This window comes from Glaciecola punicea (genome assembly GCF_001756615.1).
GTDB classification, from domain to species: domain Bacteria; phylum Pseudomonadota; class Gammaproteobacteria; order Enterobacterales; family Alteromonadaceae; genus Glaciecola; species Glaciecola punicea.
Genome location: NZ_LZXY01000006.1, coordinates 115344 through 173014, shown reverse-complemented (window position 1 = coordinate 173014; position 57671 = coordinate 115344). Strand labels below are relative to the sequence as shown.

The 57671-nt window shown below is 42.1% G+C and carries 45 protein-coding genes and 2 pseudogenes (2 of these 47 cut by a window edge); 19 read left to right on the top strand and 28 right to left on the bottom strand.

All coding sequences use genetic code 11. The features are described from left to right. The 4 genes in view from BAE46_RS09285 to BAE46_RS09270 are tightly spaced (at most 24 nt apart) and all read right to left on the bottom strand, a layout consistent with a single transcriptional unit that may run on beyond the window. Positions 1–1827, bottom strand: the 5' portion of a protein-coding gene (locus BAE46_RS09285; RefSeq protein WP_083256848.1) for a DUF3604 domain-containing protein. 477 nt of this gene lie to the left of the window's left edge; the window shows 1827 of its 2304 coding nt (coding positions 1–1827); it begins with the start codon at positions 1825–1827; its stop codon lies off the left edge, out of view. Between the two features lie 24 nt (positions 1828–1851). Further along, positions 1852–3081, bottom strand: a complete 1230-nt coding sequence (locus BAE46_RS09280; RefSeq protein WP_070112485.1) for a HupE/UreJ family protein — start codon at positions 3079–3081, stop codon at positions 1852–1854. Beyond that, positions 3078–3575 (bottom strand): SurA N-terminal domain-containing protein, encoded by a 498-nt coding sequence (locus tag BAE46_RS09275; RefSeq protein WP_070112483.1) that lies wholly within the window; start codon positions 3573–3575, stop codon positions 3078–3080. Before BAE46_RS09275 ends, BAE46_RS09280 begins: the two co-directional genes overlap by 4 nt. Next, a complete protein-coding gene (locus tag BAE46_RS09270) occupies positions 3569–4456 on the bottom strand; it encodes a peptidyl-prolyl cis-trans isomerase (protein ID WP_083256847.1) in 888 nt (295 codons plus the stop codon). Before BAE46_RS09270 ends, BAE46_RS09275 begins: the two co-directional genes overlap by 7 nt. 512 nt (positions 4457–4968) lie before the next feature. On the opposite strand from BAE46_RS09270, the gene BAE46_RS09265 reads away from it, so the two are divergent. The 7 genes from BAE46_RS09265 to BAE46_RS09235 all read left to right on the top strand — a co-directional run bounded on the left by BAE46_RS09265 (position 4969) and on the right by BAE46_RS09235 (position 14788). Further along, positions 4969–6000 (top strand): AraC family transcriptional regulator, encoded by a 1032-nt coding sequence (locus BAE46_RS09265; RefSeq protein WP_070112479.1) that lies wholly within the window; start codon positions 4969–4971, stop codon positions 5998–6000. A gap of 274 nt (positions 6001–6274) precedes the next feature. Further along, positions 6275–7693: a coniferyl aldehyde dehydrogenase gene (locus BAE46_RS09260; protein WP_070112476.1), complete on the top strand. Its 1419-nt coding sequence runs from the start codon at positions 6275–6277 to the stop codon at positions 7691–7693. 17 nt (positions 7694–7710) lie between these two features. Then, the gene (locus BAE46_RS09255; RefSeq protein WP_070112474.1) at positions 7711–9267 is read left to right on the top strand and encodes an AMP-binding protein; all 1557 of its coding nucleotides are present in this window, start codon (positions 7711–7713) and stop codon (positions 9265–9267) included. Between the two features lie 141 nt (positions 9268–9408). Next, positions 9409–11010, top strand: a complete 1602-nt coding sequence (locus BAE46_RS09250; RefSeq protein WP_070112472.1) for a GMC family oxidoreductase — start codon at positions 9409–9411, stop codon at positions 11008–11010. Between the two features lie 39 nt (positions 11011–11049). After that, on the top strand, positions 11050–12975 hold the full coding sequence (locus BAE46_RS09245) for a DUF3604 domain-containing protein (protein WP_083256846.1): 1926 nt from the start codon (positions 11050–11052) through the stop codon (positions 12973–12975). A gap of 11 nt (positions 12976–12986) precedes the next feature. After that, positions 12987–13811 (top strand): hypothetical protein, encoded by an 825-nt coding sequence (locus tag BAE46_RS09240; protein ID WP_141729329.1) that lies wholly within the window; start codon positions 12987–12989, stop codon positions 13809–13811. Then, on the top strand, positions 13811–14788 hold the full coding sequence (locus BAE46_RS09235; RefSeq protein ID WP_070112467.1) for a HupE/UreJ family protein: 978 nt from the start codon (positions 13811–13813) through the stop codon (positions 14786–14788). Before BAE46_RS09240 ends, BAE46_RS09235 begins: the two co-directional genes overlap by 1 nt. A gap of 86 nt (positions 14789–14874) precedes the next feature. Here BAE46_RS09235 and tnpC read toward each other — a convergent pair. From tnpC to BAE46_RS09200, 7 genes and pseudogenes are all read right to left on the bottom strand, one after another. Further along, positions 14875–16083: pseudogene (gene tnpC, locus BAE46_RS09230) on the bottom strand (IS66 family transposase); the annotation flags it as partial. Between the two features lie 115 nt (positions 16084–16198). Beyond that, entirely contained in the window at positions 16199–16471 is a 273-nt protein-coding gene (gene tnpB / locus BAE46_RS09225) for an IS66 family insertion sequence element accessory protein TnpB (RefSeq protein ID WP_216094983.1), read from the bottom strand. Continuing rightward, positions 16468–16749 carry a hypothetical protein gene (locus BAE46_RS14810; RefSeq protein WP_070112460.1) on the bottom strand — a complete coding sequence of 94 codons (282 nt, stop codon included), beginning with the start codon at positions 16747–16749 and terminating at the stop codon, positions 16468–16470. The genes tnpB and BAE46_RS14810 overlap by 4 nt, the downstream gene beginning before the upstream one ends. A 356-nt stretch (positions 16750–17105) precedes the next feature. Then, entirely contained in the window at positions 17106–19442 is a 2337-nt protein-coding gene (locus BAE46_RS09215; RefSeq protein ID WP_070112458.1) for a TonB-dependent receptor, read from the bottom strand. Positions 19443–19612: 170 nt separating this feature from the next. Beyond that, the gene (locus BAE46_RS09210) at positions 19613–21205 is read right to left on the bottom strand and encodes an FGGY-family carbohydrate kinase (RefSeq protein ID WP_070112456.1); all 1593 of its coding nucleotides are present in this window, start codon (positions 21203–21205) and stop codon (positions 19613–19615) included. Positions 21206–21210: 5 nt separating this feature from the next. Then, positions 21211–22923: a glycerol-3-phosphate dehydrogenase/oxidase gene (locus BAE46_RS09205; RefSeq protein ID WP_070112454.1), complete on the bottom strand. Its 1713-nt coding sequence runs from the start codon at positions 22921–22923 to the stop codon at positions 21211–21213. 13 nt (positions 22924–22936) lie between these two features. Beyond that, complete coding sequence (locus BAE46_RS09200; RefSeq protein WP_070112452.1) at positions 22937–24565, bottom strand: FAD-binding oxidoreductase; 1629 nt, start codon at positions 24563–24565, stop codon at positions 22937–22939. 109 nt (positions 24566–24674) lie between these two features. Between BAE46_RS09200 and BAE46_RS09195 the strand changes: the two genes are divergently transcribed. After that, positions 24675–25703, top strand: a complete 1029-nt coding sequence (locus tag BAE46_RS09195; RefSeq protein ID WP_070112450.1) for an AraC family transcriptional regulator — start codon at positions 24675–24677, stop codon at positions 25701–25703. 675 nt (positions 25704–26378) lie between these two features. Here the strand turns inward: BAE46_RS09195 and BAE46_RS09190 are convergent. Next, positions 26379–28436, bottom strand: a complete 2058-nt coding sequence (locus tag BAE46_RS09190; protein ID WP_244884998.1) for a TonB-dependent receptor — start codon at positions 28434–28436, stop codon at positions 26379–26381. Positions 28437–29034: 598 nt separating this feature from the next. Then, on the bottom strand, positions 29035–29364 hold the full coding sequence (locus tag BAE46_RS09185) for a DMT family transporter (RefSeq protein ID WP_006006989.1): 330 nt from the start codon (positions 29362–29364) through the stop codon (positions 29035–29037). 176 nt (positions 29365–29540) lie between these two features. On the opposite strand from BAE46_RS09185, the pseudogene BAE46_RS14350 reads away from it, so the two are divergent. Beyond that, positions 29541–30620, top strand: a pseudogene (locus BAE46_RS14350) (IS3 family transposase). A gap of 298 nt (positions 30621–30918) precedes the next feature. Here the strand turns inward: BAE46_RS14350 and nagB-II are convergent. The 4 genes from nagB-II to BAE46_RS09155 all read right to left on the bottom strand — a co-directional run bounded on the left by nagB-II (position 30919) and on the right by BAE46_RS09155 (position 34621). Further along, the gene (gene nagB-II, locus BAE46_RS09170) at positions 30919–31917 is read right to left on the bottom strand and encodes a glucosamine-6-phosphate deaminase NagB-II (RefSeq protein WP_070112446.1); all 999 of its coding nucleotides are present in this window, start codon (positions 31915–31917) and stop codon (positions 30919–30921) included. A gap of 38 nt (positions 31918–31955) precedes the next feature. Continuing rightward, positions 31956–32576 carry a glucosamine kinase nucleotide-binding domain-containing protein gene (locus BAE46_RS09165; RefSeq protein WP_244884997.1) on the bottom strand — a complete coding sequence of 207 codons (621 nt, stop codon included), beginning with the start codon at positions 32574–32576 and terminating at the stop codon, positions 31956–31958. Between the two features lie 307 nt (positions 32577–32883). After that, positions 32884–33381: a phosphodiester glycosidase family protein gene (locus tag BAE46_RS09160; RefSeq protein ID WP_070112443.1), complete on the bottom strand. Its 498-nt coding sequence runs from the start codon at positions 33379–33381 to the stop codon at positions 32884–32886. A 565-nt stretch (positions 33382–33946) separates the two neighbouring features. Next, positions 33947–34621, bottom strand: a complete 675-nt coding sequence (locus BAE46_RS09155) for an HAD family hydrolase (RefSeq protein ID WP_070112440.1) — start codon at positions 34619–34621, stop codon at positions 33947–33949. Positions 34622–35109: 488 nt separating this feature from the next. On the opposite strand from BAE46_RS09155, the gene BAE46_RS09150 reads away from it, so the two are divergent. Next, positions 35110–36063: an NADP-dependent oxidoreductase gene (locus tag BAE46_RS09150; RefSeq protein WP_070112438.1), complete on the top strand. Its 954-nt coding sequence runs from the start codon at positions 35110–35112 to the stop codon at positions 36061–36063. A 50-nt stretch (positions 36064–36113) separates the two neighbouring features. Here the strand turns inward: BAE46_RS09150 and nadR are convergent, their stop codons facing one another. Both nadR and pnuC read right to left on the bottom strand, forming a co-directional pair. After that, entirely contained in the window at positions 36114–37142 is a 1029-nt protein-coding gene (nadR, locus tag BAE46_RS09145; RefSeq protein ID WP_006006915.1) for a multifunctional transcriptional regulator/nicotinamide-nucleotide adenylyltransferase/ribosylnicotinamide kinase NadR, read from the bottom strand. Beyond that, the gene (gene pnuC, locus BAE46_RS09140) at positions 37139–37954 is read right to left on the bottom strand and encodes a nicotinamide riboside transporter PnuC (protein ID WP_006006913.1); all 816 of its coding nucleotides are present in this window, start codon (positions 37952–37954) and stop codon (positions 37139–37141) included. The genes nadR and pnuC overlap by 4 nt, the downstream gene beginning before the upstream one ends. A 271-nt stretch (positions 37955–38225) precedes the next feature. On the opposite strand from pnuC, the gene BAE46_RS09135 reads away from it, so the two are divergent. From BAE46_RS09135 to nhaC, 4 genes are all read left to right on the top strand, one after another. Then, entirely contained in the window at positions 38226–38411 is a 186-nt protein-coding gene (locus BAE46_RS09135) for a hypothetical protein (RefSeq protein ID WP_006006911.1), read from the top strand. A gap of 61 nt (positions 38412–38472) precedes the next feature. After that, positions 38473–38886, top strand: a complete 414-nt coding sequence (locus BAE46_RS09130) for an Ohr family peroxiredoxin (protein WP_006006909.1) — start codon at positions 38473–38475, stop codon at positions 38884–38886. A 53-nt stretch (positions 38887–38939) separates the two neighbouring features. Further along, positions 38940–39077 (top strand): hypothetical protein, encoded by a 138-nt coding sequence (locus BAE46_RS14805; protein ID WP_006006907.1) that lies wholly within the window; start codon positions 38940–38942, stop codon positions 39075–39077. Between the two features lie 19 nt (positions 39078–39096). Next, positions 39097–40602: a Na+/H+ antiporter NhaC gene (gene nhaC, locus BAE46_RS09125; protein WP_070112436.1), complete on the top strand. Its 1506-nt coding sequence runs from the start codon at positions 39097–39099 to the stop codon at positions 40600–40602. Between the two features lie 251 nt (positions 40603–40853). Here nhaC and BAE46_RS09120 read toward each other — a convergent pair whose 3' ends face one another. Beyond that, positions 40854–41852, bottom strand: a complete 999-nt coding sequence (locus tag BAE46_RS09120; RefSeq protein WP_070112434.1) for a D-cysteine desulfhydrase family protein — start codon at positions 41850–41852, stop codon at positions 40854–40856. Between the two features lie 677 nt (positions 41853–42529). On the opposite strand from BAE46_RS09120, the gene BAE46_RS09110 reads away from it, so the two are divergent. Next, positions 42530–42745: an amphi-Trp domain-containing protein gene (locus tag BAE46_RS09110; protein WP_006006897.1), complete on the top strand. Its 216-nt coding sequence runs from the start codon at positions 42530–42532 to the stop codon at positions 42743–42745. A 247-nt stretch (positions 42746–42992) separates the two neighbouring features. On the opposite strand, the gene BAE46_RS09105 is transcribed toward BAE46_RS09110, so the two are convergent. The 5 genes from BAE46_RS09105 to BAE46_RS09090 all read right to left on the bottom strand — a co-directional run bounded on the left by BAE46_RS09105 (position 42993) and on the right by BAE46_RS09090 (position 46323). Beyond that, complete coding sequence (locus tag BAE46_RS09105; RefSeq protein WP_006006895.1) at positions 42993–44297, bottom strand: mechanosensitive ion channel family protein; 1305 nt, start codon at positions 44295–44297, stop codon at positions 42993–42995. A 542-nt stretch (positions 44298–44839) separates the two neighbouring features. After that, entirely contained in the window at positions 44840–45130 is a 291-nt protein-coding gene (locus tag BAE46_RS09100; protein WP_006006892.1) for a high-potential iron-sulfur protein, read from the bottom strand. Between the two features lie 212 nt (positions 45131–45342). Beyond that, entirely contained in the window at positions 45343–45486 is a 144-nt protein-coding gene (locus BAE46_RS14800; protein WP_006006890.1) for a hypothetical protein, read from the bottom strand. Then, positions 45470–46132: a flavin reductase family protein gene (locus BAE46_RS09095; protein WP_070112432.1), complete on the bottom strand. Its 663-nt coding sequence runs from the start codon at positions 46130–46132 to the stop codon at positions 45470–45472. The genes BAE46_RS14800 and BAE46_RS09095 overlap by 17 nt, the downstream gene beginning before the upstream one ends. After that, complete coding sequence (locus BAE46_RS09090) at positions 46132–46323, bottom strand: zinc ribbon domain-containing protein (protein ID WP_006006886.1); 192 nt, start codon at positions 46321–46323, stop codon at positions 46132–46134. Before BAE46_RS09090 ends, BAE46_RS09095 begins: the two co-directional genes overlap by 1 nt. 213 nt (positions 46324–46536) lie before the next feature. Here BAE46_RS09090 and BAE46_RS09085 point away from each other — a divergent pair, with 213 nt between their 5' ends. After that, positions 46537–48681 (top strand): exonuclease domain-containing protein, encoded by a 2145-nt coding sequence (locus BAE46_RS09085; RefSeq protein WP_070112430.1) that lies wholly within the window; start codon positions 46537–46539, stop codon positions 48679–48681. Between the two features lie 26 nt (positions 48682–48707). Here the strand turns inward: BAE46_RS09085 and BAE46_RS09080 are convergent, their stop codons facing one another. Further along, complete coding sequence (locus BAE46_RS09080; protein WP_425307104.1) at positions 48708–50171, bottom strand: YfcC family protein; 1464 nt, start codon at positions 50169–50171, stop codon at positions 48708–48710. Between the two features lie 239 nt (positions 50172–50410). On the opposite strand from BAE46_RS09080, the gene rho reads away from it, so the two are divergent. Beyond that, complete coding sequence (gene rho / locus BAE46_RS09075; protein ID WP_081483961.1) at positions 50411–51388, top strand: transcription termination factor Rho; 978 nt, start codon at positions 50411–50413, stop codon at positions 51386–51388. A gap of 35 nt (positions 51389–51423) precedes the next feature. Here rho and BAE46_RS09070 read toward each other — a convergent pair whose 3' ends face one another. Together BAE46_RS09070 and BAE46_RS09065 are read right to left on the bottom strand one after the other, a co-directional pair. After that, positions 51424–51897, bottom strand: coding sequence for a MarR family winged helix-turn-helix transcriptional regulator (locus tag BAE46_RS09070; protein ID WP_006006877.1), 474 nt, complete (start codon positions 51895–51897; stop codon positions 51424–51426). A 14-nt stretch (positions 51898–51911) separates the two neighbouring features. Beyond that, positions 51912–53873, bottom strand: a complete 1962-nt coding sequence (locus BAE46_RS09065) for a BCCT family transporter (protein WP_070112428.1) — start codon at positions 53871–53873, stop codon at positions 51912–51914. Between the two features lie 257 nt (positions 53874–54130). Between BAE46_RS09065 and BAE46_RS09060 the strand changes: the two genes are divergently transcribed. Together BAE46_RS09060 and BAE46_RS09055 are read left to right on the top strand one after the other, a co-directional pair. Then, positions 54131–56779, top strand: coding sequence for a TonB-dependent receptor (locus BAE46_RS09060; protein ID WP_070112425.1), 2649 nt, complete (start codon positions 54131–54133; stop codon positions 56777–56779). A gap of 210 nt (positions 56780–56989) precedes the next feature. Beyond that, positions 56990–57671, top strand: partial view of a tetratricopeptide repeat-containing sulfotransferase family protein gene (locus BAE46_RS09055; RefSeq protein WP_070112423.1) — the 5' portion only. It continues 1361 nt past the right edge of the window; only the first 682 of its 2043 coding nucleotides appear in the window; the start codon lies at positions 56990–56992; its stop codon lies beyond the right edge, outside the window.

The window sequence follows — 57671 nt, the reverse complement described above, 5'->3', positions numbered from 1 at the left end:
ACCAACGACTCTAGCCTTAAATCGCGGATTATCAGTCATTTTGACAACACTACCCATTGGGCTGGGCGCATTTTCAGGTGCATTGATTAAATCAAACCAGAGCAACATACGATGGCCACTAGTACCGTAGACTTCACGACGTTTCATGGCATTCCAAATAGCATCTCTATCACGACCATCGGCATGCACTGCGGCCAAACCGCCAGTGCTCAGAAAAGAAGTTGAGCGTTCAAATTCTGAAGCAAATATTTTTGCGCTTACCGGATCAATCTGGTCTGCTCTCAAAGATACTGGAGCGGCATCTGGCACAACAGCTGTGCTGGCAAAAATGGCTCCCCAAAATGAGTCTCGAACTCCAGTTGAATCAGTCGTCTGAAGGCGCTTAGTTTGCTTAAATCCATGTCCCGCTCTTGCAGAATGAGTATCAGTAGAAGCGATAAACCCCCAGCGATAACCCAACGGTTCAGTAGGGTCATCAAGATTCTGAAGCGCTAAGCCGTACTGGACTGATTTGCGTGGTTTATAGTTAAAGGCGGGTAAAAATCCATCTCTCATTTGGCCTGCATCAAGCCACTCCTCCGGAGTACTTCCAGGCACAGTCATAAATCCAAAAATGGTATCTACTTGAACAAAATTAAATCTTGCATCTCTAGCGCGCTCGTTACAAACTTCATCAGTCTCATGGGCGGCTAAACATCGATCACGAATAATTTCACCGGCTTGCCAACAGGCAGGTAAGTAGTTTTCCTGTGGTTCTGGACAGGACCAATGCCCATCTGCATCGATAGTCCTTACTGTGAAATCTCTAAACACCTCAGAATTTCCGTGTCCTGAGTACACTTCAATTAATCGCGTTTTGTCTGAGTCACTATTTTCTGCCGTTAATTGATGCTTCCAATTTGCATTTGGAGGAGTATAAAATCCCCAGCTAGTTCCGTGGGGGACGACAATTGTATCAAATCCCCATTGATCTAGCCGACTAAATAATTCGCCGGGGGTGGCAGCACTTTCATAACAATTTGCCGGAAGATCCGGACTCGCGATCGAAGGGTCACAAGCGGGCGTCGCCGCCATGCGTCCTACCCATGTGTTATAGGAGGCATAGTATTCCTTATGTCTAGGGTCTAACAGTCCAAGAATTGCCGATTGCTTGCCGTCATTTGAACGAGCAGCAATAGTGGCTACGCCAACACCAACTGAGGCAATAGGACGCATTGGAAGTTTTGCAGGATCATCGTCCTTAAATAGAACGTTGTGGTGACCAAAATGATTTTCAGCGACAGTGCCGACCTGCGTCCACTCCCATCCAACGAAGGCCACGATGTCTGGGTTTGTCGGATCACCTGCGGTCCGATTACATTGGCGAACAGACTCGATGCCGTCCAGCCATTGGTTGCGGGTAAAACTTTCAGCATGATCGGTTAAAAAGTAAAAATCGAGCTGCGAAACGAACCGTGCGTAGTCACAGGCAAAAGCCGGCGGAAAGGCTCCAGACGCACCATGCATCATAGGTAAGCTGTACATGAAGGCATCGGCAGAATTAGTCGTATGCACATGGGTGTCACCAAATAGAATCTGTTTGTCAGCTGCGTAACCAAGCATAGTAGTATTGGCCTGCTGACTTGTCGCTCGAGCTTCAATAACGCTATTAGGTAGACGCAGAGGTGTGATTGAGGTGGGGCTTAGAGGTGTCTGTGACCAAGCTTTGTCGTGATCCTCGAAATATCCTGGAAAAAATTTATATACTCCATCTGGCACATTATTAGTAAGGACTAATGTGACTGCAATGACCATTAATCCGGTGACAATAGCTACTTTCTTTATCATGTTTTAAAACCCCCCTGTTATAGTTTACAAAATTTCATAACTGCGACTGATAAACCAATAAATACCGAGACCACACAGTGATGCAGATAATAAATCCACAACGAGTCTGGGACTTAACCACGATATTTTTTTTCTGACCACGAGCGCCAACAACCAAAGACCGAAAACGATCACCAGCTGACCTATCTCAATACCTGCATTAAAGCCGAGTAAAGCTGGCAATAGTCTCTCGCTAGGCAAACCAATCTCTGTCATTGCGCTAGCAAAACCAAACCCATGAATAAGGCCAAAGGCAATTGCAAGCCAAGGTCGACTGGACAGAGGTGTAGTTCTGTTATCAGTACTTAAATAGGCATAGGTAAATAGTGCTAACCCAAGCATAGATAGGAACGGCAGGCCAACAGAAAAGATGAAGTTGAGTGCGGTAATAAAAACTAAGGCTAGCATAGCTAATGACCCAATCTTGCGTGTTTTACCCGTCATGATACCAATGTTTTCGGCGGCAACAATGGCAATGGTAAAGCCAATTAGTGCTTCTATTGCAGGAATATCAGGCGCAACCCACCCCATAACGGAAGCGCTGAGAGTTATACTATGCCCTACTGTAAAGCCAGAAATTAGCCAAACAACTTGTTTCAAGTTCGTGATTAAAAGGAGCAGGGCTATCAAAAAAGCAATGTGGTCAAGTCCACCAAAAATGTGCTGTATACCCAGTGCTGTATACTGGCTAATAGTGGCGTAAAGACTGGAAACTGAGTCTGAGTCTGACTTTTTAATCACTAAGCGTTGGCGGTTACTGTCAGTGAACAAATATTCTAGCGCCGGTTGACCATTCACTCCCACTCTAGCGTAGTGCACATGCGAGCTGGCAATAGTAAAGAAACTATCGACTTTTAAGCTGATAGGGTCAGATATCGAGGGGCAATCAAAAACCAAAGTAGCGCTAATAAAGCCGGACTTTGCAGGTACAGAAATTGCCGGAGAGATGACAGGACATTCAATTTCGTTCTGGAAGACCATCACCGTGGCGGCAATATGATCAGATAGCAGGATATCCAACCGCTCCGACGAACTTGTCTGTAATCGTGTAACCTCTCTCGCCTTAGTCGTGAATACCGTACTGATGACAGAGTCAGAAATCGTCCACTGCGAGAAAGACTGACTGCGGTTATGAGCGTTAACTGAGGGCGCCGCGGCAAGTGTGAATAGCACTGCAATCAATAGCCATGGAGTGGACCGAGGTAAGCGCATCATTTAGTCTCTCTAACGGTACTAACCGATGCAGGGCGCTTCTGGCTATGCCGCTCAATCGTTGCTGACTGACGTAACTGCTCAAGATAAATTTGTATTTGACCCACAGTTTCAGAGTCAGAACTAGTGGTATTAATGGTGTCTAATAGTGTTTGTAGAGTGCGTTGGCGAATATCAGGATCTGAGCGTAATAAACCAGACTTTAGGGCATGCTGCACCAATAATTGTTCATCAATGAGCTTGTTAAGTATAAGTTGACGGTCCATAGGAGTGGAATCACCGCGTTGTTCGGCGGAAAATAAATCTATAGCACGCTGGTAATCAGCTGTGCGAATAAAACGGTCGTTAACTCGGACAATTATATCTGCGTCAAATGTGTCCTTGACCATAGGTAGTATCGCATTTGAAAGACTGACAATAAGACCAATAAGAGTGCCTATTGCAATCATCGTTAGAGATCGCTTGACTGCGCGTGGCTTATTAATTGAACTCACCATTTAGCATCCTTTGGGATGCCCAGGTCCTCAAGCAACTTTTGATTAACAACAATGGAAGCCTCTTGACGCATATCTTGTAATGCTGTGTCTAGAGCTTGCTGCCGGCCTCGGCTATAGAATTCACTCTCAACCGCCTTTCTGATGATGTGATAAGGAGGCAACGCTGCTGGGCTGATGTTAAGCACCTGAACAATGTAATAAAGGTCTTGATACAAGATGGGTTGAGAAATCTCATTGGGAGCTAATTTTAGAGCGAGGTCAGCAATTGTTGAACTCAAATAACGACGGATCATATGCTCCGGTAATGATGCCGCCGGCATGTTAACAATACTGGCTTGCTTAAAACGAGCAACAACATCGATAAAAGACTCGCCGGTCAAGATTGCCGTGCGAGCACTGGCCGCAGTTTTGGCCATTCCAAACTGAGCAACGACGAGCTTAATTCTACTGGTTTGTTGAAAAACGGGTTTGTTGTTGGCATAGAATGCAATTAGATCCTCTTCGTCTACCGGAGATGAGAGAAAGTCATTAACGATGTTGTCAACAACAGCACGAATTAACAACTTGCTAATGCCGGGGTCTTCCGTTGGTATATCGAGTTCTTCCGCTCGCTGTATAATTAGCTCATCGTCAATTAAACGTTGTATTAAACCTTGGTATTGGCTGTCACTAAGATTTTCGAGAGACAGGCCAGTACTGCGTTCAAGGACTGCTTGCAGAGCTTCTACTGATATAGAAACCTGATTGACAGTAAGCAGTGTCCCAGCGGGAAGAAACGGCCAGTTAATATAGCGAGTCGAGCCGACTAAAACCAAACTTAAACCTAATGCACACATTAAAGTGCGACTAAGAGTTTTGAATGAAGTGACCGGTTGACTCATTACTAATAACTTATTTAAATTAAGGTACGATACTATAGCGCAACAGTTGCAAGTTACACTGTCTGAATAAGTCAAAATACTCACAAAATCGGACAATAGCTTTAGAATGTGAACTTACGGTTAATATGACATCTGCAGCAACAGAGGCACTGATCTACTGCGTTAAACCTTCTAATAATTCCTCAATAAGTAATTTTCATTGAAAATGGCATATAGCCGACTTTATGCTCGGCATAATGACTAAGTGGATAGTGGTTTTTAGTAGAATATTTTTAAAAGAGGACCACTCCGTATTAGCTAAACTCCAGAGCATAAATTGGTAATTATTAACACGAAGAAATGTGTTTAAGGTTACTACATCCACTTTTTGCCGTAATTTAGCGATAAAGTACATGATTTGTTGAGCAGAGTAAAAACAAAGATACTTTACAATTAGTTAACATCCAGACATTATAGTATCTGAGTTTGTTAACCCATTACTTTTCACGACAGCAACGAGGCTTTTGACGTCAATGTTAGATCTTGTCCGTGCAGCATCATTAACTCATTTTGAGCAAGTGGTAGAGGAATTTGGAGGCGACCCTATAGCGCTTCTGCAACAAATCGATCTGTCGCCAAAATTACTCAACGAACCAGAAATGCTATATCGTTATTATGACTTTATTCGATTAATGAATCTTGCGTCTGAGTCATTGAACCAAGAGGCATTTGGATTACATCTGGGTTGTAGGCAAGGTTTTAGTATGTTTGGTTCAATGGGCTATTTGTTAAAAAATTGCAGAACCGTGGGTGATTCGTTGATCAACTTGCGGCGGTTTTTTCATGTGCACCAAACTTCGGCTGATGTAGGCTTGTCTATTTCAAAAAAGTCAGTCACGCTTTCTTATGCGATTAACATCGACGTAAAAACTAGTGCTATTCAAGCACTGGATGTGTCCTTGGCATTTGGCATTAATTTACTTAAAACATTAACTTCTTCTAAAATAAATATAAAGTCAATTCATTTGCAGCATGCGGCACCTGCTGATAAAAAACGTTATAAAAATTATTTAGGGCTAACCCCACTTTTTAATAGCACATTCAACGGTGTTATATTTGATGCTCGCATTTTAGATAGAGTTATTGACGAGGCCGACCCTCAAATCTTAGCTATATTAAGCACTCAATTAGACTTAAATAATATAGGTTATGTTGATGAAATGCCAAATTTTGTTGAAACCATCATTCGTCAAAATATTGCAGTGGCCCTGATGAGTATTGATGAAGTTGCCCAACATATGTCGTTAAGCGTTCGGAATTTACAACGCTATCTGAAAGAACAAGACACATCATTCAGGCATATTGTTGATAATGTCCGAAATAAGCTTGCGTACCAGTATTTAATTGATTCTACTTTAAGCCTAAGTCGCGTATCAGATTTATTGGGATTCTCAAATTACAGCGAGTTTTCTAGAGCTTTTAAACGTTTAAACGAAGTCTCTCCAAAAGATTTTCGCAATATTCACTCCCCAAGAAAACGCTTTACTCGCCTTAAAAACATGTAGAGCCTTACCGCTATTAATATAACAAGTCAAACCGGAATGAACTGTAAATAGGAAAAAACGAAGTTAATTTTGACGGGATCTACCGAAGCACAGAAATCCAATAGAGTTAGGCTTACTCTAATCATAGAATCGTAAAAAGCATTTTATATGACGTAAAAAGTCATGTTATTCGGAATGTAATCTATAAAATTACAGTTAAAATAAATTATTAGCAACGCTAGATGGCTATGTCTAAACGCGAAACTGTAACAAAACAGAATAAAGGAGTCCGGCTGTGTCTAATCTGATTAATCAAATTGAAGCACTAACACCCATTCTTGAAAAACAACATCTGGCATTTAGCGCTCAGCCTTTTGCTGATTATGCAACGCGTATAGACAAACTAAAAAAGCTAAAAAGTCTCGTTCTCAACAATCAGAACGCACTGATAGAAGCTTTGCGTTTGGATTTTGGTCAACGTAGCGCTGATGACTCGTTAATCGGAGATATACTGACCACTGTTTCAGGTATCAATTACAGTATTAAGCAACTAAAAAAGTGGATGAAACCGAAACGCAAACATATAGGCATTCTTTTTCAACCCGCGTCTGGACAAGTAGTGTGTCAGCCATTAGGTGTTATTGGCATTATTGTGCCGTGGAATTATCCCTTGTTTTTATCTATGGGACCTCTAACCACTGCGCTTGCTGCCGGTAATCGTGCCATGCTGAAAATGTCTGAATTTACGCCAAACACCAATGAATTGCTCGCAAATTTACTTGCTAACGAGTTTGCTGTTGAAGAAGTTGCTGTTATTGGCGGTGAGGCTAATGTGGCAAAAGCTTTTTCTAACATGCAATTTAATCACTTGTTCTTTACTGGTTCGACAAAAATAGGCAAGCTAGTAATGCAAGCGGCAGCCCAAAACCTGGTGCCTGTTACTTTAGAGCTTGGTGGTAAATCGCCAGCTATTATTGGTGAGGATATGAAGTTATCAATAGCAGTTGAGCGCTTCATTTTTGGTAAAACAGTCAATTGCGGTCAAACATGTGTTGCGCCAGATTACATTTTCTGCCCACAGGGCAAGGTAGACAATTTGGTTGAAGCGTTAAAATCGCGCTTCAACTTAATGTTTCCTTGTGTACAAGAAAATTCTGATTATACCAGTATTATTAATCAACGCCAATATGACCGAATTCAAAAATTGTTAGATGATGCGCTAAAAAAAGGGGCAACTATTATTCCGTTAGCCGTTGAGAAAACCGATGCATCCCAGCGAAAAATACCGTTGACCATTGTTACGAACGTGACTGATGACATGCAAATTATGCAAGAGGAAATATTCGGCCCACTGTTACCCATTATAGAATACAAAGACATTAATGAGGCTATTGGCTATATCAATGAACGCCCGCGCCCACTAGCTTTATACATCTACAGCTTTGATAAACATATTCAACATAAAATCTTGCAAGAAACTATCACCGGTGGCGTATGTATTAACGACGCAGCATTCCATGTTGCTATTGATGACTTGCCATTCGGTGGAGTAGGCGCCTCAGGCATGGGAAATTATCATGGCGAGGAGGGGTTTATTCGCTTTTCACACGCTAAGTCGATATTGACACGAGGTAAAATATCCTTTGCCTCGCTACTGTTTCCGCCCTACGGCAAAACAATACATAATTTAGTGTATAAATTCTTTATTCGATAAAACGCACAGGAAAAAAAATGGCAACCATTAATAGCTTGGCCGATTTAATTGAACAAACGCTGATAAAATATTCAGACAAACCCGCTTTTCATTGTTTAGGACAAACCCTCACCTTCGCTGAAATTGAACGCCAGTCTTATGTTTTAGCGGTTTGGCTACAGCAACGCTCAGGACTACAAACGGGCGATAGAATTGCTATTCAATTACCCAACCTTATTCAGTATCCTATCGCTGCCTATGCAGCATTGAGAGCTGGTCTGGTGTTGGTCAATACCAACCCGCTCTATACTACCCGTGAGATGCAGCACCAATTCAAAGATTCAGGTGCAAAAGCGATTATTATATTGGCTGATTTATATCCTAAATTGGCTGAAATTCAATCCCAAACCGACATTCGACAAGTTATTTTGACACAGGCCGCTGACCTATTGTCAACCGATCAACAGCCAACAACACCAGAGGGTACTCATCAACTACTGAATATTTTAAACGCGCACGGCAACTCCAAACTGGTACCTCGTAAAAACCAGTCATTAGACGATGTTTGTGTTTTGCAATATACCGGGGGGACTACCGGGGTTTCGAAGGGTGCGATGTTGACGAATGCCAATATTATTAGCAACGCTCAACAGGTATCTCCGCGACTGGGCTTTGATCCAGAAGTCGATAGCGAAATTTTCGTATGCCCACTGCCACTTTATCATATATATGCATTCACAATTAATATGGTGGTGCTTACTTGTAGCGGTAGCCTGAATATATTGATCCCCAACCCACGTGATCTTAGTGGATTTATTAATGCCATTAAACCCTTCAGATTTACTGGGTTTGCAGGTTTGAATACTTTATTCATCGGTTTGTGTGGTCAACCCGAGTTTCACAAATTAGATTTTTCTAGATTGAAGATAACTATTTCAGGCGGCACGGCGCTAACAACCTCAGCAGCTGAGTTATGGATGAAGGTGACGGGTTGTTCTATCGCAGAGGGCTATGGTTTATCAGAAACTTCACCCGTACTTTGTATGAACGAACCGGGCAGAGAACTCATGGGCACGGTGGGGTTACCGTTGCCCGATACGACTATTAAATTTATTAATGCGCAGGGCACTGAAGTTGTCCAAGGTGAAGAGGGCGAGTTAGTCGCTCGTGGCCCGCAAATAATGCAAGGGTATTGGCAACGGCTAGACGAAACTGCAAAGTCCATGACTTCAGATGGTTTTTTTAAAACCGGCGATATCGGGCTAGCCTTAGCAACGGGGCACATCAAGATTGTTGACCGCCTCAAAGATATGATTATTGTGTCTGGATTTAATGTCTATCCTAACGAAGTTGAACAAATTATTACTCAGCACCCAAACGTGCTTGAGGCAGCCGTTATAGGTGAGCTTTGTGAACACTCAGGAGAGAGGGTGTGTGCCTATATTACGCTACAAAAAGACCTTACCGAGGCAGAATTAATTCATTATTGCCGAGACTACTTAACCGGATACAAAGTGCCTAAAAAGGTAGTCATTATGCAGGAGCTACCAAAATCTGCTGTAGGGAAAATTTTGCGCCGTGAATTACGTAAATAAACGATTTGATTTAATACAAAACCATTAATGATCCTGAATTAGCGATTATGGATTAGTAACCATGAATTACAGATCGTAAATTAGCAATTCTGAGTTCACGATAGTGAAACGCAAATAATTGATTAGCCTTGGAGAAGACTCATGAATTTTGATTACATAATAATTGGTGCCGGCTCTGCTGGGTGTGTATTAGCAAATAGACTCACCCAAAGCGGCCAACATAGCGTTTGCCTGTTGGAAGCTGGCTCTGATAACAACAGTTTTTTAGTCGACACACCCGGGGCATTTGCCGCGTTTATGTTCCTAAAGAAATACAACTGGAGTTTCAATGCCCAGAAAAAGGCTGACATTAGGAAAGGTGACGCGATGTTTATTCCTCGCGGGAGAGGACTTGGTGGTAGTTCAGCAACCAATGCCATGCTATATGTTCGTGGACAAGCAGAAGATTATAACCATTGGGCTGCGTTAGGCAATGACGGCTGGTCATTTGGTGACTTATTACCCTACTTTAAAAAATCAGAGCACAATGAGGATTTAACCGATGAGTTGCACGGTCAAGGCGGGCCATTAAATGTCTCTTCTCGCCCGATTAATTATGAGATTAGTAAATGTTTTATTGAAGCGGGTAAGCAAGCAGGATTTAAATACACAAACGATTTCAATGGTGAAGACCAAGAAGGGATCGGCTATTATCAGTGCACTATAAAAAACGGAAAGCGTTGCAGCGCGGCAAGGGGTTATCTGCTCCCTGCCATGTCTCGACCTAATTTAGACGTGAAAACGGGCGCTCGAGTCAAACGCATTTTAATCAAAGACAATAAAGCTATTGGTGTTGAAGTAGACATCAGTGGCAAAACGCACATCATAATGGCTAATAAAGAAACTATTCTAAGTGCAGGCTCCATACAGTCGCCTCAAATTCTGATGCTGTCAGGTATTGGCGATGAAGCGCAATTGGCTAAACACAATATTTCTGTTGCAAAGCACCTGCCCGGAGTAGGTAAGAACCTTCAGGAGCATGTTGATGCCTGTATCTTAGTGCGCAGTAAAAAACGTGATGGCTTTACTACGTCACCACTGAGTATGTTAAAAATGATTCCCGACATATTTGAATATATCTTTAAAAAGAAAGGTAAATTAGCCAATAGTATGCTGGAGGCTGGTGCTTTTTTAAAATCCTCAGGCGGACTTACCCGACCGGATATTCAATTACACATGGGTCCTTTATTGTTTGACGACAACGGACGAGATTTAAGGCTCATGAGCGGCCACGGTTACTCTTGTCATGTATGCGTGTTGCGCCCCGAGAGCCGAGGCAACATTCAGCTAAAATCCAATAACTACTTAGATGAACCGATTATCGATTTTAATTTTTTTTCCGATGAACAAGGCAAAGACCGTCAAGTCATTATTGATGGTATGCGCCAATTAAGGAAAATCATGGCCGCTCCTGCATTTGATGAGTACAGGATAGATGAGATGTATCCTGGGTCTGAAAATGAGTCCGATGATGATATTTTTGCTAAAGTGAAAGAACGCCTCGGTCTGGTTTATCATCCCGTTGGCACGTGTAAAATGGGTCATGACGAACTTGCTGTAGTGGACGCTGAGTTGAAGGTACATGGCATTGCCGCATTGAGAGTTATTGATGCGTCGGTAATGCCCACATTAATAAGTGGCAATACAAATGCACCGACAATCGCCATTGCAGAGAAAATGGCAGATTTAATATTGGCTGATTAACCATCTTCACACATAATTAATTAGGATTCGGTGATTTATATGGGAATTAAATTTATTAAGTTAGCTAGAAAAGTTAGTGCTCGTAAAGTAGATGTGTTGCTCTTCAGCATTGTAGCGATTGTCACAACAATTACTATATCCAGTGAGGTAACTGCACAAACTAATGACGCTCAACATTACTTGGCTACTGAGACGCCAACAAAAGTTTTTTGGGGCGATACTCATCTACATACGCGCATATCCGGTGATGCTAGAGGATATGGTAATACGCTAAGCCCCGATGATGCTTACCGCATTGCCAAAGGAGAGACTATCGAGTCTTCGACAGGGCAACAGGTCAAACTTAACCGCCCCCTCGACTTTATTGTGATTGCTGATCATGCTGAAGGATTCGCTATCATGGACGAGATATATTCGGGGAATAAATTATTTACAGAAGATCCGATCGTTGCACGTTGGTCAAAAATGCTGAATACCGACCGTAAACAAGCCTTCATAGCGATACGCGAAATTATTGTTGCACAGGGCGGAGGCACCTTACCAAAAATTATTTTGGATAATCCCGAATTTACAAAGAATGCTTGGGAACAGTATTTAAAAGTTAGTGAGGGTCACAACGAGCCAGGTAAGTTTACTGTCATGCATGGCTTTGAATGGAGTGCAATGAAAAAAGGGAATAATTTGCATAGAGTGGTCATTTACCGTGATGGCATTGATAAGGTATCGCAAACACTACCAATAGATAGCAACAGAACGGCTCACAACCCAGAACAATTATGGGAGGCGCTTGCAGCATATGAAAAACGCACTAAGGGCAGTGTGTTAGCTATTCCGCATAATCCAAATTTAAGTGGTGGGCTAATGTTTGCCTTTACCAAACTGAATGACGCACCCTTGGACAAAGAATATAATGAGTTGCGAGCGCGCTGGGAACCTTTGGTCGAAATAACACAAATCAAAGGTGATTCTGAAACCCATCCGTTTCTTTCTCCTAACGATGAATTCGCAGATTACGAAACATGGGATGTGGCTAATTTGAGCATGGTTACTAAAACAACTAATAGCCAATTACCGGGCAGCTACGTGCGTGATGCTTTAAAAAGAGGTTTGGCACTTGACAAAAAAACTGGCGCAAACCCATATAAATTTGGCGTAATCGGCAGCTCAGATTCTCACACTGGTATTGTTGCTGGCGATGAAAGTGAATTCTATGGTAAACACAGCTCATCTGAGCCTAGTTCTAAGCGCTGGGAACGGCCGGTTAGTAAAAGCCAGAATGGGGTCCTTATAAACCCTGGTTGGAAAATGGCATCTGCTGGCTTAGCTGCAGTTTGGGCTTCACAGAATACTCGTGAAGGAATATTTGATGCAATGCAACGAAAAGAAACCTATGCGACAACCGGACCGAGAATTCAATTACGTATGTTTGCTAGCTGGGCCTATGATGATGCACTTTTATCATCTCACAGTTGGATAAAAACGGCATATATGAAGGGTGTACCGATGGGGGGCACGTTACTTCTCGATGAAAACAAGCAAACAATAAAATCACCAACTTTCCTCATAAATGCCATAAAAGATCCGATGGGAGCGAATTTAGACAGAGCGCAGATTATAAAAGGCTGGGTTGATAAAGACGGAGAATTACACGAAAAAGTATTTAATGTTGCATGGTCTGGAGACCGCAAGCTTGATGCTAATGGTAAGCTTAATGAAGTAGGAAATACTGTTGATATAGCCAATGCAACATACACAAACACAATAGGGAGTGAAGAGTTTTTAATTACATGGAAAGACCCAACGTATCAAGCTAATCAAAAATCGTTTTACTACACTCGTATATTGGAAATTCCTACCCCTAGATGGACTGCGTTTGATGCGAAAAAATATGCTCAAACATTTCCGGCCAATGTCGACATGATCGTTACAGAGAGAGCATACAGCTCGGCAATATGGGTTAATTGAGGCGATTTAAATTGACGCTACAACGTATTTTAAGAGAGCCCTTGCTCTATTTTGCTGGCATTACTCTTCTTATATTTATTGTTGATTATGCATTAAGTAATCAGCAAGTTCCTAAGATTATTATCAGTCAGGCTGACATCAAAATGCTTTCGTCAAAATGGGAGAAGGCTTACTTTAGAGAACCCAGTGATCATGAATTAGATACGCTTATTCAACAACGGATTAAGGAGGAAGTGTTTGCGGCACAGGCAATAAAGATGGGGCTTGATCAAAATGATTCAAATATTCGCTTTTGGCTTTATCAAAAAATCCTTTTTTTATCAGACTCATTAATTGAGCAGGCATCTTCAAATAGAAACACCTTAATTGAATATTTTAATGATAATCAAAAAAAGTATATACGAGCAAAGCGTTATGATATATCAATTGGAAAGTTGTCCGAGACAACATGGGACTACGAAGAGTCAAAGCTATCAATTGTCCTCAAAGACTTAACATTTACTGATGCTGAAGAACAGGGACTGTTAGCCATTTCGGGATTTAATCAATCTATTAACAATATAACTCTAACTGAATTAAAACAGCGTCTGCCTGAACATTGGATAAGGCCTCTAGAGGATGTCTTGTCGCCTAGCTGGCTACCCGTTATTACAGAGTCAGATTCACGCATTGTTATTTATGTAAGTAATATTTACGCACAAACGATGCCTCAGTTCGAGGAGGTTAGTTCCAAAGTGGTGCTTGATTTTACAAGTGATGAAGCGGAGAAAAATGAGGCTTTATTATTCGAGAAACTTAAGCATAATTATAATATTGATATACAGGATATTAATTAGTGCAAAGGCTGTTTGTATGTTTTTTTGCTTTACTTATAATAGGCACTTCGAAAGCTGATGACATCAGGTTAGGATTAATTGATATAACAGAAACATCTCATTCAAAACCATATACATATGATGTTGTGACCAAATTACCGGTTATTACTCGCGAAGATATTCCACTTACGACTGTCTTTCCAAATGATTGTGTTGCTAACCTCACAATTAATCTAAATAGCTTAAACACAAAGAACCAGCAGTATCGTCTTGTTTGTGAAACGACATTAGGCGGCAAATCTCTAGATTTACAATTTTTAAGTGGCAATGATTATGCAATAGTAATCAAATATACAAGTCTCGAAAAAGTGGAAACCATTCAGAAAGCCAGCAGTGACAGCCCATTAATTATACTAGTCAAACGCAGCACTAACGTGTTTGTTGATTATACGCTTTTGGGTATAAAACATATTCTAGTTGGCTGGGACCATCTTTGTTTTGTACTACTGTTGATGCTTTTAATCGGAATTAATAAGAATTTAATATTTGTAATTACTGGTTTTACTTTGGCTCATTCAGTAACCTTGGTGACTTCAGTTTTGGGCATATTTACGCTCCCAATAATTGCAGTGGAAACCAGTATCGCCTTAAGTATTGTATTTTTAGCCCGAGAAATAATTAAGATTTTGAGGGATAGTAACTACATATCTTTTACCAAAGAACATCCGTTTATAATTACCAGTCTATTTGGTCTATTGCATGGCTTCGGTTTTGCCAGTGTGCTGCTAGATTTAAGCTTTCCCCAAACAAGGGTTTTTCAAGCTGTGTTAGGGTTTAACCTTGGTGTAGAGTTAGGCCAGTTATTATTTATAGGTTCATTGATTTTACTAGCTAGATTGAGCCCAACAAGAATAATAAAACATTGCCAATTTTTCCTTGCCTTAGGAATAGGTGGTATCGCTGGATTTTGGTTCATTACTCGATTATTAAGTTTATAACATTCACTCTACTGTGTTACGGATGCATCGCCTTTACTCTCGACCTACATAGAGAAGCTAATTGGTAAGCGTCCGACCAATTACACCTAGTCTAACGTAACATTCCATGGCATTAGACTTTCTACGTTACAAGCCGGCTCAACAGATTTTTCTAGCACATGCATAAGATAATCGAAGGGGACTAGTCCGTTAGCCTTAGCGGTCTCAATGACGCTATACAAAACCACGCTGGCGTTTGCGCCGGTCGCGGTTTGACTAAATAACCAATTTTTTCGCCCAATCACGAACGATTTTACTGCCCGCTTACTTCTATTATTATCAATATTTAGACGACCATCTTGTGTATAACGAATGAGTTTTCCCCACTGATTCAGAGCGTATTTAACGGCTTTACCGGTGCCACTATCAGGCGTCACTTGCACAGCCGATTTGTCTAGCAAGGTTTTGAACTGGTCGAGTAAAGGCTTACTTTTTTCTTGCCTAACGGCATAGCGCTGCTCAACCGTCATGTCTTTAATTAGGGTTTCCACAAGGTACAGCTTTTGAATATGGTTAATCGCCAAATCCGCTTTCGTCACCTTCTTACTGCCGTTAACTTGGTGCTTTTGAGCCTCAATAAACTTACGCCGCGCATGTGCCATGCACCCTACGAGTCTGGCTTGTGTGGCATGATATGAAGGGTGACCATCTACTTGTAAGTAGCCGTCGTAACCCCGCAAGAAGTCTATGGGGCACTGCCCGCGCCGCGTAGGCTGATACTCGTAGAGCTCAATATTGCGCGTGTCATCCTCTTTTATATTCCCTTTGGGTGAATCGGCCCCTGAGTTATACACCCACATCTGCGATTTTAGATTGTCATCCGTAATGACTTTAAGCGGTGTCTCATCGGCCCGCATCACACCTTGCCCAAGTAATATGTTGTGCCAAGGCTCATATAATAATTGGCTCAAGGTCGCGGCTATCTTAATCACCCAGTCAGACATCGTTTTTCGACTCAGTTCAATCTCAATTTGCGCAAAGATTTGCTCTTGACGATAAAGCGGTAAACCGAATTGATATTTACGCGTGATTATTTGGCTGACTAAGTTAGGTGTCGCATAGCTTTTAGGCATTACGCTGTTAGGTACAGGCGCTTGTTTGATAGGGTTTGACGTGCCTTGTTTCTCACACAACCGGCAACCATACTTAGGACGGTGATGCTCAATGACTCTGGCGCTGGCCGGTATGAACTCGAGCTTTTCGGTGACATCTGTGCCGATACGATGCAATTCGCCTTGGCAGCAGTCGCATATCTTTTATGCGCTGTTCTGCTGTCGTTTTCATCGCTCATATTTTACAGTAATAAAAGGCTAAGCGGTTGTTTTTAGGTAGATTAAATGGTGATCAATAATCCGTACTTATGATCGAATGTTATAAGCCAACGCTTGTATAAAACAAGGGTTTATGCCCTTCAATGGCAAAGCCGCCAAGCAAGCTTTGCAACGGCTGCTCATTGGGCATAACGCTCGCCGCCGTTGACTTTGGCCATTTGAACATGTCTTTTTCAAGGCGTTTATGCCACAGGGCAAACCCGGTGCTATCCCAATACAACACCTTTATTTTGTTGCGGCCCTTGTTGGTAAACACAAACAGCGCACCCGATAATACTGACGCATCGAGCTGCTGCTCCACGAACATCCTCATGCGGCTAAGCCTTTTAATAAAGCCGCTAGCCAAAGAGGGTCGCATTGCGATGAAAGCGATACTTGGGCATGATGCGTTTGCACGACAACTGAGGTGGGTGCGCTGATAAGCTTTGCTTTTATCAGCTTTGGCTCAACCTTAGCGGTAGCTAACAGTCGTTTTTTATTGTGAGCTTTGGAACGGACCCTGGCATGTCGCTGGTAATAAAAGGTTTGTATGGGAATGTTTTGGCTGGCGACAGAAGTCAACGTTGGATGGGGGCGATACTGCTTTGGCATCCATTATGGCTTGCCATTCATCTTTTGTACGTATTGTCATCTAAGGTCTCGGTGTTATCAAAACCTTAGTGTCTGAATTATAGATGGGTTACGCTAGGCGTAATTGCTCGGACGGTTACTAGACAATATAGAGTATATTCGGATTGTTTTATTTTGCCCGGACTCTAACTATTTCAGTCAAGCTGCGCTCATATTCGCAATAATTATCTGGAGTCAATAAAAAGAAACACCTAATCAGAAGGTGTTCCTTATTTGCTCTTGCGCTTTTTCCCCACAAACCATATTAACGAAAGAGACTTTATCTCTGCACGTTGCAATAGAACCACTGAAGAGGGCTAAACTCGGCTTATTTTATGTTACTCGAAATTATAATTTAATTGCAATGATATGCTTCTGCCTTGTTCAGTCCAAACGTTATAAAAACCTGCTGGCATCAAGGCCATATCGACAGAATTACTTTTAGTTATTTCGTTGGTTAAGTTTTTACCTAGCAGAGCGACTTGCCATTTGCCATTGATGTCTACCAAGGAGATACGAGCGTTAAACTTAGTGAAGTCTTCTTGCCTAGTAAAAGGATTTAAATCAGGATTAGTGTAGTAGTCCGATTTATGCAGAGAATCTACCGCGATTTTTAGTTCTAATGAATCGTTTAGTTCGACATTGTACTCTAGGCCGATGCTGCCAGAGATTTTAGGCGCGTATGCATTGGTTTCACCCGATAAATCACATGACGCGCCACCAGCTTCAATATTATTAGACGTTTTTGCGGCACTTTTAAAGCATTTTGCACCGGTAAATTTATCCCACGTAAAGTCTAAATAACCTAAACTACTAGTGAGCATCCAGTCGTCAGCAAATGCCCAGCGACCATCAAGTTCGATTCCGCGAGATGTTGCTTGACCACCATTTAGAACGAAAAAGCCCGTACTACCATCATAAACTGAGGTTTGTAAGTCATCAAAGACCATATTAAACACAGCAATGTTAATATCTGCTGTTCCATCCAATAAAGTCAACTTAGTACCTAATTCGTATGCAATAACTGATTCATCTTCGAATTCGAAATCATCTGGATTGTTTGCACGCGAATCAAAACCACCTGCTTTTGCTCCTGTAGCAACGGAAGCATAAAACATTGCCTCTTTCATTTTATATTTTATATTTATTGAAGGAGTGAAATGACCTTCATCGCGGTCATTTGATATCTCGTGATCAAAAATATTCTGACCTCCCAAAACTACAGCAGAGAATATAGAGCCTGGTAAACCATTGGGGAAGTTTCCAGCAATTGCAGGTGCTTTCACTAGCGGAAGATCTACAATAGGCGTACGAGTTGCAGGGTCCATTGCAACCACTTTGCGGTAACCATCCTTGGTTTCATTGGAATAGCGTAAACCTAATGTCGCCTCCCATCTTTCTGATATTTTATAATCAAACTGACCAAAAATCGCCATAGTATCCGAATCAACTCTAAAATCTCGATAGCCGATTATATTTAGTGGATATACTCGGGTCTCTTCTAGAAAATTAAGATCGGTAGTTTGATAATAAATACCAGCAATATAGTTAAAATTACCGCTAAAACTTGAGGTAAGACGAATTTCTTGACTCAGTTGTTCAAATTTTTCATAATTTTTTAAACGATATAAAAGCATTAATGGACTGTTATCAGGATCATTAGAGCCGTCTAGCGTATAACTTTGAAAGCCAGTAGTTGAAGACAATAAGGTATCACCCATATCATACTCAATGTTAAGGGTTGCATGAGAAGCATTAAACTCGGCTTGTTCTTTCTCACCAGCGGCCGGATTCGTTTTAGCTGTCCTATTATCGAAGGTATAATCCCTTATCGCATTTAGAACGGGGGCACCACTATTAGCAACTGCCGGTTCGACAAAGACTTGTGTAGGTGCATAACCAAGTAAGTCATCTTGATCGTGTTGCAGAGATAAGTTTATATTGAGATTGTCTACTGGCTGCCATGCTAGAGAAACACGCCCTAAAAAAGTTTCATGATTAACTTCCATATTATCGGTAATCATATTATCCAGATAACCGCCACCATCAATGTACTTTAGGGCTACACGTCCTTGTAGACTTTCACCTAGTGAATTAGAAACAGCTGTTTCTATTGTAGTTGTTTCAAAATCAAAATCGTAACTCGTATTTATATAACCTTGTAAATCTTCTGTCGGCTTTACATTGGTTAAGTTTAACGCACCTGCGGTCGTGTTTTTACCAAATAAGGCACTCTGTGGCCCACGTAAAACCTCTATTCGTTCTACATCCAGAAAGGCACTGCGCATCAAGTGACCACGGCCACGATATACGCCATCGACGAAGGTACCAACAGTTTGCTCGAACCCTTGGTTAGGCCCTGAACCTAGACCTCGCATAATCACGTTATAACCTTGTCCGGTTTGGCTTACAGAAAAATTTGAAATGAAAGACGATAATTCTTGTGCGTTAGTTATATTAGCTTCGATCAACTTCTTTTGTCCTAAGGCACTCATAGAAATAGGCACGTCCTTAGCATTCTGTAACCTTTTTTGCGCGGTCACTTCGATCACTTCCAGTGTGTTATCAGTTTTAATTGTCGCTACTGAATCTTGCGCAGACACTGAAGAACTAAGAACCGTAAATAACGCGAGCGAGATTTTGCTGTATTGACGTTTTTTTTTGTTATATGACATATTGCATCCTTAATTATTATTTTTTATTTGGAACTTTATTGAATTCGGGCTGTGTGACATTTTCTACTTTTTACTATATTATTGAGTCGTCCATTTTACTTTACTGTTTATGTAATGCTTTTAACTTATTACGACAGTTCATTTTTGTTTATAATTCTGAATCTAAAGGGTTACTTTGGGTAGCCAGTTATTTTACAAATGGACTTGTATAATGGGCGAAGCTTGGAATACATTTTTTTGTAAACGTCCAAGTAAAGTTCATTGTATATTTTTTTGTTTTCTTCTATTGGCGTGAATACATCGCCGCCGTGGGACATTTTTGCAACAGCGCTTTCGTAGTCATCATATAGGCCGACACCAACCGCAGCATTAATTGCCGCGCCTAACCCTGATGTCTCAAATGTATGCGGTCGCTGCACGGGCATGCCAAAAATGTCTGCTGTAATCTGCATTGCTTGATCACTTTGTGACCCACCACCGGAGACCATTAATTTAGTAATTTTTACTTTATATTTTTTTTCCGACAACTCCTTACCCTCGCGCAGAGCAAAGCCTATACCTTCGATGATCGATCTGTATATATGTGCTCGGGTATGCACATCACCAAAACCAATCATAGCTCCTTTTGCCTCTGGTCCTGGTATCCGTAACCCAGGGTTCCAGTATGGTTGAAGCACAAGCCCCATTGAACCAGCTGGGACTTGCTTTAATAAATCGTCAAATAGACTCTCAACGATAATTCCTTCCTCTTCAGCAATTTGTTGTTCCTTTAAGCCAAACTCCCGTTTAAACCAGCTAACCATCCAATAGCCCCGTTGGACAATGAATTCGATGTTATAGTTATTTGGTATTGCTGCAGGATAGGCTGGTAACCCGTTAACGGCCTCAACATAGTGACTGTTTGTTATGTTAAAGGTTGCCGTCGTGCCGTAGCTTAAACTTGCTGTTTGTGGAGTTAAGCAGCCAGACCCAAGAACTTCACAAGCTTTATCCGACCCTGCAGATATTAATGGCAGTCCCACAGGAATACCGGTATCATTTGCAGCCATTTGAGATATCCGGCCTAACTCGCTCCCGCAGGGAATCAGTTCTGGCAGCATCTCTTTTTTAATCGGGAGTGCCTGCCATATCCAAGCTAGCGGTTTCGCCCATGTATGATGTTTAAAGTCGAAGGGGAAATATCCTACTTGGCTTGATATTGAATCAACATATTTTCCGGTTAATTTAAAGCTATGAAAGCCAGAAAGAAACATGAATTTGTCTGTTTTTTCCCAAATTTCAGGTTGCTGATGCTTAATCCAACTTGCTTCGGCTTGGCTTCTAAAATAATAAATATTTTTTCTTTCACCTATCAATGTAAATAGTACACGCCAATACCAACTCATCTTATCTAGTTTACTTTGCTCTCGTTGATCTAACCAAACAAATGCCGGTCTTAGGGGGCGACCTTTTTTATCCAAATTAACAACAGTGGCTCGTTGACAAGTCAGTGACACTCCTTTTATTTGCGATTTTTTTATTTTTAATAATTCAAGTTCAGGCCATAAATTATTGCATGATTTTGCTAACATCTGCCAATAGTAGTCAGGATCTTGTTCTGCCCAACCTGGTTTTTTTGAAAAGTAAGGTTCGATATCAACCTTACTTTTTGCAACTAAATGACCGTTCAAGTCAAATAGCAATGCCCGAACGCTCTGTGTTCCGTTATCAAGTGCTAATAAGTATTTTTCTTCGTTTGACTGGTTGTTTATTTTCTTTAACATAAATTTCAATCTTGCTTACTAGACATAAGAGTCGTTTTTGGTAGGTAATAGAATTCTTTCCAAATCTCGTTATAGCGCATGACTTCATCTTGCCATTTCACCTCTTCCCAACCCAGTTCTTGTTGAAAAATACAATAGAGTGCAGGAAATAATTCCTCCGCTCCATTTTTCAACAGTAACCCCAAACGAGTTCGTCTTAGTAATAAATCATCAAGGTGAATGACGGCCTCGTTTTTAATCGCCCAACGACATTCAGCGAAACAAAATTGTGTATTACCTATTATTAGGTTTTCTTTTTCGTTTACTTGCTGAAGTATCAAGGCAGCATTATTACCATATCTGCCGGTTAGACGTTGTAACCATGATTTTTTATAATTATGAATGTTTGGGTGATTTAAAAAAAGTTGTTCAGATGGACTATTTGTAAACACATCATCGTTATGGCCCTCCTGACTATATTTATTTTTTTGATCAGGCTCTAACCATGGTATCGCGGCATTAACTGCCTCAATTGCAGTCAAACGAAAAGTGGTCAACTTCCCACCGCTTGCAGTGATTAGCGCATTATCAGCCCAGATGCTGTGAGTGCGAGCTTCTTTTGAAGCATTTTTCGAAAAATTATTATCTGAAGCAATAACAGGCCTGACTCCAGACCATGTTGATATTATATCTTGAGCGCTAATTTCTTTATCTGGAAAGGTTTGATTGAATGCTTCCAGCAAATAATCAACTTCTATTTGACTAATTTTCGCCTCATTGTCTAAATTTTCAGTATGGTCTAGGTCGGTTGTGCCAATAACAGTGACCCCTTCCCAAGGATAAATAAAAACTGGGCGGTTATCTTTTGGATGAAGCAACGTTAATGCGCCATCAAGGCAGATTGTTCCCTCAGTAATCACCAAATGGCTGCCTCGTAATGGTCTTACTCGTTGTTCATTAACGACTTCATTGCGCAACCTGTCTGCCCATGCTCCTGTTGCATTTATAACAACTGATGATTTTAGTGTTAATGATTCATTTGATTTTGAATCGGTAATATCATTTAAATCTTGGGATGTATCTTCAATTATTACACCAATAACTCGAGCTGTGTTTGGATCCGTTAACAACGTTTTCGCTTTAGTATAATTTAGGACATGAGCACCAGCTTGAACTGCTTCTTGCAAAACACGCATCACTAATCGAGAATCATCAACAACCGTATCCGTGTAATAACAAGTTCCTTTGAGCTTGTCGGTCCTTAATCCGGGGAATTTTTTAATAGTTTCTTGAAGGTTCAAAAACTTATGGTCTTTGATACCAGCAAGCCAGTCGTAAATACTCAGCAGAGTTCCCATAATAAACCGACCGGGAAATTGTGATTTTCTTACAACAAAGTAGTAACCCATTCGATTAATAAGACCGGGAGCTTGTTTTAATAAAAGTTCACGCTCTTGCAGGGAGTGTTTAGTTAATTTAACGTCACCTTGAGCTATGTATCGAAGGCCTCCATGTACCATTTTCGAAGAACGACTCGATGTGCCCCAAGCAAAATCCTGTTGTTCAATTAATAGTGCACTCAAGCCTCGACGAGTCGCTTCCTGCAATATTCCAGCCCCAACAATACCACCACCAACGACAATAACGTCCCATTTTTGTTCTGAGTCAGCATTCGCGTTTTTGGTTAGTTGAGATAATAAATCAACACGATTTGTAAATGATGTTTGACTCTTTAACATATTAATCATATTCCTAAACCAATGTTCCCGGATTCATTCGCTGCTCAGGATCAAACACGTGACATAGTCCTTTAATCGCTTTCATCCCCAGTTCTCCCTTTTCTGCAAGCAAGTAGGGGGCATGATCTTTTCCAACGCCATGTTGATGACTAATCGTTCCGCCATGTCTTATGATAGCTTCTGCGCCAGCCGCTTTTAATTTAAGCCAGCGCTGCATTGTTTTATCGTAATCTTTATCCATACGAAAAAGATAGGTAGTGTAAACACTACAACCTTGACCATAGAAATGAGACAAGTGAGTAAAAACATGAACTTTTTCATTGTTGTTTGGAGTTAAATTAAGTTCGCATTTTAATGCGTTAGCAATACTTAATTCGATATCTTTTGAGGCTTCGGGAACTACGGACCAATCAAGGCATGTTTCCATCGTATCCACCATTATCCCGACATCCCAAAAACCTTGGCGCAAATATGGACTGCGAAAGCGGCTGTGTTCCCAATGTTTCCCTAAAGCGGTGCCAATATATATGCCTTTGTGTTCACTGATAAATTGCTTAGTGATCTTTAAAGCAGACTTACATTGTGCTTTGCTTCCGGTAATACCAAAAGTAAACATGGTTTTTTGAGGTTCATTAGTCTTAGGAATTCCTCGAATACTTAAATACGTCTCTAGGTACTTAACCGAAGTTTCATTACCTCCGAGTTTTAAATGCGATGCTGTTTCGACTGGATTACTTAAACGCATCATAGAAAGTTGTGTTCCTTGCTGCACAATTTTTCGCGTAGCCATCATGCCTATTAGCCAGCTAGGGAAAAATGCAACATAGAAATTTTCTTGCTCAGCTATCTTCGTTACTCGCACTTTAACTTCAGTTATTATCCCTATTCGCCCTTCGCTACCTAAAATCATTTCACGCACATCAGGTCCGGCAGATGACGCAGGGAACGTCGGAACCTCTAGTGTCCCTTGTAACGTCTCTATTTTCCCGCCAGCAAACATCTTCTCTATACGTCCATAACGCAATGATTGTTGACCACTAGAACGACTGGCTACCCAGCCACCTATAGTCGATAACTCCCAAGACTGGGGGAAATGGCCTAATGTATATCCATGCAGTGAAAGTTGTTTCTCGACATCAGGACCAAGCGTCCCAGCACCGAAGGTGGCAATCTGACTGTTTTGATCCAAAGCAATCAGGTTATTCATTTTAGTTAAAGCCACAGTAATAATCGGGCGTTCATTTTCTTCTGGATTTATATGGCCGCATACAGATGTGCCACCACCGTAAGGAATAATTATGAGATCTTCTTGTTTTGCAAATTGTAAAAGTTCTTGTACTTCGATAGTGGTGCTAGGAAATGCTACACCGTCAGGAAACGTTCCAAAATCACCACTATGAGTTGCTAGCCAATCCGGAATACTTTGCCCACGGCAATGGCGTAATCGAACTTCTGCATCTGTGTTAATTAGTTTATGCTGTGGCGCTCTGGATTGTGGCACTTTTGCAATGGCATCATCCAAGGTTATTTGAGGTAATACTGTACTTTCTCCCAATATATTTGCAATATAGTTTTGAGAATCTTTAGATAATCCAAACTCAAAATTGTTTTTCTCATCACCCCAACCATTCCAGCTCTTCATATAATACCTCGTTAATTTTTGTTACTTATCACTTAATATTAAACTGAATTCAACTTTATTTTTATGCTTTAATAGGGTGTATTACTAATAATTTAGGACATATCACTGGATGAATTCAAAGCTAATTGCTATTGCTGATGCTAATGCTCCTCAATCGATCATCGGTATCTCATTGTTGGTCAAATTATTACAGAACAATGGTCATCAAGCTGACCAAATGCTTGCAAAAGCGAATATTGCGGCACAATTGCTAAGCGACCCAAATGCGACGATATCTTTTCAACAAGAGGTGGTTTTTACGCGAGAATTAGTGAACACATTGTTAGACAAGGAATTAGGATTTAAAGCAGGCCAATATTACCGACTTAACGCCTATGGTTTGATTGGTTTAGCTGCCGGTTTAAGCGAAACTGTGAATGACGCCATTGTGTTTTTTCTTAAATACATTCGTCTTTCTCATATCCATTTTGATATTAATTTCTTTAAGAAAGATGGAAACGCAATATTGAGGTTTAGCGACCAATTCGAATTAGGCGATTTAAGACGCTTTTATTTAGAAAGAGACTTTTCATTCGCGTTTCTATCGACTCGAGATATGTTTCCCCGATCTATCATTGGGCAAAAACCTAAAACCATACATTTTGATTTTCCATGTCCAACAAGTGTTGAGCATTATCAAAGCCTATATGAATGTATAGTGCATTTTTCAATGCCTTATAATGAAATATTGTGTGACGAGAGATATCTAGACTTACAGTTACCACTAGCAAGCGCCCTCACGCGTGAATTGTTAGAAGAGCAGTGTAAAATAAAAGAAATTACGCTCTTCGGACATGAAAATTTCGCAGGAAAAATAAGACAAAACATTCAAGCTGTGGAAAATGAAATTCCTAGTTTAGAAGTCATAGCTAAGATGCACTTTCTCACTGCTCGTACAATGCGACGTAAATTAAAACAGCAGGGCATTACTTTTCAACAATTAGTAAATGAAGAACTAAATAAAAAGGCACTTCATTATTTGCTGACGACAAGTTTAAGTATTGAGCAAATCTCAATACGCTTGGGATATAGCGAGTCCGCAAGCTTTATTAACGCATTTAAACGCTGGACAGGAAAAACACCAAAAGCATGCCGTTAATAAATATAATTTATGTAATTTGCGTATTCCGCTAATGGTGAACAGCCTTGAAAAGTGGCGTTCCGACTGAACGTGAACATTTGAACGTCCCCGCATTGGGCTAGTCTGTTTTACATTGCCGGTGACATTAGATGATGATGGCACAGAATATGGATCAAAGTGCGATGCGCTTGTGCTCAGATATTGCTGTTAGCGCCAGCGAAGGTGCGCTGGTATTTACCGCAGTTTAAAAATGGCGGTAAACAGCGCTTATTACCATTTTGCATTGGAAATTGTGTTCTGAGTGCCATCTTCCAGTAATTGCTTCTGCCACTAGATGATAAATATTTTGGAAAAATAATCGACATCTCCATATAACTCGACTAGTTTTCATACCTATTCCTTTTTAGATTTGTTTAATCTTGCTTGAAAAATCGGGCACTGGAACAGGCATTTAATTCAATTTCCTTAAACAGGATTCGGGTTATTAAGCCATTCATCTTTTGTTCGGCGCTGTGCTCGCATAATGCTCTCGATGAATTATCGAAGACAATATAATGCGACACAAAATTGGATTTAAGAAGACGGGGTTTGAACGACGCCCACAACAAAATCATCCCTTAAGACCAGTCGATAAATATATATCGAAGCCAATTTAGTTGAACAGGACCACAAAATGTGGCCCTGTTCAACTCTTTAGAACCCCCCGATTATTGATAATCTAGCATTTAAAGGGGCGGCAACTGTCGCTTGATGAGTAGAGTGTGCATTAGGGTAATACAACTCGTCTGTTAAGTTTTCTATATTCAGTTGAATACGCATAGCGTCACTTACATCATAATAAGCGGATGCATCAACCCGTGTATAACTTGGCAAGGTTGCCGTGTTCGAATTGTTGATAAAACTCTCATCTTGGTAAGTTGCGCCTAAGCCGAGACCCATAACATCACTAATTTGATAAGTATTCCAAATAGAGATATTACTCTCTGGCACTTCTCGAGGTGACCGTCCTGTGCCACCGTTGCGGTCGACTATTTCTCCGTCTAGATTACTGTAGTTAAACGACACAGACCATGCATCGGTAACTTGTCCAGCGAGTTGCAGTTCAAAACCTGATATTTCAGAGTCAATTACGTCTAGGGTTGCTGGGTCGTTATCTGCGACTTGAGGCGAGCTTTGTTCATTCTCAAATAACGCAGCCGTTAAACTGAGACCGTCGGCAAAGTCCCACTTTATTCCTATCTCTTGGTTGGCGAAAGTATCAGGGTCGAGTTGATTATTATTACCATTAATATTTGCAAATTGCTCGCCACTGCGAGGTAAAAATGATTCGCTATAGCTAGCATAGATTGATACGTTTTCTTGAGGTTTATAAATAATGCCTGCGCGCGGTGAAACTTGTTCATCTTTGCGTGAGCGTGTCTCAATTGCACTTGGGTTTGCATTAAGTACTTCTATGTCAAAGCTGTCGAAACGCGCACCAATGATAATATCTAGGTGTTCAGAAATTTCAATTTCATCTTGAATATATAGCGAGAATACATCTAGGCCTACTCGAGTATCATCATTTAAGTCAGTAAATCCGGTAGTGAAACTCTCGCCACTTGCATTAACTCCAGCGAAACCGTTTAAAGAAATGGGCTTATTTGCAACAAAAAACTCACGATCATCCATTGTCGTACTAAACACAGGGTTGAAGCGGTTTTGGTCTGAGTTTGTTTGAATGAAATCAGCACCCACAATCAATGTGTGTCCAAAACTTTCGGTTTGAAACTCGGCAACCATGTTACTTGATAATATTAGATTATCGCGCACAGTGTTGTCAATATAGCCGTCTAACTCAACAACGTTAGTGTTTTGGTCATAGCCGCTAGCATAAAAATTCGCGTAAGCCTTATCATAGTCGGCGTAAAATGCGCTGAAATTACCTTTAATACTATCGGTAAACTGATGCGCTAGGTTGGCTTTGTAAATATGGGCCTCTAATTCATGATAGTTATTTTCAGGATCAGCAAATACCACATCTTTTAAAGCTTCTACAGGTCTTCCGTCGCTTCCAGTGGGTATTCCGCGATCTATAAATCGCTGGTGATTAATATACTCATAAGAGAGGTCAACCGTGGTGTCGTCGCTTAGTTCTATGTGTGCAGTTGGATTAAAACCGTATCGCTCGCCGTCATAAAAATCGCGGTGATTTTCTACACTCTCATACATCGCATTTATGCGGATTGAAGATGTATCGCCCGTATCAATATTAGAATCAAGTTCAAGGTTAAATCCGCCAAATGTGTTCAATGACGCTTTATAAGCATTAAACTGCTCGCCCACTTGTGCCTTTTTTGATACACGGTTTAGAATGCCGCCCGTGCCACCACGGCCAAACAACAGCGCATTTGGGCCGCGTAATATTTCAACTTGTTCTACGTTATAAAGCGCGCGATAGTATTGGACGTCGTCTCGGTTACCATCTATGTAAAAATCTGCTGTTGACCGGTTTCCACGAAACACGATTGAATCACGATGACCTTCACCTTGAGAATTGTTTACGCCCGGCGTGTAATCAATCATTTGCCCAACGCTGGTGATCCCGCGTTCAGTTATTTGATCTGCCGTAAAAATAGATAAGCTTTGCGGAACGTCAATAATTGGCGTAGGCGTTTTGATTGAGTTTGACTCATTAATAGAAAGGTATTGTCCTTTTACCGCAATCACTTCTACGTCTTTTTGACTCTGAGCATATGCAATATTGCTCATTATTACTGCCGTTGCAATTGCTGTTAACTTTAATTTCAATTTTCTTCTCCATGCCTTATAGTCAAACAAGACCCATTAATACATTAATTTAAGAGGGGCATTATACATAATAAAAGACGGAAAGGAATGCGACTCATTCGCATTATTAATATTTTTAGCTTCAAATAAAAATAGCTGTATTGAAACGTTTACATTCCCTGAAAAATGTCAGTTTGGATTAAGATATATATTATTTGATAAGGTAATGAAACGGCCTATTTTAAGATTTGCTGATATTTTCAGTCGGTATCATAATGGCAGTGTTCCGACAATATTAGAGACATCACAAGAGTAATAATCTATAGCGGTTTAGAATGAACTGAAGATGTCGTGCAGAGCCCCTCTATTAGAAGCAGGGTCGGAGAAGGAGGAAAAACTCGCAACAGTAACGGATAAAACTAGTTAGCACCTAGCGACTAATAAGCATCAAATTAACTATGGTTGATCAGTTACCAGCACTCGACTATGTAATAGTTATTCATATTATGTACTTCTAGAGTATAAAACACTTGCTTGATGAGTGCCTTATACTCCGGACCTGTCTTTATTTGTAATATGTTTAATGACTCACAGTTTTTGAAAATACGCTAATAATTACAACACCAGATAAAATTAAGAGCATACCTATAAATGCAGCTAAATCTGGTATTTGCTTATACATAACTGCACTAATTGAAGTAATTAAAAAAATGCCCATACCAGCCCAAATAGCATATGCGATACCGACTGAAACCGTTTTTAGTACCAAAGACAAGAAATAAAATGAGACTGCGTAACCAATCACACAAATAATACTTGAGATTGAATTAGCAAAACCATTTGATGCTTTAAGTGCTAATGTTGCTATCACTTCAGCACCAATCGCTATTGCCAAATACCAATAACCCATACTCAACCCTCCGATAAAAATGTAGTAGTATACTAACCCGAAGTCACCCTGTGTCACCATGCTTGTCGTCTATAATTTTTAATTAGAGGCAACAAATAGCAGTGTAGTGGCATAGTTAATTTGGCCACCTAACTAGAAATGTTATGCTATTTGCATAGCAAGATTAGGTGACAAAAATGAAGACAAAGAAACGACCAACTCATAGCCCTGAGTTTAGGTTGGAAACGGCGCAATTAGTTGTTGACCAAAATTACAGCTAGGAAGAAGCAGCAGGGGCAATGAGTGTTGCTCCTTCCACTATTAACAAATGGGTAAGTCAGCTCAAACAAGAGCTAAAAGGTATTAGGGTAAAGCAATTACCAATAGCACCTGAGCAGATAGAAATTCGTGATTTGAAGAAGCGTCTTGCGCGTGCTGAGTTAGAGAAGGAAATATTAAAAAAGGCTACCGCTCTGTTGATGTCGGACTCCATGAACAACTCTCGCTAGTCGAGGAACTGAGTCAGAGCGATAAACGCCGTTACCCAATAAAGTTGCTGTGTGAAGTATTTGGAGTTCACCGCAGCACATATAAATACTTGCATTAGCGTGATAAGCGGCTTTCACCCACGCAAGCTAAACTGCATTGCCAAGTGAAAGAAGTGCATCGGCAAAGCAATGGCTCAGCAGGTGCAAGAACGGTGGCAGTCATGGCAACAAATAATGGTTTTCCATTAACGCGTTATCGGGCTGGCAATATAATGAAAAAGCTCAGTTTGGTGAGTTGCCAAGTTCCCCAACATGCTTATAAGAAAGCCACTCAGGAGCACGTGGCTATTCCCAACACGTTGGATAGGCAGTTTTGTTATTGAGCCTGACCAAGCGTGGTGTGGCGATGTGACGTACATTTGGACAGGCACTCGATGGGCATACTTAGCGGTAGTGTTAGATTTGTTTGCACGAAAACCAGTTGGCTGGGCCATGAGTCATTCGCCCGATAGTAATTTAACCTGCCAAGCCTTAACAATGGCCTTTGAAAGTCGCGGCAGACCTAAAAATATCATGTTCCATAGCGATCAGGGAAGTCATTATACAAGCCGTCAATTTAGGCAACATCTTTGGCGATATCGGTTAACTCAAAGTATGAGCAGACGCGGTAATTGTTGGGATAATGCACCAATGTATTAAGCGACAATCAACGTGAACGGTGATTTAACGCCAAATGAATCGGAAATGAGATACTGGAAATATTCTAAACCTGTGGCCAAAAAGACTTGACCACTACGGTAACATTGCAGTGGTGCCGAACATTGAGTGTGTAGATACTATTTTTTTAAGACTGCTCAATGTTGGACTGGCATTAAATAAAATAGAACCGCCACCGTTTACTTGGAGATCGACAAAACCTGGGACAAGCAAACCATCAAGAACAAACCATCAAGAAATACGTCGTAATTCGAGTTATCACTCACGATAGAGGTAATTTGGCCATTGTGTACCGTCATGACAACACAGTAATGGTATTGAGCCCCATCAAAAAGTCGTTGTGCACACACTCTTATGCGATTTTTTGAATTCAGAGTGTTTGTGTGACTTTTTTTAGACCTTTAGGCGCATCAGGATTGAGTCCAAGAGCCACAGAAACATTCGCTATATCGATGTAGAAGCGTAGTAAAATTAAGAGCGGTGCTAATCTAGGATGTGTTTTCAATCCAGCTTGATCTAGAAGAACAATTTGTCCGTTTCTCTCAATAATTCCATTAATTTGTTCACGATGAGACTCCTCGCACTCATCTTTAACGTCACAGTTTAAAATATGTAGTCCTTTCTCGACCAAAGTAATTGGCCCGTGAAGAAACTCAGCACTGCTAAAAGCTTCAGCATGAATACTGCACACCTCCTTAAGTTTTAACGCAATTTCTTTTGCAATTCCAAAACTAATACCGCGACTCAGGACTACCATGTTGTCGATATGTTCAAAATCGCTTGGTAGCAATTGAATTTCATTAGCAGTGACCTTTTGCAAAACAGTAGGAAGTTCTTTTAGAGATGCATAGAGTGCCCTATTTTTCGACCACACGGCTATTAAATGAACCAGAGCTGATAATGTAGCTAAATAGCTTTTTGTTGCGGCTACTGATACTTCTTTTCCTGCACGAATGGGTAAAACTTGGTCTACAATATCTTTGAGTGGGGACGTTTCATCATTCACAATTGCAATGCAATATGCACCACCAGATTTCGCCATCTTCGCCTGTTCAATGATATCGGGGCTTCTACCAGACTGAGATATGACGATAACGAGAGCTGAATCTAACTTTAATTGTTTTTTGTAGATACTGGAGACAGAAGGTGCTGCTGAACATGTTGGGATGTTCAATTCTATTTCAATTAAATATTTAGCAAAGACGCCAGCATGATCAGAAGAGCCTCTACCAATAATCATGACCATTTTGGGGTTTAAAAATACAAGTTTACGAGCAATCTCCTTTACTATTGTGCCGTTTAGTTCAAGCTGCTTTTGAATCACTATTGGAGATTGTCTTGCTTCACTTTCCATTATGGTGCTAGTCATAAAATTATCTATTCCTCAATATTATTTACGTTGAATGTCTACTTATCTATAGAAATTTGCTGTCTTGCAAAAAGGACTCCACCAACCTCAGGAGGCGACAATGCCCCAACTAAGCGCTGCTGTAAGCCAATATTTAAGTAAGGTGCAATTGATTCAGCTAATCCTCCAATCAGCGAAATTCTGGGCGGGCTAGACTTATCTAGTAGCCTTGCCATATCGTTAATGTATTGTGCCCCTTCATTCAAAATAGCCAAAGCTACATTGTCTTTTTCTTCTGCGGCAAGAAAAACTATGTTCGCTACTGATGCAAATGTTGAAGATGGCTTAGATGCAACTAAACCCACAATTTCCTCAGCGTTGTTAACTTGTAACGCTTTAAATAGAAAGTCTAGAATGGCTGTTCTTGATCCGATTTTTTCTAGGGATAAAAGAGAAGCCTCAACTGCCTTCAGACCAAACCAAGCACCACTGCCTTTGTCACCCTGGGGGAAACCATGTGCCCCAATAATTAGCGAGTTACCATTAACATATGAATATCCACATGAGCCTGTGCCTGAAATCATCACCGCTCCGTCGCTGCCATTATGCGCGCCTAAACACGCTATGAGTAAATCTGTTGTAATATATTTAGATTTAAAAGGTGAGCTCCACTGTGTCATTTCTTTGTGCATTTAAAGAACGTTGGCACCTGCTAATCCAATTCCTGCTATTACATTTCCCAAATGTAATAGCAGAAGTCTTTATATTTAGATTGCGCCTGTTTAAGCGCTATCGTTGCTGATTCAACGATAGAATTTTATGCTTCTACCACGCCATACACCGGATTGCCTGAGCCTGAAACGCCAATGCCTAAAATATTATCATTATGATCCATTAACACGGCTTTACATTTACAACCGCCGCCATCGATTCCTAGAAATATAGCTTTGTCGAGTGAATCTGTATCATTTTTTTGTTAAGACACTTTTATTCCTTATTGCCTAAAACGAAAATAAGAGCGTCAGCAACCTCACGCTCACCACTTTCGTCGGATGGTATTCCCGTAACTTTGCCCCCAACATACATAGCACTTGATCCCCCGCCGTCTAAATTTACAGCATCTATAGCACCTAACGATTGCATAACATCTGCCATCTCAGGTATAGAGGCACCAGCACTTACTTTTGGGTTTCGGCCATAAATCACCGCGATTACCAATACCCCGTTTCCAGTTACCCCTGGCGCTGTGCGTGGATGGCGTTGATTTATCCAACTCTCATAAAATTTAGACCTATTACTGCGTTTAACCTTATTCGTTAAGGTTGCTTCATCTCTTATATCTAATGATTCTGTTCCTTCATTTTTTGCTATAGGAACCCAGCCTTGAACTGCCCACACTTTTTCGGAGTTTTTACCATCAGCCAATAGCGTAGGACCACCATTTACGATGTACATGTCGTCTTTCAGCGCGCCTAAGCCGAACATACATGTATCTGATAGTAGAAACATACTATTAAAGAGTGTGACTTTAATACCAGCTTTTTACTTCTTTAATAGATAATATTTTATTCTACGCTATAGGAATGACCATTAACGTAACTAATTAGATCGTTATCTTTTTTACTTGGGCTGCAATGGCTGTTTTTCTATATTGGCAATCATATTCACACCCTTCATTGTAAGCTTATGGCAGCGTGGCGTGGATTTAAGAAAATCACGCTATGGTGTTGTAAGCCCACAGAGCCCTGAACATTGCCAATCGGCTAGTTTAATTGGGTGGACAGATTGCGTGTGCAAATAAATGGGGATGCAATACTGCTCGCCACACAGTAGGGTATTTATTTTTTGACAAGCAACTATCTTTCAAGAACAAAAGAAACACTTACTAATGCAAAACTAGCGTTGATTTGGTACGTTATTTACGGCCAGAGTCGTAAAGAGGGTATTAGGTGCTAGTGCTAATACTCGCTTTAGAGGCGTTAACAGCGACAATGGGGTATGTACATAAAGAAAAGTAAACTATGAGTTGACGTTATGCATAAGCTGCTAGTCATCGTTTTCTATTTTCATCTGGGTAGTTAAAGGCCGTTAATAGCCATTCATTCAAATCTTTGTCTGGCCTTAACAATATTGCACCTTCAGGACATAGCGGCGCCAAACTATCGGACTCTGGATGAAACAGTGTTGTCATTTTCGCTGCTAAACCGGCTTTAACACCCGTTAAACTGTCCTCAATTACTAGGCACTCATTGGCTTTGATTGATAGTGCTTTTGCCGCTGCTAAATAGCCTTCGGGTGAAGGTTTACCATTTTCTACATCGTCACGGCTAATGATAAATTGAAAATAATTTTGTAAATTCGTCACTTCAAGATTCAACTCAAGCTCGTCGCGACTTGAGTTAGATACTAAGGCCATTGGAATCGCTTTTGCACTAAAAGCATCAAGAATGGCTTGACTATTTTTCAGTGGGGTAATATTTCTTGAACAGTATTGATAGTGCCGCCATTTCTCAGCTCGCCACTGTGCTAGCGTAATGTTAAGCCCAGTCAGCTCTACCACCCTTTGGTGTACTTCAACAGAACTAAGCCCCAACATTTCTTTTTGAGTGCCAAACCCCACGCTCACACCGAGTGAGTCTAAAGCCTTGAGAAAGGCCTTTTGGTGAGCAGGTTCACTGTCAATTAAAGTGCCATCCATATCCCATAAAATCGCTTTTAATGTCATAATCTGGTTAAGCTCCTTGTAATTGCTTAGACATTTTTAGTTTAGAAACTAAAGCAAACATGCTCGGTCTGCCGTTATTTGAGATGATACACTTTTATTGTTAGACACATTGCGTTTTAACACAGGCGGCCGATACGATGGGGCAAAGCCCTCGCTAACATGGGCGCTGCTAAATGGCGCTCATGTTAGCGCTTGGTATTTGCAGGATTTCAGTACCAAAGGATTACTAACATACGTTATTAACGGCTGCCATTTACACAAATATCACCACAAACTTCCTTTAGCAAATATCAATCCATGCCACAAGACAGCTGTAACGAAGGGTATAGTGTTAATTCATCCTATACTCTAAATTCAGGTCTTTAGTATTGATATTAATATTTTTGATACCAATTGTTACTATAATTTGTTTGATTAATGCCACACAGTGGCTATCTTAACAACATCGCCCCTTGCAAAGGCAAGGGTACTAAAAAAATGGAGAAAAAATGAAAGCAATAATTTTCGACAAATTTGGTGATTCATCGGTTCTTAATACTTCCGACATAACACTTCCCGATCTTAATAATGACGAAGTCACAGTAGCCATCGCATTTACTTCTGTAAACCCTGTAGATGCAAAAATTAGAGCCGGACACCTTGTGGAAATGCTGTCTCACAAACTGCCCATAGTCCCAGGCTGGGATGTGGCTGGCAAAGTTACTGCAGTCGGCAGCGCTATTAGTTCTTTTAAAGTGGGAGACGAAGTTTATGCCTACGCTAGAAAAGCAGAGGTCCATGATGGTACATACGCGGAGTTTATCAATCTATCAGAGAGCGCAGTGGCATTGAAGCCCAGTACACTACAACTCTCAGCAGCAGCAGCGATCCCCCTAGTGGGCCTGACCGCATACCAAAGCCTTTTTAATACAGCAGACTTAAAAAAGGGTGAAACTGTCTTTATTACTGCGGGAGCAGGTGGCGTCGGTAGCTTAGCAATTCAATTCGCCAAGGTCCAAGGCGCCACTGTAATTACCACGGCAAGCTCTAAGAACCACGACTACCTAAAAACTCTAGGTGCGGATCATACGATTGATTATACCAAAGGCAATGTTGTGGAATCGGTTAGAAAAATAGCTCCCCAAGGCGTTGACGTAGTGTTTGATGCTTCTGGGGGAGACTCACTTGACGAAGCATGGCTTACGATAAAAAAAGGCGGCCGCCTAGTAAGTATCGTACAGCCACCTGATGAAAACAAAGCTCGTGATCTTGGTGTTCAAGCAACTTTTGTCTTCGTCGAACCTTCTGGTGCAGAGTTAACAGTAATCGCGCAATTAATTGATGCTAAAAAAGTAAAAACACCAACGATTAATATTCGTTCTGTAAAAGAAGCGGCAAAGGCTCAAGACGAAAATGAACAACGCAAGACCCAGGGTAAAGTGGTTTTGGCGATTGATTTTTAGATTCAGTTGCGGTGTTTAGCAAGTGGGCTTCAGCACTGGGCATCGCAGCGCTATAGCAGTTTATCTACTGCCGTAATACAGGCTTCTAGCCGCTGATAGTAGTCCGGCGAATCGATGATCAAAACCTTATTAGCATCAAAACCACAGCTTTGATACAGCTGCATAAGTTTATCAAAGCTGTGATCGCGCTCAGCTTGCGTGCCCAACTCCCTTATACCGTCCGCTATCCATGGCACTGTAGGCTTAAGCGCAATGATTAAATCGTATTTGTTTGGATTAATAAAGCTGTGCACGCGAGTGGCAACCTCACCCAGAAACACTTCACTAAAAAACGCCGTTACCACAGCATCGGTGTCAAAAAAACAGACCTTGTTGGCACTGCGCAAGGCCACAAGATCCTGCTCATATTGCAAGTGCGCTATGCGATTAAAATCTTCTAAATCAAATAAATCGCCGTTGCCGCCAATCACGTCCTCTTGATAATCGCGGCCAAGCTCCTCAGACCATGAAGTGCAATAGACTTTTGCCAGCTTGCGCGTTAGCGTTGTTTTTCCGCAGGATTCTGGCCCGGTGATCAGCACTTTGCGGGCAAAAAACGGGCGAGCAGCGCCGGCAATATAGTCCCAGTGTAGGTATGGCTTGTGACGAATGGCGGTGCCACTAATGGGCCATTGGGTGCGCTGAGGGTCTAATAATATGTAGTCAGTACCCGGAAAATACTGGTTATAGCCATCACGATAGCTCTCCTCTCCACCGAAGATGAGGTTGAACGGTTCAGGTGTATTTTGCTTGAGCAGTGCGGAATAGTCGGGCCAGCCCTGCGGAAAAGGAGGCGTATTGCCATCATTTTGCAGTATGACCTCGATACCCAAGCCCTGTAGCTCTTGTGATAGCCAGCGTTGTCGCAACACGCCAGCAATATGCGGTAAGTTTGCATCGTCACACAGTGCCGTATCTTCAGCACTGCGCTCGCTGATCACGACATATAGTTTGTCGCACAGGGCGTGAGCACGCAATATCGCCGTAATGTGCCCGCGATGGGGCGGTAGAAACTTACCCGGAAATAAACCAACTTTCATTGCGCTGCTTTCGCTCCATAATGCCAATTGACCGCACCGTACACTGAATTTATTAAAAATGCCAGCCACATAAATAAGGTTGGCACAGCGTAGGGCGCTGAGCTAGGCTCGGTAATAAGCACCATTGACCATGCAAAAATGCTTAACACATTGGTTAATAGCCAGAAAGCCCACTGTGCGGTAAACATACGGATCATCAACAACTGGGCAGTGATTTGAAGCATCACAGTTGAACTGTCTAGCAGGGGTCCACTCCAATTGCTGCCGGTTAGCTGCTGCAAACTGCCATACACCATTGAATTGCGTTTCAGTGCTTCGCTGACAAAGCCATCGACCTGCATCAATAGCAATGCACCCAATCCAATGCCCAGCAGCACTAAGGCAACTACCCATAGCCAGTGCCAACCAAGCCTACGCATATTGACGATGTTAGTATCGCTGCTCATCTGATTTTTCCAGCTAAGGTAAATAAAAATCTGAGCCGGTAGGAAATAAAACCAATTTAGCAGCCAATCACCATAGTAACCTGAGGTCCACGCAATTAGCCCATAGCAAAGCGCACTAATAAGTCCCCAAATCCAGTTAGATAATAGGCCTTTGGCCACCATCACCACGCACAATACACCGCTAATAGCGCTTATCGGACTTACCAGCCAATTAAGCAGTATAGAATGCGTATTTTGCCAGTCGGTACCTTCAATACTAAACCACAAAGTGCTGATAAGTATGATTACCAAAAACACGGCTAGCCAAAGACGCTCGCCGCTACGCAGACGCTTTAAATCAGCTAACACTTGCACATCTTGCTTCATCTGTGGGATATCCTAATAACGATAGATTCCGTTTGAACGGCATTGCTAGGCATTGTAAATTTTTATGGTGGTAAACGCACTAAACGATTGAAAGCTGGCAGGAAAATAGTAAAAATAAAATCATCGCTTCAATTATTAGTCGTCCTTAAAATATATAAACTGCGATATATATGATGTAAGTATCAGATTGTAAACATGGCCTAAAACTTGAAGTAAGTAAAAGTAGAAATCTTACAATTGAACACTATTCAAATGAAAAAGGCATGTAAATATGGCGAAAGAATCATTTTTATTCAATCAGTTAACATCCTTCACTGCTAATATTAGAGAAAGACTAAAAGGTTACAAAGGCATTTCTATACTGTTACAAAGTTACCAAGGTAGTGAAAAAATTTCACACTTAAATGGCTTGGGTTCACAAGCAATTAGATTGCCTAGTGAATCAGTCGTTTCTTAATCATTCCGAAAACGTATTAAGTTTGCCCCGTCACTTATAAATCAACGATAAAGGATCCACTATGAAATCTCTATATTCTACTAAATCTACCATTACAGGCGGCCGTGTCGGCACGGCTACCTTAAGCGACAGCGACCTTGAGGTCAGCATGTCACCACCTGGCGGCAATAAAACAGGAAACAATCCTGAACAACTGCTAGCCATGGGCTATGGCGCTTGTTTTGATAGTGCGCTAGGCGTGGTTAAAAAAATGGAAGGCGTCAGCTTTGCTTCAATTACTGAAACGACAGTAGATTTGCTGCAGGGCGATAATCACGATTACAAACTAGCGATTAAAATTCACGTCATCGCAAACAGTACAGATTTGTCAACCGATGCCTTCCAAAAAGTGGTCGAAAAGGCACACGAAGTCTGCCCCTACTCTAAAGCCACCCGCAACAACATTGATATCGAAGTAACTTCGGAAGTAAATTAAGACCCAAATCGGTACAGCGACCTTTTTAATCCAGCAACGAAGAGGGAACACGTATGTCATTACAAGGTAAAACCGCATTAGCCGCTGGCGCTGCCAAAGGTGCTGGAAGAGCTATTGCGTTTGGCTTAGCAAAAGATGGCGCTGATATCGTCATTGTTGACCTCAACCAAGAAAAGGTCCCAAAATCGTAAAAAGCCATGAGGCATTTGAATGAAAAAAACAGACTATGAAACACCAAGCTTTGCGCTTGCCTTGACGCCTATCGTGTTAACGCTTTTCATTCTTGGCACTCAAATTTTTTACTTCGGCGTTTTTGAACCACACATTCCACTTGCCATCGGTTTAGCCATTACTAGCATCGTTGGCATTAAGTTAGGCTTGCAATGGGACGATATTAAGAAAGGGATTTTTCACGTTATTCACGTGGCTTTGCCATCAGTATCTGTGTTAATCATAGTTGGCATGATTATAGGTGTTTGGATTGCCAGCGGCACCGTCCCCAGTATTATTTATTATGGCTTAAAGATACTTTCACCTGAAATATTCTTGCCGTCTGCTATGGTTATTTGTGCGCTGATATCTGTTTCTCTTGGCACCAGTTGGGGGAGTATAGGAACCGTTGGCTTAGCCCTGATGGGTATTGGAGAAGGCTTTGACATTCCTATGTATTGGACGGCCGGCGCTGTAGTTTCTGGCGCGTTTTTTGGTGATAAAATTTCGCCACTCTCCGATACAACCAATTTAGCACCTGCGGTTACCGGCACAGACGTTTTTTCCCATATAAAGAATATGATGCCAACAACAATCCCCGCTATGCTAATCGCCCTCGTCATTTATCTGCTCGTCGGATTTTTCGTGATAGACACCCAAAGCGTTTCGTTTGAGCAAGTTGAGGGTATTACTAGTGCCTTAAATGAAAATTTTTATATTTCAGGATGGGTGCTATTGCCGACTGTGGTGGTCATGGGCTTGGCTATAAAGCAATATCCACCCATTCCCTCACTATTTGCTGGCGTGGTTGTGGGTGGCGCAACCGCGATGATTTTGCAGGGGCAAAGCCTGCAGTCAATCTTTGATTATGCCAACAATGGTTATTCAATTAGTACCGGCATCCAAGAGATTGACAGTTTGCTGAATCGTGGGGGTATTCAATCAATGATGTGGACAATTTCATTGATATTGATTGCGCTAGGCTATGGCGGTGCACTTGAAAAAACAGGGTGTTTAAAGTCAATTATTAATAAAATAAAGAGCAAAGTAACTAGCTTTGCTGGCATTCAAACAGCTGCGGTTGGCACTGCTTTTGCCACGAATATAGTCGCGGGTGACCCTTATCTATCGGTCGCTTTGCCAGGAAGAATGTATTCACCAGTCTACCGTGGTATGGGGTATTCAACCTTAAATTTATCGCGTGCAATTGAAGAAGGCGGCACCCTAATGTCGCCATTAATTCCGTGGAATGCAGGTGGCGCGTTTGTGATTTCAACACTCGGTCTTGGTATTGTAGATGGCAATTTGGAGAACCTTTTGTATATACCGCTCGCATTTGCCTGCTGGACGGCGCCCTTAATTGGTATTTTTTACGCGTTCACGGGACTATTTTCACCCAAAGCAACAGATAAAGAAAAAGAGCGCTGGGCGTCCTCTAATGAAGCAGTTTCTGAATTTAACGACGATGGCACGCCAAAAATCAACGATGCCCCTGTTGAGCGTTAGAGCTACTCAACAAAAATCATAGCGTGAAGCAACGCCTGTTCAAACGCTACCGGCCCACTACAGTAAAACCCTGCGGGGTATCGCACTGTAAGGTCTTTAGTATCTGCGCTTGCTTTAAGGTTTCCGCTGCCTGGGCAAGCACTTGTAAGCCTAAGCTCTTCTTACCCAGCGCAATTACCGCTTCAGCGATCGCAGCGTAAGCGATCGCAGCGTAAGCGCAAAACGTTCGAAATTCCTATCCAAGCGTACTACTATTTTTGCGCTAAATCTAACGCACTCGAATAAGCAAATAAAGCAGGTGCTCCGCCGGTATGCCAAAACAAAACCCTGTCGCTTGGCTTAAATTGGCCAGCACGGATCATATCAATTAAGCCACCCATCGCTTTACCCGTATAAACCGGATCTAATAATATCCCTTGTGTTTGCGCAGTCATCGAAATAGCTTCATTTTCTAAGGCGCCCATCACACCATAGCCTTCCCCTACGTAATCAAGATTAAGCGTTAAATCCGAGTCTGAAAACGTACAGTCTTCGCCTATTAGCCTCGCTGCACTGCTTGCAAGAGATACGATGGTTTGATGAAAGGAAGCCTCACCCGCTTCATCTTTATCAATATTTATCCCCACTATTTGGCAAGGCGATTTGAAAAGCTTATTTCCCAGCATTAAACCAGCATGGGTGCCGCCAGAGCTCGAAGCAAAAACGATATGCGTGAATGATAGCCTTAAGTCTTTACACTGAGCCTGTAACTCAGCAAAAGCCTCTACAAAGGCTACAGCCCCCAGCGCATTTGAGCCACCGTAAGGCACAACATAGGGCTTTTTGCCGTCTCTTTTCAGTTGCTCAACAATAGTAGGAATGTCTTCCCCTTTGCGATTTTGTCCTGCCCAATGAATATGGCAGCCAAAAATTTTGTCGAGCAATAAATTACCATTTACATGAGCAGGTTCTTTTCCGCCTAACACCAAATGACATTCAAGCCCTAAACTAGCCGCGGCGGCGGCTGTTTGCCGGCAGTGATTTGACTGCGCCGCACCTGCTGTAACAATTGTGTTTGCGCCATGAGCCAGCGCGTCTCCCAAAATAAACTCAAGCTTTCTTGTCTTATTACCCCCCATTGCAAGACCGGTGTTGTCATCTCGCTTCATGAATATTCTAGGGCCATTAAGCTTTTTACTCAATTTACTAAGTTCAACCAGCGGTGTTGGGAAAAACCCTAAACGCTCTCTTGGAATGTGATTGTATTTCATACTTTACCCGTTTTGTTGCAGTACTTATTACGACGTCAGTTCACTAATATTCAATCACAATATAACGACTCAAAGCAATGATTGTATATCGTTTTCAAATCATAGCGATACTTACTATGCGGCTCATAAGCCTGAGTTAACGGTGTAGTTTGTTAAGCAACTTTGCTAAAGCGAGCATAAATAAGCGTATTAAAATTCGTCGCAAAGCTCACGTTAACATTTGTAAGCAACACAGAAACCGCCAGGTCACCACAATTAAATACTATCCGTTTTTCATTTTATTAAAGGCCCATCTAGGCTTAAATAATGGCGACAATAGTCGCTATTTTAGTTACTTTACATTTGCATTAGACATCATTGTCGCCGTACTAGATATATGAAAAATTCTCTGCCTTTTCAACAACGGCGGTGCGGTTAAAGTAGGCAACAGTGACACAGGCGGGACATTGTTTATGCTGATATTTTAATTGAAATATACCTTACTGCTTTTAGTACGAAATGATCCAATACGCGAACCTAATAGGTATTTATTATTGTGGCCTGAAAAGGGTGATTAGCGCAGTCGTTGGTATCCTGAATCCTTGTTGCTTGCAAAAAGCTAAGATTAAAATCGCCGCTAAACGTACCGATGCTCACCGCTTTTTAAGATAACTACCGTGTTCAAAAGGATAAAATTTATGAAGAACGAAAGAGATATAGAAAAAGAATATACAACAGCGGAATTTATTTCAAAGTTGAGACGCCTAGCGGATGCCTTAGAATCGGGCGAACGCTTTGATATTCAGATAGCCGGTGAAAGAATCTATGTTCCAGTGAGGGCGGTATATAGCATTGAGCATGAGAGAGATGATTCAGAGGAAGAAATAGAATTTCAGATAAAATGGTCAAACTAGCACACATATTAATGACATAAAAAAGCGGGCCCACACAGCCCGCCTCAACACACACTAAAAAGCTCTAGGAGCACAAACTTCAAGAGTAGAACTATACATCAAATAGATTGAATGACAATCATTATCATTCAATTATTTGTTCAAGTTACGTCCTACCCCCTTCCTTTGCCCCAACGATTTCGGCTAAACCTAATTTGCTCGCTTTCAAACCCCGCGCTTTTATCAGCGAGCGTGCTTAATTTTGAACTCAATCTGACTTGGCAGTGTCAATCTTGGCCGGCTCAATCTTAAACGCGCTTTGCAAAAAACGCACATCTTGGCCGGTAGGATCTTCATGTATCTGTAGCCCAAATTCATGCAGTGCCGCTAACACATGGTCAAATATGTCCGACTGGATATTCTCATATTCATTCCATACTGTCGTATTTGTAAACGCATAAATCTCAATGGGTAAACCCAAATTAGATGACTGGAGTTGGCGCACCATTAAGGTCATGTCTTGACGAATATGACGATGCGTTTTTAAATATGACAACAAATACTGCCTAAACGTACCTATATTGGTCAGTCTGCGGCCGTTCAACAGTATTGACATATCCGTGTTTAAGCTGCTATTGATTTCTTTAATTTGCGCTAACTTTTCTTCTAGGTAAGGGGTTAACAGCTCAGCTTTATACAGGCGATTAAGCGTATTTTCGTCTAAAAATCCGATACTGCTCATTTGCAAGTATACGCAACGCTTAATACGCCGCCCGCCTACTTCGGTCATTCCACGCCAGTTTTTAAATGAATCTGATATAAGCGCATAGGTGGGAATGGTGGTAATTGTTTTGTCCCAGTTGCGCACTTTTACTGTAGTAAGCGCAATATCGACCACGTCTCCGTTGGCGCCATATTTTGGCATTTCAAGCCAATCACCCACCGACAACATATTATTAGCTGACAGCTGAATACCAGCAACTAAACCGAGTATGGGATCCTTAAATACCAATAGCAAAATTGCAGATACCGCACCCAAACCACTTAAGAGTATTAAAGGCGACTTATCCATGAGTAGGGACACCAGCAGTATGCCAGTTAGCACGCTGGCAATTAGTTTAACGGTTTGCAATAAACCCTTCAGCGGGAACTGAGTGCGCCTTGTGCGCGAGTCATTAAAGGCTTGGAAAATATTGAGTAGCGTAAAAAATGCCAGCAAGGCGAACACTACAATAAACTGGTCTCCTATTACACTTATGACGCGAAGTGCAGATGATCCCTCTTCAAACCATACACTGGCCTGAAGCAGTACCACCGCAGTTTGAATAATAAACGATATGCGCCGCAGTAACTTATGCGACAAAGCAGTAAGTTGGGTGCGCGAGCGACGCCTTTCTTCAAACTTTGCGACCAATCTAGAAGATATCATGCGCAATGAAATATGCAGCAGCACCGCCACAAACAATATCCATGCTAAGGCTATAAAATTGACATACAGCGCTGCCTCACCCGGCACGTAGGTCTGCAACCACAGCAAAGCCGAATCTTTGAATTGGCTTCTTAAGGCATCCATTTACTATCCTTTATGTTTACGTTTATAAACATCCGTATACTAACAAAGAAAATCAATGGGTCAGAGGAAAATCGACGGGAAATCAATTTCCCTGTGACCCTTTCTAAACAATTTGAGCCATATTGGGCGCAAACTGCGACGCTAGTGCCGGTTTAAGAACTCTTAGGCCTGCATTATATAGCCGGTCTTTGCTAACACTAGTATAAATCTCATACAGGTCAATCACCTTAGGTGGAATAAAACGATTACCCTAAATTATAGCGCGTCAAGTTGATTGTTGCTTAATACCATCCCAAGCTCATACAGATAGCTTACTAGCGCAAGTAATAGTCTGCACAGGCGAAGAAAGGGCGGTATTTCAAATAATAGAATTTTCGTTCATTATTACTCACGTGCGTCTAATACATGCGCGTATAGACTATTAATATTAATGTCTAAAGTATAGATTAGTGATCAATGTATTAGGGGAAGCCCTAGACGTAAAAAAGCCGGAACAACGACGGTACCGGCTTTTTAAGTTTCTGCGCGCTTGTAGTAAGGGCTTAGCCTTTTGTCAACCAAGCAGAGCAATAGCCTTTAGCGGCTACGACTTTACCTGGGAAAATTGCACACGGACGCCATTCTGCGCCATCTTCACCTTGAACATACATACAGTTGTCGCAGTATTTACCTTCAACAGGAGATTCATGTACATATTGAAGCGCTTTGGCAGTGGCGTCGTCAGGCGATAATTTTTCTTGTGCATTAACTCTAAGTGCAACGCCACCAAGAGTTAGGCCGATTAAGCCAGAGCCAGTTAATTTTAAGAAGTTACGACGATTTACTGGTTTCATATTATATTTCCTTTTACAAAACGCTAATGAGAACAATTCTTTTTTACATGTTCCCAGAAACAAGTAAGGCCCGCGAAAAATCGCAGGCCTTTTGGGTTGTGTAATCTATACTGTGGTGGAAATAGAACGGATTGTAAAGGTGTTTATTTAGTTTTATTGTGCTGTGTTAACAAAAGTGAACAGAAAGGCCTAAAACTGCTCTTGCAAGGGACTTAATTAATCCGTTCATCTTCATCATTATCTTCATCGTCAGTCTCAGGCTCTACCGGTATTTTGAGTATTAGCCACACTATTAGCCCTACCCCTGCAAGCGAAATACCACATACAAGCAGCAGTTGCTCAAGATTTGGGATCATCATTTAGCCATATAGAGCTTAACGCTTGCTCAGGTTTCGCGTAACTGTAACGATCTAATCTCGCTGTTTTGTGATAACTGTCTAAACAAGATATTGCCACTGACCCCGCTTTTTCAATATCAACATAGCCGTCATTAAGCAAAATATTGTCAGCCAATACAACCTCAACAACACGTCCAATAACAAGTTCGGTCTGATTTAATTCAATCACATTAATTTGCTCAACTTCAAGCGCCATGCTTATTATCGACTCTGCCACAAACGGTGCCTTCACTACACTTGACATTTTCGGCGTTAAACCAACAGCTTCAAATTCGCTGGTATCACCGGGGTAGTTCGCACTGCACTGATGTGCCTTGTCGGCAAAACTAACATGGACATGGTTCAGGGTGTAAACGCCTGTGTCTTTGATATTTTGAAGCGTATCTCGCCTCACCGTGTGTGGACGCATTAACATACCTACAAGCGGAGGATGCGCGCCTACATGAAACACCGAACTCACCAAACACAAATTATTAAGACCTTCCTTGCTTTGCGTGCCAACTAAATTAGCGCTTTTGAAACCTGACAGTGAGTTGATGAAATTCGCACGCTCTCGCTGCGGCAACTGCATTATGTCGCGTTGTGTAAATACTCTATTAGTCATTACTCGTCGTCTCGTTTCGCAATAATCTCTAGGCCAAAGCCATTGTCTATGATAAGTACCTCTATGGGCGCGCAGCATATTTGGCAATCAACAATTTGCTGCTGTCCAATATCGTTGGCTTCATCTATTTCGATGTCGTTGATGGTCATGCAGTAGGGACACTCAAAGCGTTCGGCTCGGGATAAACTCATAAATTCTCACGCCTTCTATTATTACTTTACATCAATTGTGTATTGTTTACGCCAAAAGGTAGCGTCTGGATTATTACGTTTAAGGCTTAAAAAAAACGGTTTACCTGTGCCCACGTAATACTGTATATTAAACCAGTAATTAAAGAGCCTACTTTGCAAGTTAATTTCCTTGTTCTTTACTCACCTTCTAGTCTCCATTAACGGCAAGATTTTATGGCATTTCGCGACTTACCTACATTTTACTATCATACTCACTTTTCTGAATTTCTCGATTTTGTAAAAGGGCCCAGCGCGCATTTACTCAGCGAATTTGATCTTGAGTTTCTGCAAAAATACTCACAATCTGCGCATTTAGCACAGTGTTTAACGGTTCGCTTGATTAACCGAAAATATCCGGTCATAAAACGCAGTTCCCTCTCTTTTCCTGAAATTCCCTTGGCCTCAGAAGTTTTGGTTGATTTAGTGTCCTCAGGCTTTGTAAAAAACGTAAGCGTAGAAAACGTTTTAAACCTGCTTGAGGTATTAACAAAACCTGAATTAGCTGCACTATATGAAGAAGTCGCTGCTGCAGATTCTCCTAAACTCATCAAAAGCGCAAACAAAGCCAGTTTTACTCGACACTGCCAGCGTTTATGCCCGCATAAAATAGTCACTAGCGGCGTCGCTAAAGACTATATAATGCGCACAACCGACGCATTTGTCGATTATTTTTTATTTTTATACTTTGGCCACATCAATGGCAAACTGAATCAATTTTCTATGCGCGATTTAGGCCTAATGCGAACCCGAGACGAACAGGCGCAAATGCAGTCTCGCTTCGCTGATTATGCGAGTGCGTACAGCTGCTTTGCACTCACCCAAGCATATGAATTTGCCAAAAAGCATACTTATGAAAGTGAACGTGACATTGTCAGTTTCATGGCCACCTTACCAAAAGCCAATGGCCCTCAAGCCGTTCTTGTGTCACAAAAGCTTGGATATGTGATGGCAAAATCTATGCTGACGGTTAACCCCGTTGCCGCGCTCAGCATCGCGCAAGATCTGCAAGCGCCACTCGCGCAGGAGTTTTGGTGCAGGCAAGCCTATAAGTTAGGCTTCAAAGACGCCGTTGAAGCAAAGCTCAATGCCATAGTAGACGACCCAAGCACAGACAAACTGCTGCAATTTGCCGAAGATTTTTTAGCCCGTAAATACCATAAAAAACGCACCAGCATCTTAACTGACATGCTGCGCGAAAATAATAGGCATCTACTGCTTGATGAAAGCTATAAAGGAAGTGTTGAGTACGGTGTAATTGCTTACTATCACGCACGCGACATACAGGCATGGCGAACCGAAAACAGTGTGTGGAAAAACTTATTTGGTTTGTGCTTCTGGCATGAGCTTTTCGAGCTAGAAGGCTTGGGCTTAGCGACCCCTTTTGATTACCTTCCAGTATGCCTTAAACACCATAATTTCATAGCGGTTGCCGGCAAACAAATTGCGTCAAGACTTGCCTCGTTTTCCTCATGTAAAGACTTGTTGCTACAGGTAACAAAAAGCGCCACCGCCCATTACAGTAAAAGCCAAGGCATAGTGAATTGGCACACGAACATGCTCGATAAGCTAACAGTAGTCATTGAACATCTGCCGCTTAATGGCCTTAAAGGACAACTGCGCGCGATGTGCTCTGACTGGCAATTATACAACGACGGCTACCCTGACATTATGGTGCTTGAAAACAATAAGCTTAGGTTTGAAGAAGTTAAAGCGCAAGGCGACACTTTGCGCCGCAATCAGCTTATGCAGTTACAAAGCCTGCGCGGATTCGGCATTGATGTAGGCATCACCACCGTGGGCTGGACCTTGGATCCTATGCAAGCCTATGCGGTTATCGATATAGAAACCACCGGCGGGCGCGCGGGCACACATAAAATCACTGAAATAGGCATGGTGAAAATGGTTAACGGCGAGATAGTTGATCAATGGCAAAGCCTCATAAATCCGCAGCGGCGTATACCATCAATGATCACCTCACTTACCGGCATCACTAACGACATGGTTGCCGACGCTCCGTTGTTTGCCGATATTGCAGATGAACTCGAAGCTTTCACAGAAAACTGCATATTTGTTGCTCACAATGTCAATTTCGACTACGGATTTATAAGAGAAGAGTTTGCCCGCATAAATCGCCACTACAAACGCCCAAAATTGTGCACCGTCCAGCAAATGCGAACCCACTACAAAGGTTTGCCTAGCTACTCGCTGGCCAATTTAACCAGGCATTTTGATATTGGCATGCAGCGCCATCACCGCGCTCTGTCTGACGCAGTCGCGGCGAGTGAACTGTTAAAGTTAGTCAACGAGGCTAGAAGATAAGGTATTACATTGACCCCACAGCCTCACTAAGACCAAGAACTAATGGGGTCAGGTCCAATCAGCAAATTCACAGCATTCACAGCATTCACAGCAGCTGGCTGCACATCAGCCCCATAATCAAATATAACCGCAAACACCAACACGACAGACGCCGCAAGCATCAACTTCAAAATAAGCGGGTAACAAAATTTAAACCACAGATGATAAGGCACCCCGGCCATCCCAATAATGCCCATTAAGACAGCGTTAGTTGGAATAATCATATTCGAGAAACCATCGCCAAACTGATAGGCAAGCACCACAATTTGTCTATTCACGCCTATAATGTCGCCCACCGGCGCCATCAAAGGCATGGTAACGTAAGCTTGGCCACTGCCAGAAGGTATAAATAGGTTGAGCAAGGACTGCATGATAAACATACCCACCGCGGCAAATTCTGCGCCTAAATGCGACAAGGGCATAGACATGCCGTGCACCAAAGTATGGAGTATTTGACCATCTTCCATAATCAGCGCAATGCCGCGTGCAACCCCTATTAATATCGCCGTTGTGGCAAGCTCTTGCACCCCTTCTATAAATTTGGTTGCCGCAAGGTCGGCGCTTAACTGGCCAACTATCGCGGTTAATATTCCCCACAAAATAAACACCGCACCTAGCTCGTAAAGATACCAGCCTCTTTGCGAAATTCCCCACACGGCAATTACAATACTTGCCACTAAGCCAAATAATATTAATTTATGGCGAAAGTTTAAGCCTGGATAGTTGCCCGATTCGCTATTCTCTAGAGGGCAGGGCAAACCAGCAGTGTAAGATTTGCTTGGATCATCTTGCACCATTTTTGCATAGCGCCATACATGATGAAACCCGATTAATACAAAGGGCACAAATATCGCTAACCTCAATTCAATGCCCGAATACAAGGGTATACCAGCTACCTGCTGCGCAACCATAACGGTGAAAGGACTGAAAGCCGACACCCCATAGCCTATGCCATAACCGGTGACCACCATGCCCACAGCGGTCATGGCATCAAGACGCATCGCTTTACACAGGCCCACTAAAATAAGCACGAATGGAATATATTCACCTGCCGTTCCAATAGCACCAGAGGCCAGCGCGAAACAAAACACCACCATAAATATTAGCAAATGAGGCTTATGGCCAAAACGTTCTAACAAACTGCCGATGAGAGCATCTATGGTACCGGTAGCGCGCGCGATAGAGAGCACACCGCCGACAATAAATACAAAGAATATGATATCTTGCGCCGCCGCAAGAGCACGCGGAATGGCCACTAAAAAGTCCATCGGCGTGAGCCTAATTTGCTCATCGGCCAATGCATAAGTGCCGGCCACTACCGCACTTCGTCCATTGTCTAAAATGACGGTTTCAAAGAAACCTTGAGGAATTAGCCAAGTCGCAATATAGGCGACAAACATCATGCACAGTAGTAAAATGAGCGTGTGAGGTATCGCGAATTCTTTTTTTATCATTTTTAGTGCAGCCGCAAAGATTGTTATCACAATTTGGTCTATTGTGTAACTAGAAATGGTGAAAAACAAGTAGCTTGTGCTTACACAGCAACACAGGTTTTGCCTAACGAAGCTTATTACTGAAACAATGAATGACTTTCGTGAAATATGCCTAATGAGCCTGTATAATGTTTATTGGGCTGTTCCCATTACACGCATCTAAAAAATTTAGTGCACCACAGCTAAAAAGCGATACCATGACAAAAAAAATATTATCTTTGAACCTGCCAAAAAAGAAAGAGCTCAAACCAGAAACAGATAAGACCGCTAAGAAAGTAGCTCGCAGGGAGCCACAAAGCGATCCATTAAAGCGATTTTTAGACGGTGTGGCGGTAAACCCTACTCAATGTATTCATCTAGAATTAGGTTCATCGCAGCTGTCAATGCGAGCGATGGATTTAATTACGCCCATTGGCATGGGCCAGCGCGGCCTTATTGTGGCACCACCAGGCTGTGGCAAAACCACCATTTTAAAACACATTTGCCAAGCCGTGGGCTGCGCTTATCCTGCAATAAAACTGTACGCTTTATTAATTGATGAACGGCCAGAAGAGGTCACCGACTTCACCCGCAGCGTGCAAGCGCAGGTACACGCATCATCTACCGATGAGAGCTATGAACACCATGTACGGGTAGCCAACAAGCTCATTCAAAAAGCGCAGCGTGAAGCGGGCGAAGGTCATGATGTGATGATAGTGATAGATTCACTTACCCGGCTTACACGGGTACATAATGCGCGCACAAAAAACAGCGGCCGCACCATGTCGGGCGGTCTTGACGCTAAAGCAATGGAGATTCCAAGGAAACTGTTCGGCGCTGCCAGAAAGATTGAAAACGGTGGATCATTGACCATTTTAGCCACCATACTGGCTGACACTGGAAGCCGCATGGACCAAATTATATTCGAAGAATTTAAAGGCACCGGCAACATGGAAATTGTGTTATCGCGCGACATCGCCGACAAGCGTATCTTCCCCGCTTTAGATATTGCTAAAAGCAGTACGCGCCGTGAAGAACTTCTTATAAGCGCCAAAGACATCGAGAATGTTAGAACGCTGCGCAGAGGACTGACCGGCCTCAAGGCATATGACGGCGCCGCTAAATTGTTTGAGTTACTCGAAAAGTATCCGACTAATGCACAATTATTGGAAGTGATGAGTGGAAAAAAAATGTAATTGGACCTGACCCTTTTACACTTTTTTAACACACCTTAACGATCTAAAATACTGCCAAGCTCAAGCATTGGCGAAGCATCTACATCTTGCGCGTCCATCATTGAAGCAATGCGCTGCAACGTCGCCACCATTTGACTTTGCTCCCACTTTTCTAGACTGTTAAAACGATTTGTAAAATGCTCTTGAAAGGGCATAGGCGCGGTTTCAAATGCTTTTTCACCGGCCTCTGTTAAAAACACACCAACTTTGCGCTTGTCTTGCGTTCTGCGAATGCGTCTCACGAGGTTATTATCTTCCATGCGATCAAGAATACTGGTGACAGTCGCTGAGCTTAAATTAATATCTTCGGCAATCTCGCGCACCATTACACCGCTTTGTTTGCCTACCTTGTGTAGTATTAACAACTGCGGGCCTGTCATACCAACTTGTTTATTCAACTGACGCGAGCGCATATCAATAGCGCGAATAATTCTGCGCAGGGCAACCAATAACTCTTCATCTTTCTTCATATTTCTTTTAATCCTTAGCGCATTAAATGCAAAAAGTACAAATGTTTGTGATACTGATCAACCACATCATTAATAAGCGCAGTTTTTGACCAGCCCATTACGCAATAATCTTGACCACCTTCGTTAAGATGGACCTCAGCGCGATAATACACGCTGTCGTTATCGTCATTATGCACGTTGTCATGGGAAAACTCAGGCTGCAAATGGCGCTTAGGCTCTATCGCATAGCTGAAGCTTTGATCATCCCCTTGGTCAACACTAATCATAATTCCGCGGCTATTCTGCTCGACAGCTGCGTCAATTTCAAGATTTTTAAGTTCAGCTTTTACCGCACCAAATGCAGGCAGGCCTACCTCGGTAATAAAGCGACTGACGCGCTGTTTATTTGGAAAATCCACTACGCTTTTTAGGCGCTCTCGCCAATCTCCCAAATTACCTGTGCCTTGCATGGGCGGTTGCCCAAGTAACTGACTCTCTTTTTTGTACGATTCTACACGCAAAGCTTTCATTAGCCCTACCATTGCAATAAGCAGTACAACAGCAAAGGGTAGCGCACTGGCAATGGTCATGGTTTGAAGTGCACTAATCCCATCTGATAGTAGCAGCACCGCTGCTATAACCCCCACGCCTGCTGTCCAGTATATTCGCTGCCACAAAGGTGTATTATTGTTGCCATGGCTGCACAACATATCAATTACCATTGCGCCCGAGTCGCATGAGGTGACAAAAAAGACGACTATCATTAATACCGCCATACCCGACAGCAAATTCGACCAGGGGAACTGCTCTAAAAACAAAAACAGCGCCACTGGGGTGTTGTCATTGGCCAAGGTGCCTAGCATTTCATTGCCTTGGTTTAACACCATGTCTATCGCAGTGTTACCAAATATCGTCATCCATATTAAGGTGAAAATAGTTGGCACTATCATTACCCCTAAAATGAACTCGCGAATAGTACGACCGCGTGAAATTCGCGCAATAAACAAGCCAACAAAAGGCGCCCACGCTAGCCACCAACCCCAATAAAAGATGGTCCAACCACCAATCCAATCGGTTTTCTGATAAGCGAATAAATTAAAGGTGTTGCGCACAATATCCGACAAATAAGCACCGGTGTTTTGCATAAGCGCTTGCAGCAAAAACACGGTAGGCCCCAGCACTAATACTAACAACAACAAACCCACCGCCAGCGTCATATTGAACTCAGAGAGTAATTTTATCCCTTTATCAAGCCCGCTGCACACCGACAGCACCGCAAGTGAGGTTATGCCAATAATAAGACATACTTGCGCGATGGTGGTAGTTGAAAACCCAAATAAATAATTCAAGCCTGCACTTATTTGCAATACCCCTAAGCCCAGTGAAGTAGCGACACCAAAAAGCGTACCCGTTACTGCAAAAACGTCCACTAAATCACCGCGCCAGCCGTAAATTTTATCGCCAATAAGCGGATAAAGCCCTGAACGAAGAGTAAGCGGCAAATCGTGCCTAAAACTAAAGTACGCCAGAATTAGCGCGACGATTGTATAAATAGCCCACGCATGCAAGCCCCAGTGAAAAAAGGTCATTTTCATTGCCTCTTGGGCCGCCTGTATAGTGCCAGTTTCCATCGTGGGCGGCGCCAAATAATGCATTAAAGGCTCTGCAACCCCATAAAACATGAGCCCAATACCCATGCCTGCGGCAAACAGCATTGAAAGCCAGCTTAAGTATGGGTAATCAGGCACAGAATGATCGGGGCCTAGTTTTACATTACCAAAACGCGACAGCCCAAGGTAAAGCGTAAAAACGAGCACAACGGCCACCACGAACACATAAAACCAGCTACCGTTGTCGACAATAGTCGTTTGTAAGTTATTAAAAAACAAGCCAGAAATCTGAGGGAAAACAAGTGTGAACAACAGCAAACTTATAACGAGCCCCGACGCTGGATAGAATACTGCTTTATTTAGCTTACCTGGTGCATCTTTATTCACGGGGTGATCCTTTATTAAAACCAAGTTCGATTTTAGTACATTGCGTAGTATTAAACACGATTATTTTAATAAAAAATTAAATAAACACCAAATAATTAGTCCACAAATGAATAATTACATTATTTATGCAGTTTATGTGTCATACCATACATAAGTATGTGCTACACTACGTAGCAGAAGCGTATAATTGTAATATTTAGCACACTAACTATTATGCATTGATTGTACGTTATTCGTTAATTAATTAGGGGAAGCTATTGAAAATCAATAAATTAAGCTATGCAATCATAACTGCATTAGGCGTATCATCCATTGCAACAGCGCAAACTGCCGACACAGCACAACCCAAACGCGTTATTGAAACCATAGAGGTTACTGCCACTAAACGCGCAGAATCTATTCAAGATGTACCCGTAACGGTAAGCGCCCTAAGCGGCGATGCTCTTGAAAACTTAGGCGTTGACAACTTTCAAGACTACGTCGAATTTCTACCTAACGTAGTGTTTCAAGGCACAGGCCCTGGTCAAAACGAAATATACATCCGCGGCGCGGCAACGTCACAAACTAACATTGCGGTGTCTACCGTACAAGCTTTGCAGCCATCAGTAGCGTTTTATTTAGACGAACAGCCAGTGTCTATGCAAGGTCGAAACCTTGACATATATGCTGCAGACATTTCACGCGTTGAAGTGTTGCCCGGTCCACAAGGGACCTTGTTTGGCGCCAGCTCACAGTCTGGCACCGTGCGTATGATCACTAAAAAGCCTGATTTTGCAGGTTTCGCAGGCGGCCTCGATTTTGGCACTAGTTTCACTAAAGGCGGTGAAATGAGCAACTCAGTTGAAGCGTTCTTAAACTTTGTACCGTTTGACAACACCGCAGTACGAATAACCGCTTATAACGACAGACAAGGCGGTTGGATAGACAACGTGCTTAACGACCCAGACCAAGGTGGCTACAGAGGCAGTTCCGTTGTTATCAGTAGAATTTCAGGCGGCGCCTTAGCCGACCCAGCCAACACCCCGGTTGTTGTACCTCAAAACGATGCACTAGTTGAAGACGACTTCAACGATGCAATATACTCAGGCGTACGTTTTGGTATTGCGCATGAATTTAGTAGCGATTGGGATGTGTTAGTTCAGCACACTGCCCAGCAACTTGAAACCGAAGGCGTGTTTGCCTACGATCCTAATCTGCAGGGCACATCAAGCGTTAACCGCTTCCAACCAGAAGAGAACACCGATACCTTTGGCTTAACTACATGGACACTAAACGGTCGTTTAAATGAGCTTGAACTAGTTTATACAGGTGGATTATTAAACCGAGATATTGATTCATTGGTAGATTACACCGGCTACACCAACGGCGGCCTATTCTCAGCCTACTACGTGTGTAGCTATAACAACGCCGATCAGGCTGATGACAAATGCTTAGATCCGACCAAGTTTTATAAAGAAGAAACCGATACCTCACGTATAACGCATGAATTTCGTGTGAACACTGACGCAGCAAGAGACTGGCGCATCACCGCAGGCATATTCTACGATTCACAAGAATTAAACACCGTGGGTAGGTTCAAAATACCCAACACCGAGAAATTCACTGATTTAGCACGTGAAACAGTAGGTAAAGAAGGCATCAACAGCAACGGCGGTCCATTTGAATCAGAAGTAGGCTTCGTAAATGATGTAAGCCACGGTATTGATCAAATCGCTTTATTTGGTCAAGCTGAGTACGATATAACCGAAGATTTAACGGTTACTTTAGGCGCTCGCTGGTACGAAATCAAAGACGACTATAAAGGCTCCACCACGACCGTTGATGTATCACGAAGACTACGCGCATTTGGTTCACTTGACCCGGATGAACTTATTGCGGTTGGCGAAGATCCAGCAGCCGTTAACGCCGCTATAGCCAGCGGCCAGTTAGATGTGTCATTACTAGATGACGACGGCGTACTTACCGTAGACGATACCATTTTCAAAGCCTCAATAGACTGGAAAGCAACCAGCGATCTATTGTTCTTTGCCACAATAAGCGAAGGTTTCAGGCCACCAGTCACAAACCGTGTTGGCGGCGGCAAATCGACTTCACAAACAGGCGCATTTGAGGGCTTCCGCATACCGGTATATTCAACTACCGACACCTTGCAAAACTACGAAGTAGGCATGAAAGGCGACTTCTTTGACGGCGTATTCCGTATGAACGCAACAGCCTTTTATTCAGAGATTACCGACCTACAAACCTCACGGTTTGACCCCACCAATATTAGTTTCTTAGTATTCACCGATAACGTCGGCGATGCAGAGATTATGGGCATAGACGGTGACATGACGTGGCTAGCCACTGACAATCTAATATTAGACGCCTCGTTTAGTCTATTAGACACTGAATTAACACGTATAAACTCAGAGCTAGACGGCATTGCGCCTCCTGTAGGCGCTGAACTACCGTATTCAGCATCGTTCTCAGGTAATATAAGAGCGCGCTACTTCATGGAGCTGGAAAACGGCTTAACAAGTTACATAAATGGCTCCTTGGTATATACCGGTGACCGTATTGCTAGCATGACCATGGATGCCTTCGTTCTTGAAGAAACAACCGAACTTGTCTATGGCACCGGCTCTGGCCTAAGTATTCAACAAGAAGCACCCGTGTTTGCAGGCGTTAACTACACTGACGCCAACGGCGATGCCTTCAAAGGCGGACGTTACATTCAAGACAGCTACGTGTTAGCCAATATAGCTTACGGTATTACTAACGACGAATGGAAAGCTGAGCTATTTATCGACAACCTGTTTGATGAAAACGCTGTGCTACATATCGATAATCAGCAGTTTACACCTAAGGTGGTCACCAACCGTCCACGTACTATCGGTGTAAGATTCTCGTACGACTTTTTCTAAAGAGTTGAACACCGTTGCCCGCACTCCTAGTATTTACCTAGGTAGTGTAAACGACGTATCAATTACTTAGTAAAACCCCAGAAAGCCCCTTTTTAGGGGCTTTTTATATATGAAAGATACTTATGATCATCAACTTCTTCATGTATATTTATACATTCATAGACACCGTAACGTCGCAGCGTTAAAAAACTAAGGTAGCCACCTAATACTATGTCATCAATTAACACGCCACAAACTGAAACCCAAGCAAACGCAAATACCTCAACGCAAGCATTAGGTGCTATCCAACAAAATATTCAACAAGGTAACTTTGCTCAAGCAGAATTAGACGCTAAGGCCTTATTAGCCAAAAGCACTGATCAAGAAACACGCACAATGTGCTGGTATTTGCTAGCCGTTGGCTACCGTTTACAACAAAGCCATGAAAGCGCCATTGAAGCACTTAACACGCTGCTGGTCATTACCCCTGAGCATTCTAGGGCGTTTCAAGAGCTAGGTTATAACTACCGCGCACTTAAGCAAGGCAAACAAGCCAGCATTCATTTTTACAAAGCCACCAAAATTAACCCCGCGCTGTTATCGGCATGGCAGGCCTTGTTACCTATTTATCAACAGGCCAACCAAAGCAGCGCCACAAAGCTATGCCAAAGCCAAATAAAGCAGTTAAGCGCGCTGCCCAAGCCTATTTTGGCGGCCACTGACTTGCTCTACGATGGCAAAATTACTCAAGCCGACATTATGTGCCGGCAATATTTGCAAAAAAACAAACATTCTATAACAGGCTTACAACTTCTGGCCGACATTGCGCTTGCTTTAAAAGCCACATCAGAAGCGGAATTTATCTTAGAGACAGCCGTAGAATTAGCCCCCGAAAAGCCAGAGGTCAAATATC

Excerpts from the sequence above, each read along its gene's own strand:
- BAE46_RS09280 (WP_070112485.1), bottom strand. The coding sequence starts at position 3,081 with ATGATGCGCTTACCTCGGTCCACTCCATGGCTATTGATTGCAGTGCTA.
- BAE46_RS09275 (WP_070112483.1), bottom strand. The coding sequence starts at position 3,575 with ATGGTGAGTTCAATTAATAAGCCACGCGCAGTCAAGCGATCTCTAACG.
- BAE46_RS09270 (WP_083256847.1), bottom strand. The coding sequence starts at position 4,456 with ATGAGTCAACCGGTCACTTCATTCAAAACTCTTAGTCGCACTTTAATG.
- BAE46_RS09265 (WP_070112479.1), top strand. The coding sequence starts at position 4,969 with ATGTTAGATCTTGTCCGTGCAGCATCATTAACTCATTTTGAGCAAGTG.
- BAE46_RS09255 (WP_070112474.1), top strand. The coding sequence starts at position 7,711 with ATGGCAACCATTAATAGCTTGGCCGATTTAATTGAACAAACGCTGATA.
- BAE46_RS09250 (WP_070112472.1), top strand. The coding sequence starts at position 9,409 with ATGAATTTTGATTACATAATAATTGGTGCCGGCTCTGCTGGGTGTGTA.
- BAE46_RS09245 (WP_083256846.1), top strand. The coding sequence starts at position 11,050 with ATGGGAATTAAATTTATTAAGTTAGCTAGAAAAGTTAGTGCTCGTAAA.
- tnpB (WP_216094983.1), bottom strand. The coding sequence starts at position 16,471 with ATGAGGATGTTCGTGGAGCAGCAGCTCGATGCGTCAGTATTATCGGGT.
- BAE46_RS14810 (WP_070112460.1), bottom strand. The coding sequence starts at position 16,749 with ATGCCAAAGCAGTATCGCCCCCATCCAACGTTGACTTCTGTCGCCAGC.
- BAE46_RS09215 (WP_070112458.1), bottom strand. The coding sequence starts at position 19,442 with ATGTCATATAACAAAAAAAAACGTCAATACAGCAAAATCTCGCTCGCG.
- BAE46_RS09210 (WP_070112456.1), bottom strand. The coding sequence starts at position 21,205 with ATGTTAAAGAAAATAAACAACCAGTCAAACGAAGAAAAATACTTATTA.
- BAE46_RS09205 (WP_070112454.1), bottom strand. The coding sequence starts at position 22,923 with ATGTTAAAGAGTCAAACATCATTTACAAATCGTGTTGATTTATTATCT.
- BAE46_RS09200 (WP_070112452.1), bottom strand. The coding sequence starts at position 24,565 with ATGAAGAGCTGGAATGGTTGGGGTGATGAGAAAAACAATTTTGAGTTT.
- BAE46_RS09195 (WP_070112450.1), top strand. The coding sequence starts at position 24,675 with ATGAATTCAAAGCTAATTGCTATTGCTGATGCTAATGCTCCTCAATCG.
- BAE46_RS09190 (WP_244884998.1), bottom strand. The coding sequence starts at position 28,436 with ATGAGCAATATTGCATATGCTCAGAGTCAAAAAGACGTAGAAGTGATT.
- BAE46_RS09185 (WP_006006989.1), bottom strand. The coding sequence starts at position 29,364 with ATGGGTTATTGGTATTTGGCAATAGCGATTGGTGCTGAAGTGATAGCA.
- nagB-II (WP_070112446.1), bottom strand. The coding sequence starts at position 31,917 with ATGACTAGCACCATAATGGAAAGTGAAGCAAGACAATCTCCAATAGTG.
- BAE46_RS09165 (WP_244884997.1), bottom strand. The coding sequence starts at position 32,576 with ATGACACAGTGGAGCTCACCTTTTAAATCTAAATATATTACAACAGAT.
- BAE46_RS09160 (WP_070112443.1), bottom strand. The coding sequence starts at position 33,381 with ATGTTCGGCTTAGGCGCGCTGAAAGACGACATGTACATCGTAAATGGT.
- BAE46_RS09155 (WP_070112440.1), bottom strand. The coding sequence starts at position 34,621 with ATGACATTAAAAGCGATTTTATGGGATATGGATGGCACTTTAATTGAC.
- BAE46_RS09150 (WP_070112438.1), top strand. The coding sequence starts at position 35,110 with ATGAAAGCAATAATTTTCGACAAATTTGGTGATTCATCGGTTCTTAAT.
- nadR (WP_006006915.1), bottom strand. The coding sequence starts at position 37,142 with ATGAAAGTTGGTTTATTTCCGGGTAAGTTTCTACCGCCCCATCGCGGG.
- pnuC (WP_006006913.1), bottom strand. The coding sequence starts at position 37,954 with ATGAAGCAAGATGTGCAAGTGTTAGCTGATTTAAAGCGTCTGCGTAGC.
- BAE46_RS09135 (WP_006006911.1), top strand. The coding sequence starts at position 38,226 with ATGGCGAAAGAATCATTTTTATTCAATCAGTTAACATCCTTCACTGCT.
- BAE46_RS09130 (WP_006006909.1), top strand. The coding sequence starts at position 38,473 with ATGAAATCTCTATATTCTACTAAATCTACCATTACAGGCGGCCGTGTC.
- BAE46_RS14805 (WP_006006907.1), top strand. The coding sequence starts at position 38,940 with ATGTCATTACAAGGTAAAACCGCATTAGCCGCTGGCGCTGCCAAAGGT.
- nhaC (WP_070112436.1), top strand. The coding sequence starts at position 39,097 with ATGAAAAAAACAGACTATGAAACACCAAGCTTTGCGCTTGCCTTGACG.
- BAE46_RS09120 (WP_070112434.1), bottom strand. The coding sequence starts at position 41,852 with ATGAAATACAATCACATTCCAAGAGAGCGTTTAGGGTTTTTCCCAACA.
- BAE46_RS09110 (WP_006006897.1), top strand. The coding sequence starts at position 42,530 with ATGAAGAACGAAAGAGATATAGAAAAAGAATATACAACAGCGGAATTT.
- BAE46_RS09105 (WP_006006895.1), bottom strand. The coding sequence starts at position 44,297 with ATGGATGCCTTAAGAAGCCAATTCAAAGATTCGGCTTTGCTGTGGTTG.
- BAE46_RS09100 (WP_006006892.1), bottom strand. The coding sequence starts at position 45,130 with ATGAAACCAGTAAATCGTCGTAACTTCTTAAAATTAACTGGCTCTGGC.
- BAE46_RS14800 (WP_006006890.1), bottom strand. The coding sequence starts at position 45,486 with ATGATCCCAAATCTTGAGCAACTGCTGCTTGTATGTGGTATTTCGCTT.
- BAE46_RS09095 (WP_070112432.1), bottom strand. The coding sequence starts at position 46,132 with ATGACTAATAGAGTATTTACACAACGCGACATAATGCAGTTGCCGCAG.
- BAE46_RS09090 (WP_006006886.1), bottom strand. The coding sequence starts at position 46,323 with ATGAGTTTATCCCGAGCCGAACGCTTTGAGTGTCCCTACTGCATGACC.
- BAE46_RS09085 (WP_070112430.1), top strand. The coding sequence starts at position 46,537 with ATGGCATTTCGCGACTTACCTACATTTTACTATCATACTCACTTTTCT.
- rho (WP_081483961.1), top strand. The coding sequence starts at position 50,411 with ATGACAAAAAAAATATTATCTTTGAACCTGCCAAAAAAGAAAGAGCTC.
- BAE46_RS09070 (WP_006006877.1), bottom strand. The coding sequence starts at position 51,897 with ATGAAGAAAGATGAAGAGTTATTGGTTGCCCTGCGCAGAATTATTCGC.